General features: G+C 73.4%; 52 protein-coding genes and 2 pseudogenes (1 of these 54 running past the window's edge). 29 read left to right on the forward strand and 25 right to left on the reverse strand.

The window, feature by feature from the left end:
- Positions 1-527 precede the first annotated feature (527 nt).
- Positions 528-872, reverse strand: coding sequence for a hypothetical protein (locus AC5L38_RS40870; protein WP_495248192.1), 345 nt, complete (start codon positions 870-872; stop codon positions 528-530).
- Between the two features lie 240 nt (positions 873-1,112).
- On the opposite strand from AC5L38_RS40870, the gene AC5L38_RS40875 reads away from it, so the two are divergent.
- Positions 1,113-1,865, forward strand: a complete 753-nt coding sequence (locus AC5L38_RS40875) for a siderophore-interacting protein (RefSeq protein ID WP_495248193.1) — start codon at positions 1,113-1,115, stop codon at positions 1,863-1,865.
- 69 nt (positions 1,866-1,934) lie between these two features.
- Here AC5L38_RS40875 and AC5L38_RS40880 read toward each other — a convergent pair whose 3' ends face one another.
- Both AC5L38_RS40880 and AC5L38_RS40885 read right to left on the reverse strand, forming a co-directional pair.
- Positions 1,935-3,623, reverse strand: a complete 1,689-nt coding sequence (locus AC5L38_RS40880) for a methyltransferase domain-containing protein (RefSeq protein ID WP_495248194.1) — start codon at positions 3,621-3,623, stop codon at positions 1,935-1,937.
- 219 nt (positions 3,624-3,842) lie between these two features.
- Positions 3,843-4,664: a nitroreductase/quinone reductase family protein gene (locus AC5L38_RS40885; protein ID WP_495248195.1), complete on the reverse strand. Its 822-nt coding sequence runs from the start codon at positions 4,662-4,664 to the stop codon at positions 3,843-3,845.
- Positions 4,665-5,177: 513 nt separating this feature from the next.
- Between AC5L38_RS40885 and AC5L38_RS40890 the strand changes: the two genes are divergently transcribed.
- From AC5L38_RS40890 to AC5L38_RS40905, 4 genes are all read left to right on the forward strand, one after another.
- Entirely contained in the window at positions 5,178-5,702 is a 525-nt protein-coding gene (locus tag AC5L38_RS40890; protein WP_495248196.1) for a PadR family transcriptional regulator, read from the forward strand.
- Positions 5,695-6,357 (forward strand): ABC transporter ATP-binding protein, encoded by a 663-nt coding sequence (locus tag AC5L38_RS40895; protein WP_495248197.1) that lies wholly within the window; start codon positions 5,695-5,697, stop codon positions 6,355-6,357. The genes AC5L38_RS40890 and AC5L38_RS40895 overlap by 8 nt, the downstream gene beginning before the upstream one ends.
- Positions 6,354-7,727: an FtsX-like permease family protein gene (locus AC5L38_RS40900; RefSeq protein WP_495248198.1), complete on the forward strand. Its 1,374-nt coding sequence runs from the start codon at positions 6,354-6,356 to the stop codon at positions 7,725-7,727. Before AC5L38_RS40895 ends, AC5L38_RS40900 begins: the two co-directional genes overlap by 4 nt.
- A gap of 196 nt (positions 7,728-7,923) precedes the next feature.
- Entirely contained in the window at positions 7,924-8,736 is an 813-nt protein-coding gene (locus AC5L38_RS40905; protein ID WP_495248199.1) for a (2Fe-2S)-binding protein, read from the forward strand.
- Between the two features lie 158 nt (positions 8,737-8,894).
- Here AC5L38_RS40905 and AC5L38_RS40910 read toward each other — a convergent pair whose 3' ends face one another.
- Positions 8,895-9,449, reverse strand: a complete 555-nt coding sequence (locus AC5L38_RS40910; protein WP_495248200.1) for a DoxX family protein — start codon at positions 9,447-9,449, stop codon at positions 8,895-8,897.
- Positions 9,450-9,654: 205 nt separating this feature from the next.
- A complete protein-coding gene (locus tag AC5L38_RS40915; RefSeq protein WP_495248201.1) occupies positions 9,655-10,080 on the reverse strand; it encodes an SgcJ/EcaC family oxidoreductase in 426 nt (141 codons plus the stop codon).
- A gap of 281 nt (positions 10,081-10,361) precedes the next feature.
- On the opposite strand from AC5L38_RS40915, the gene AC5L38_RS40920 reads away from it, so the two are divergent.
- The 7 genes and pseudogenes from AC5L38_RS40920 to AC5L38_RS40950 all read left to right on the forward strand — a co-directional run.
- Entirely contained in the window at positions 10,362-10,814 is a 453-nt protein-coding gene (locus AC5L38_RS40920) for a diol dehydratase small subunit (RefSeq protein WP_495248202.1), read from the forward strand.
- 52 nt (positions 10,815-10,866) lie between these two features.
- Positions 10,867-12,834 (forward strand): propanediol/glycerol family dehydratase large subunit, encoded by a 1,968-nt coding sequence (locus AC5L38_RS40925; RefSeq protein WP_495248203.1) that lies wholly within the window; start codon positions 10,867-10,869, stop codon positions 12,832-12,834.
- A 74-nt stretch (positions 12,835-12,908) separates the two neighbouring features.
- Complete coding sequence (locus AC5L38_RS40930) at positions 12,909-13,568, forward strand: propanediol/glycerol family dehydratase medium subunit (RefSeq protein WP_495248204.1); 660 nt, start codon at positions 12,909-12,911, stop codon at positions 13,566-13,568.
- Between the two features lie 25 nt (positions 13,569-13,593).
- Complete coding sequence (locus AC5L38_RS40935) at positions 13,594-15,438, forward strand: diol dehydratase reactivase subunit alpha (protein WP_495248205.1); 1,845 nt, start codon at positions 13,594-13,596, stop codon at positions 15,436-15,438.
- Between the two features lie 51 nt (positions 15,439-15,489).
- Positions 15,490-15,852, forward strand: coding sequence for a glycerol dehydratase reactivase beta/small subunit family protein (locus AC5L38_RS40940; RefSeq protein ID WP_495248206.1), 363 nt, complete (start codon positions 15,490-15,492; stop codon positions 15,850-15,852).
- Positions 15,853-15,865: 13 nt separating this feature from the next.
- Positions 15,866-16,309, forward strand: a complete 444-nt coding sequence (locus tag AC5L38_RS40945) for an OsmC family peroxiredoxin (RefSeq protein ID WP_495248207.1) — start codon at positions 15,866-15,868, stop codon at positions 16,307-16,309.
- Positions 16,310-16,409: 100 nt separating this feature from the next.
- Positions 16,410-16,790 (forward strand): annotated as a pseudogene (locus tag AC5L38_RS40950) (GlcG/HbpS family heme-binding protein); the annotation flags it as partial.
- Here the strand turns inward: AC5L38_RS40950 and AC5L38_RS40955 are convergent.
- Complete coding sequence (locus tag AC5L38_RS40955; RefSeq protein WP_495248248.1) at positions 16,690-17,388, reverse strand: pentapeptide repeat-containing protein; 699 nt, start codon at positions 17,386-17,388, stop codon at positions 16,690-16,692. The pseudogene AC5L38_RS40950 and the gene AC5L38_RS40955 overlap by 101 nt on opposite strands.
- 83 nt (positions 17,389-17,471) lie before the next feature.
- On the opposite strand from AC5L38_RS40955, the gene AC5L38_RS40960 reads away from it, so the two are divergent.
- Entirely contained in the window at positions 17,472-18,968 is a 1,497-nt protein-coding gene (locus AC5L38_RS40960; RefSeq protein WP_495248208.1) for an aldehyde dehydrogenase family protein, read from the forward strand.
- Between the two features lie 73 nt (positions 18,969-19,041).
- Here AC5L38_RS40960 and AC5L38_RS40965 read toward each other — a convergent pair whose 3' ends face one another.
- Positions 19,042-20,061, reverse strand: coding sequence for a DUF3800 domain-containing protein (locus AC5L38_RS40965; protein ID WP_495248209.1), 1,020 nt, complete (start codon positions 20,059-20,061; stop codon positions 19,042-19,044).
- 630 nt (positions 20,062-20,691) lie between these two features.
- On the opposite strand from AC5L38_RS40965, the gene AC5L38_RS40970 reads away from it, so the two are divergent.
- From AC5L38_RS40970 to AC5L38_RS40980, 3 genes are all read left to right on the forward strand, one after another.
- Complete coding sequence (locus tag AC5L38_RS40970; protein WP_495248210.1) at positions 20,692-21,294, forward strand: Ig-like domain-containing protein; 603 nt, start codon at positions 20,692-20,694, stop codon at positions 21,292-21,294.
- 72 nt (positions 21,295-21,366) lie between these two features.
- Positions 21,367-24,462, forward strand: coding sequence for an ATP-binding protein (locus AC5L38_RS40975; RefSeq protein WP_495248211.1), 3,096 nt, complete (start codon positions 21,367-21,369; stop codon positions 24,460-24,462).
- A gap of 78 nt (positions 24,463-24,540) precedes the next feature.
- Positions 24,541-25,305, forward strand: a complete 765-nt coding sequence (locus AC5L38_RS40980) for an SDR family NAD(P)-dependent oxidoreductase (protein ID WP_495248212.1) — start codon at positions 24,541-24,543, stop codon at positions 25,303-25,305.
- 148 nt (positions 25,306-25,453) lie between these two features.
- Here AC5L38_RS40980 and AC5L38_RS40985 read toward each other — a convergent pair whose 3' ends face one another.
- Both AC5L38_RS40985 and AC5L38_RS40990 read right to left on the reverse strand, forming a co-directional pair.
- Positions 25,454-26,185, reverse strand: a complete 732-nt coding sequence (locus AC5L38_RS40985) for a DUF4328 domain-containing protein (protein WP_495248213.1) — start codon at positions 26,183-26,185, stop codon at positions 25,454-25,456.
- 191 nt (positions 26,186-26,376) lie between these two features.
- The gene (locus AC5L38_RS40990; protein WP_495248214.1) at positions 26,377-26,928 is read right to left on the reverse strand and encodes a DinB family protein; all 552 of its coding nucleotides are present in this window, start codon (positions 26,926-26,928) and stop codon (positions 26,377-26,379) included.
- A 309-nt stretch (positions 26,929-27,237) separates the two neighbouring features.
- Between AC5L38_RS40990 and AC5L38_RS40995 the strand changes: the two genes are divergently transcribed.
- The 3 genes from AC5L38_RS40995 to AC5L38_RS41005 all read left to right on the forward strand — a co-directional run bounded on the left by AC5L38_RS40995 (position 27,238) and on the right by AC5L38_RS41005 (position 28,579).
- Positions 27,238-27,684 (forward strand): MarR family winged helix-turn-helix transcriptional regulator, encoded by a 447-nt coding sequence (locus tag AC5L38_RS40995; protein WP_495248249.1) that lies wholly within the window; start codon positions 27,238-27,240, stop codon positions 27,682-27,684.
- Between the two features lie 126 nt (positions 27,685-27,810).
- Positions 27,811-28,320 carry a hypothetical protein gene (locus AC5L38_RS41000; RefSeq protein ID WP_495248215.1) on the forward strand — a complete coding sequence of 170 codons (510 nt, stop codon included), beginning with the start codon at positions 27,811-27,813 and terminating at the stop codon, positions 28,318-28,320.
- Between the two features lie 76 nt (positions 28,321-28,396).
- Positions 28,397-28,579: a hypothetical protein gene (locus tag AC5L38_RS41005; protein ID WP_495248216.1), complete on the forward strand. Its 183-nt coding sequence runs from the start codon at positions 28,397-28,399 to the stop codon at positions 28,577-28,579.
- Between the two features lie 118 nt (positions 28,580-28,697).
- Here AC5L38_RS41005 and AC5L38_RS41010 read toward each other — a convergent pair whose 3' ends face one another.
- Positions 28,698-29,582, reverse strand: a complete 885-nt coding sequence (locus AC5L38_RS41010) for a sigma-70 family RNA polymerase sigma factor (protein ID WP_495248217.1) — start codon at positions 29,580-29,582, stop codon at positions 28,698-28,700.
- 83 nt (positions 29,583-29,665) lie between these two features.
- Here AC5L38_RS41010 and AC5L38_RS41015 point away from each other — a divergent pair, with 83 nt between their 5' ends.
- Complete coding sequence (locus AC5L38_RS41015) at positions 29,666-30,115, forward strand: carboxymuconolactone decarboxylase family protein (protein WP_495248218.1); 450 nt, start codon at positions 29,666-29,668, stop codon at positions 30,113-30,115.
- Positions 30,116-30,154: 39 nt separating this feature from the next.
- On the opposite strand, the gene AC5L38_RS41020 is transcribed toward AC5L38_RS41015, so the two are convergent.
- On the reverse strand, positions 30,155-31,030 hold the full coding sequence (locus AC5L38_RS41020; RefSeq protein WP_495248219.1) for a hypothetical protein: 876 nt from the start codon (positions 31,028-31,030) through the stop codon (positions 30,155-30,157).
- A gap of 235 nt (positions 31,031-31,265) precedes the next feature.
- Entirely contained in the window at positions 31,266-32,912 is a 1,647-nt protein-coding gene (locus tag AC5L38_RS41025; protein WP_495248220.1) for an ABC-F family ATP-binding cassette domain-containing protein, read from the reverse strand.
- A 142-nt stretch (positions 32,913-33,054) separates the two neighbouring features.
- Between AC5L38_RS41025 and AC5L38_RS41030 the strand changes: the two genes are divergently transcribed.
- From AC5L38_RS41030 to AC5L38_RS41045, 4 genes are all read left to right on the forward strand, one after another.
- The gene (locus tag AC5L38_RS41030; protein ID WP_495248221.1) at positions 33,055-33,903 is read left to right on the forward strand and encodes a TetR/AcrR family transcriptional regulator; all 849 of its coding nucleotides are present in this window, start codon (positions 33,055-33,057) and stop codon (positions 33,901-33,903) included.
- A gap of 41 nt (positions 33,904-33,944) precedes the next feature.
- Positions 33,945-34,202 carry a hypothetical protein gene (locus tag AC5L38_RS41035; RefSeq protein WP_495248222.1) on the forward strand — a complete coding sequence of 86 codons (258 nt, stop codon included), beginning with the start codon at positions 33,945-33,947 and terminating at the stop codon, positions 34,200-34,202.
- Between the two features lie 60 nt (positions 34,203-34,262).
- Complete coding sequence (locus tag AC5L38_RS41040; RefSeq protein WP_495248223.1) at positions 34,263-35,585, forward strand: hypothetical protein; 1,323 nt, start codon at positions 34,263-34,265, stop codon at positions 35,583-35,585.
- A 193-nt stretch (positions 35,586-35,778) separates the two neighbouring features.
- Positions 35,779-36,177, forward strand: a complete 399-nt coding sequence (locus tag AC5L38_RS41045; RefSeq protein ID WP_495248224.1) for a hypothetical protein — start codon at positions 35,779-35,781, stop codon at positions 36,175-36,177.
- Positions 36,178-36,319: 142 nt separating this feature from the next.
- Here the strand turns inward: AC5L38_RS41045 and AC5L38_RS41050 are convergent, their stop codons facing one another.
- Positions 36,320-37,273, reverse strand: a complete 954-nt coding sequence (locus AC5L38_RS41050) for an NAD(P)-dependent alcohol dehydrogenase (protein ID WP_495248225.1) — start codon at positions 37,271-37,273, stop codon at positions 36,320-36,322.
- A 284-nt stretch (positions 37,274-37,557) separates the two neighbouring features.
- On the opposite strand from AC5L38_RS41050, the gene AC5L38_RS41055 reads away from it, so the two are divergent.
- Positions 37,558-38,268 carry a TetR/AcrR family transcriptional regulator gene (locus AC5L38_RS41055; RefSeq protein WP_495248226.1) on the forward strand — a complete coding sequence of 237 codons (711 nt, stop codon included), beginning with the start codon at positions 37,558-37,560 and terminating at the stop codon, positions 38,266-38,268.
- Here AC5L38_RS41055 and AC5L38_RS41060 read toward each other — a convergent pair.
- The 3 genes from AC5L38_RS41060 to cseB all read right to left on the reverse strand — a co-directional run bounded on the left by AC5L38_RS41060 (position 38,257) and on the right by cseB (position 41,776).
- Positions 38,257-39,636 carry an acyltransferase family protein gene (locus AC5L38_RS41060; protein ID WP_495248227.1) on the reverse strand — a complete coding sequence of 460 codons (1,380 nt, stop codon included), beginning with the start codon at positions 39,634-39,636 and terminating at the stop codon, positions 38,257-38,259. The two genes, AC5L38_RS41055 and AC5L38_RS41060, sit on opposite strands and share 12 nt — an antisense overlap.
- Positions 39,637-39,759: 123 nt before the next feature.
- On the reverse strand, positions 39,760-41,082 hold the full coding sequence (locus AC5L38_RS41065; protein WP_495248228.1) for an ATP-binding protein: 1,323 nt from the start codon (positions 41,080-41,082) through the stop codon (positions 39,760-39,762).
- A 1-nt stretch (position 41,083) separates the two neighbouring features.
- Positions 41,084-41,776, reverse strand: coding sequence for a two-component system response regulator CseB (cseB, locus tag AC5L38_RS41070; RefSeq protein WP_495248229.1), 693 nt, complete (start codon positions 41,774-41,776; stop codon positions 41,084-41,086).
- A 310-nt stretch (positions 41,777-42,086) separates the two neighbouring features.
- On the opposite strand from cseB, the gene AC5L38_RS41075 reads away from it, so the two are divergent.
- Complete coding sequence (locus AC5L38_RS41075) at positions 42,087-43,667, forward strand: condensation domain-containing protein (protein WP_495248230.1); 1,581 nt, start codon at positions 42,087-42,089, stop codon at positions 43,665-43,667.
- Between the two features lie 124 nt (positions 43,668-43,791).
- Here AC5L38_RS41075 and AC5L38_RS41080 read toward each other — a convergent pair whose 3' ends face one another.
- Positions 43,792-44,694 carry an aminoglycoside phosphotransferase family protein gene (locus tag AC5L38_RS41080; protein ID WP_495248231.1) on the reverse strand — a complete coding sequence of 301 codons (903 nt, stop codon included), beginning with the start codon at positions 44,692-44,694 and terminating at the stop codon, positions 43,792-43,794.
- Positions 44,695-44,898: 204 nt separating this feature from the next.
- Positions 44,899-45,477 (reverse strand): DsbA family protein, encoded by a 579-nt coding sequence (locus tag AC5L38_RS41085; RefSeq protein ID WP_495248232.1) that lies wholly within the window; start codon positions 45,475-45,477, stop codon positions 44,899-44,901.
- Between the two features lie 248 nt (positions 45,478-45,725).
- On the opposite strand from AC5L38_RS41085, the gene AC5L38_RS41090 reads away from it, so the two are divergent.
- Positions 45,726-46,538 (forward strand): aminoglycoside 3'-phosphotransferase, encoded by an 813-nt coding sequence (locus AC5L38_RS41090; RefSeq protein ID WP_495248233.1) that lies wholly within the window; start codon positions 45,726-45,728, stop codon positions 46,536-46,538.
- A gap of 91 nt (positions 46,539-46,629) precedes the next feature.
- Here the strand turns inward: AC5L38_RS41090 and AC5L38_RS41095 are convergent, their stop codons facing one another.
- Entirely contained in the window at positions 46,630-47,328 is a 699-nt protein-coding gene (locus tag AC5L38_RS41095) for an alpha/beta hydrolase (protein WP_495248234.1), read from the reverse strand.
- Between AC5L38_RS41095 and AC5L38_RS41100 the strand changes: the two are divergent.
- Positions 47,327-47,470 (forward strand): annotated as a pseudogene (locus tag AC5L38_RS41100) (hypothetical protein); the annotation flags it as partial. The gene AC5L38_RS41095 and the pseudogene AC5L38_RS41100 sit on opposite strands and share 2 nt — an antisense overlap.
- Positions 47,471-47,652: 182 nt before the next feature.
- Here AC5L38_RS41100 and mdcH read toward each other — a convergent pair.
- Genes mdcH through mdcA form a run of 6 tightly spaced genes read right to left on the reverse strand, consistent with a single transcriptional unit; the run spans position 47,653 to position 54,119 of the window.
- Positions 47,653-48,630, reverse strand: coding sequence for a malonate decarboxylase subunit epsilon (gene mdcH, locus AC5L38_RS41105; RefSeq protein ID WP_495248235.1), 978 nt, complete (start codon positions 48,628-48,630; stop codon positions 47,653-47,655).
- Entirely contained in the window at positions 48,627-49,241 is a 615-nt protein-coding gene (locus tag AC5L38_RS41110) for a malonate decarboxylase holo-ACP synthase (protein WP_495248236.1), read from the reverse strand. The genes mdcH and AC5L38_RS41110 overlap by 4 nt, the downstream gene beginning before the upstream one ends.
- Positions 49,232-51,115 carry a biotin-independent malonate decarboxylase subunit beta gene (locus AC5L38_RS41115; protein WP_495248237.1) on the reverse strand — a complete coding sequence of 628 codons (1,884 nt, stop codon included), beginning with the start codon at positions 51,113-51,115 and terminating at the stop codon, positions 49,232-49,234. The genes AC5L38_RS41110 and AC5L38_RS41115 overlap by 10 nt, the downstream gene beginning before the upstream one ends.
- Positions 51,112-51,405, reverse strand: a complete 294-nt coding sequence (locus tag AC5L38_RS41120; RefSeq protein WP_495248238.1) for a malonate decarboxylase subunit delta — start codon at positions 51,403-51,405, stop codon at positions 51,112-51,114. Before AC5L38_RS41120 ends, AC5L38_RS41115 begins: the two co-directional genes overlap by 4 nt.
- Positions 51,393-52,424, reverse strand: coding sequence for a triphosphoribosyl-dephospho-CoA synthase (locus AC5L38_RS41125; RefSeq protein ID WP_495248239.1), 1,032 nt, complete (start codon positions 52,422-52,424; stop codon positions 51,393-51,395). The genes AC5L38_RS41120 and AC5L38_RS41125 overlap by 13 nt, the downstream gene beginning before the upstream one ends.
- 6 nt (positions 52,425-52,430) lie before the next feature.
- Positions 52,431-54,119 (reverse strand): malonate decarboxylase subunit alpha, encoded by a 1,689-nt coding sequence (gene mdcA, locus AC5L38_RS41130; protein WP_495248240.1) that lies wholly within the window; start codon positions 54,117-54,119, stop codon positions 52,431-52,433.
- A gap of 253 nt (positions 54,120-54,372) precedes the next feature.
- Between mdcA and AC5L38_RS41135 the strand changes: the two genes are divergently transcribed.
- A protein-coding gene (locus AC5L38_RS41135) for an LLM class F420-dependent oxidoreductase (protein WP_495248241.1) crosses the window boundary here: on the forward strand, positions 54,373-55,025 show its 5' portion. The gene runs 217 nt beyond the window's last position; only the first 653 of its 870 coding nucleotides appear in the window; its start codon is at positions 54,373-54,375; its stop codon lies beyond the right edge, outside the window.

A 55,025-nucleotide genomic window follows, 5' to 3' on the forward strand; every position in this document is an offset into this window, starting at 1 on the left:
CAGCTCGGCGAACCCGGCGGCGTCGTAGACCCCGCCGCAGATCAGCAGCAGGATCGGCCCCGAACCGCGCATCTCGTGGTACAAGGTCGCGCCGGGCACCTTCAGGGTGTTCGTCTTCGTGGGCTGCATGGTCGTGTCTCCTCGGGACTCGCCGGTCTCGGTTCGGCCGGTCACCGAGGGGTCGGAACCGCGGCCGCGTTCTCGACATCCTCGCGCGAGATCTCCCGGGAACCTCCGCGCCGTCACGAGTCGCCGTTCGGAGGCGCGCCGAGACGCTCGTGTCCTGGCCTCGCCGCGGCCGGCGCGGTCATCGGCACCGGCCGCCCGCGCCACCTGGGCGGCGCCTTCGAGAGCGATGTCCGGCCGCGTGACCCGTATGACCCGCGAGGCCGCGGTGAACCTCCGCCTCTGGTTCACCGCGGCCTCGCCCGTACAGCTGGAGTCCGGTCGTCGCGGACACTCGCCGTCCGACCGCGGGCGGGGGTCCGCGAGCCCGGGATCAGAGCGGGATTGTCAGCGATCTTCTACTAGGGGATGGGGACGAAGGACTTGAACCGCCCGGCGGAGTAGCTGCGAAGGGTGTCCAGGGTCGTGTAGGACCCGGTGCAGTCCGCCGTACCGTAGAACTTGAACCTCGAGAACCCGGCGTCCCAGGCGGCGTGGAGGGTCGCGGTCGCGGGCACCGGGGTGCACCCGGCGGGCGGGGTCGGGTAGTGGCCGACCACGTTCCGTGCCGCGTCGAAGAAGTAGAGGCCCACAGGGTCGGACGAGTTGGCCGAGGTGGCGGAGGCCGCCGACGCGGTGGTGCCGAGTCCGAGCACGAGAGTCGTGGCGGTGAGCAGGGCGGAACCGATTGCCGTTGTTTTGCGCACTGAACATCTCCATCGTGTGGATCAGTTGACGCGAAAGATCCTTCCTTGATTTGGTTGATTTTTCAAGCGTTATTTTGACTTGCCAAGTAAGGGAACGGTCGCGTGAAGGGTCTGATCGTGACCGTCGGCAGGAGTGCTCGCGCCGGAGCTCCCGCGGCCCCGCCCCCCTTTCGGCCGGAAGCGGGGCGGCGCGGCGCCAGGTCCTCCGGTCGCGGCAGGCGGGCGCGGAGAGGTCCTGACATGAGCCGGAGAACGCGTAACCCGCTGGCGGGTGTCTTCGCCAGGTACGTCACGGACGCGACCGTCACCGAGGCCGAACCGGTCACCCCCACGATGCGGCGGATCCGTCTCGTCGCCGACGAGCCGATCGACTTCCCCTACACCCCCGGCCAGCACATCAGGATCCAGATCAACGACCCGCTGTCGGTGTACGGGATCCTGCGCCCGGCGGAGACGCTGCGCACCTACACGATCTGGGACTTCGTTCCCGAGGAGCGGGCGCTGGAGCTTCGCGTGCACCTGTACGAGGGCGAGGGCATCGGCCTGAAGTGGGCCCGCGAGGTGCGGCCGGGCGAGCCGGTGACGTTCTGGTGGCCCCAGGGGGACTTCTTCACCCGAGAGGCCCCCTTCCACCTGTTCGTCGGGGAGGAGACCGCGACCGCCGCCTTCGGGCCGATGATCAGGGAGCTGGGGCCGTCGGCACGGGTCTACGGCGTGCTGGAGAGCGACTCCGCCGGGCACGACGTGCCGGTGCCCGGCCCCCACCGGCTGCGCCGCGTCCACCGCGACGGGGCACCGGCCACCTCCTCGCCGACGCTGCTCGCGGCGGTGGCCGCCCTCGATCTCCCCGGCGACACGGGGGCGGCCTACGTGGCGGGAGAGGCCAGGACCTGCCAGCTGGTCCGCGACCATCTCGTACGCGAGCGCGACTGGCCACGTACCGCGATCAAGGTCAAGCCGTTCTGGACACCGGGCAAGCGCGGGCTGCACTGAGGGCGGGGCCCGGCCCGCCGGAGGGCCGTCCCCACCCACGTCGCCGTGCGGAACCCGGCGCTCAGCGGCTCAGGAGCTCAGCCGCCGGACCTTGAGGACGTTGTCCCTGCGGGTGGTGGGCTTCCCGTCGGGGTCGTTCTGGATCCGGTCGTGTTCCTCGCTGAGCAGCACCTCCCACTCCCCGTCCGGGAGCTCGAGGGCTTCGAGGACCTCCTCCGGGGTGGGCAGGTGCACGTCGGGATGGGGGTTGTGCTCCCAGGCGGGGAACCCCGCGTGCCCGACGATGAGGAGGGTCCCGCCGGGCGCGACCGCCGAGGCGGCGGTCCGCAGGATCTTCTCCCGCGGCATGTCGGTGAGGGAGTGCAGGAAATGGGCGGAGACGAGATCGAAGAGGCCTTCGGGGAAGGAGGCCCCCAGGTCGTGCCGCTGCCAGTCGACGCGGCCGGCGACGTCCGCCGAGGCGGCGTGCCGGGCGGCGCGCTCCAGGGCGACGCCGGAGATGTCGGTGGCGGTGACGCGCCATCCCCGCCGCGCGAGCCAGATCGCGTCGGCACCCTCGCCGCATCCCAGGTCCAGGGCGGTGCCCGGCTCCATGCCGGTGACCTCGCGGACCAGGATGACGTTGGGGTTCCCGCTCCAGATCTGGTCGCTCTCGCGGTAGCGGAGGTCCCAGTGCTCCTCGTCGGAGATGGTGTCGTCCTTCACGTGGGTGTCCTCTCGCGAGTGCTCGTGCTCGTGCCGGCCGGGGGAGTGGGAGGCGGAGCCGCGGCGGGCGGCGACGGCCCGGCCGGTCTCCTCGACGACCAGGTCGGCGTTGATCGCCGCACCGGCGCGCACGCCCGCGGCGGCGGCGCCGATGAGCTGCTCGGTCAGGACGGTGACGTTTCCGGCCACCCACACCCCGGGCACCGCCGTCGCCCCGGTCGGGCCGGAGGCGACGTAGCTGCCGATCACGTACCCGCCCATCTCCTGGTCGGTCGCCTCGAGACCCAGGCCGGTGAGGAGGCCGGAGCGGGCGGTGAAGCGCGGTGCCACCGCGAGGGCCTGGCGGGGGACCACCCGGCCGTCCTCCAGGCGTACGCCGGTGAGCCCGTCGTCCGCCGACTCCAGCGCCGTCACCCGCCCGTCCACCACGGTGATGTCGCGGGCGGCCAGCTGCTCGTACTCCTCGGCGCCGAACTCGGGCGCGGTGTGCGTGAAGAGCGTCACGTCCTCACTCCACTGCCGCCACAGCAGGGCCTGGTGGACCGCGAGCGGTCCGGTCGCCAGGATGCCGATCGCCTGGTCGCGCACCTCCCAGCCGTGGCAGTACGGGCAGTGCAGGACGTCGCGCCCCCACCGTTCCGCGAGCCCCGCCACTTGAGGAAGCTCGTCGACCAGGCCGGTCGTCACCAGCAGCCGGTCCGCCGTGACCGAGGACCCGTCGTCGAGCACGACGCGGAAGCCCCCGGCGTCCAGGCGCTCGGCCGTCACGACGTCGCCCTTCACGATCTCGCCGCCGTAGCCCGTCACCTCCGCGCGTCCCACGGCCAGCAGCTCCAGGGGGGACGCGCCTTCGCGCCCCAGGTAGGAATGGATGTGGGCCGCCGGAGCGTTGCGCGGCCGGCCCGCGTCGATCACGAGCACCGAGCGCCGTGCCCGTACCAGGGTCAGCGCCCCGCCCAGCCCGGCGGCGCCACCGCCGACGACCACCACCTCGTAATGCCGGTCCCCGTTCGAGGGAGTCGTGATCACTGTTCGTTCCGTTCGTTCTGTCATGTGTGATTCCTCCGTTCACCCGAGATGGTCGGCCCTCCCCTCGCGAGTTGGCAAAATTACTTGCTGAATCAGCAAAACGCCGCGCGGCGGGCGACGCCCCGGCCCGCACCTTCGGGTTCGGTACGGGCGGGCGCGGGCGCGGAGCCGGTGAGGTTTCCCGGCAGAACACCCGCGTACCGGCGGCAGGCGCCGGTACGCGGGCGGCGGGGTGTGGGGTGTTTACGTGTCGAGGACCGGGATCAGCTGCTCCTCCTCGTAGGCCAGGTGCCTTTCGAGCTCGTCCGTCAGCCGTTCGACCTCGTGGAGCACCGACCGGGGGTCCGTGCCCTCGGTGGAGAGGACCTCCCGCAGCTCCTCGACGAGGACCGCGATCTTCTCGTGCTCCCGGCTCAGCCGCTCCAGGGTCGGGGCGAGTTCGGGATAGCGCTCGGCGAGGAACGGGAACATCGCGATGTCCTCACCGGTGTGGTGGTTGTGCAGCCCCTGGCAGAGGGTCAGGCAGTTCACCCGCAGCTGGGCGCCCAGCCCGGGGCCCGACGTGGTGACCTCCGCGCGGATCAGGGCGAGCTCCCGCCGGAACATGTCGTGGACCCGCTTGAGAGCCTCGCTCGCCGACGACGCGGTCGGCGGACCGCCCCCGGTCAGGGCGACCACGGGGATGACGCGCGTCGTCTTCGCCTGGTAGTCGGCCCAGCCGGGGTCGGCCTCGGCCGCGCGGGCGAAGAGGCGGTCGCGTTCGGCGCCCTCCAGGACGACGGCCCGCGCCTCGTAGGTGAAGATGCCGTCCTCGACCGTGACGAGAGGGTTGGCCACCAGGTTGTGGAACCAGGCCGGGTGGTTCGGCGCGCCACCGGCCGAGGCGATGACCAGGACCCGTTCGCCGCCGTCGGGAAGGTAGCCGAGCGGGGTCGTGTGCCGGGCGCCGGACCGCGCTCCGACGGTGGTCAGCAGGAGCAGCCGGGCCCCCTCGAAGGGGCCGCCGACCTTCCCGCCGTTGGCACGGAACTCCTCGATGACCTGCTGGTTGAAATCGATCGGCATTCTCTGTTTCTTCTCCGGGATCGTTGGTCCCGCGGGCTGTCCGCGGGCATGACGGCATCACCACGGGGCGGTCGCGACCGTGGTGCGGTAAGGGAACCGCGGTGCGGTAAGGGGGAGGGCGCGCCGGATGACCGGCCGGACCGGCGGTGCACCGCCGGGGCAGGTTCGTGGGTGGCGCGAGATCGGCGGCGGTCGGCGACGACCGGCACCGTGGGGCGAACGGGTGTCACGCGGAGCGTGGCTGCGACGTGGGACGCGGAGACCCCGAAACGGGGACCACGGGAAACGTCGCGCTCAACGCGCGGAAGGAAGGAAAGGGGTGGGCCTCTGGCCCGCCCGGGGCTCACGCCTCGGCCGGGTGCCCTACTCGCTGTTGGCCAAAGGCCGACCCGGCAGTCACGAGGTCAACCGTAATGCCACGAACGCGACAAGGCAACGTCGAGCGACGCCGTCCACGGTGACCGGGCGGTTGACTATTCGCCCGGTGTATTCATCGAATGTATAGTCATGATCATGTCTACCGGACACGTCATGCTCGGGCTGCTCTCCGAGCGGCCCAAACATGGGTACGAGCTCAAGCGCGAGCATGACCGGCGCCTGCCGGGCGCCAGGCCGCTCGCGTACGGACAGGTCTACGCGACGTTGCAGCGCCTGCAGCGGGACGGGTTCGCCGAGGTGGCGGAGACCGTGCGGGAGGGCGGTCCCGAGCGCACGGTGTACGCGATCACCGAGGAGGGGCTGGCCGAGCTGGCCCTGTGGCTGGAACAGGTGGAGGCGCCCGCGCCGCACGTCTCCAGCGCGCTCGTCTCGCGCGTGGTGGTGGCGATCGTCGCCGGGGGCGCCGCCGACGGCTACCTGGCCAGGCAGCGCGCCGCCCATCTGGCGCGGATGCGCGAGCTCACCGCGGAGCGGGCCTCGGGGTCCCCCGCGCAGGTGCTCGCCGCCGACTACGCGCTCCAGCACCTCGACGCCGACCTGCGCTGGATCGAGACGGCGATGGAACGACTCACGGAACTCGAGGAGGAGATCGATGCTTGAGGCACGTGCGCTGCGCAAGACCTTCGTCAGGACCGTCGCGCTGGACGGTGTGTCCGCGGAGATCGGCGACGGGGAGATCGTCGCGATCACCGGTCCGAGCGGCTCGGGAAAGTCGACGCTGCTGCACTGCCTGGCCGGGATCATCCGTCCCGAGTCGGGAGAGGTCCACTTCGACGGGCGGCGCGTCGACACCCTCGACGACACCGGTCGCACGAGGCTGCGCAGGCAGAGCTTCGGCGTCGTCTTCCAGTCGGGCAGGCTCGTCCCCGAGCTGACCGCCGAGGAGAACGTGGCGCTGCCGCTGCTGTTCAACCGGCACGGGCGCCGGGAGTCGCTGCTCGCCGCCCGGTCCCGGCTGGAGAGACTGGACGTGGCCGACTGCGCGGACCGGCGGCCCGGCGACCTGTCCGGAGGCCAGCTGCAGCGGGTCGCCGTGGCCCGCGCGCTGGTCACCGGCCCTCGGGTGGTCTTCGCCGACGAGCCGACCGGCGCGCTCGACTCGCTGGCCGGGGAGCGGGTGATGGACGAGCTCGTCGGCACGGCACGCGCGGACGGCACCACGCTGGTGATCGTCACCCACGACAACCGGGTGGCCGCCTACGCCGACCGGGAACTCGCGCTGCGCGACGGCAGGCTCGCCGGGGTGGCGGTGTGATCGCCGTGATCACCGTGACGCGGATGCTCGCCAGGGGCGGATCGCGGCGCGAGCGGGTACGGGGGCGTCTCATGGCCGCGGGGGCGGCGCTCGCGACCTTCCTGCTGTGCGTGGCGGCGAACCTGCTGGCGTTCGGGCTCGGCTTCTCGGTCCACCCCGAGGGCTTCCGCGTCCAGACGCGGCTCGAGTATCTGGGCTTCTTCGCCGGCCGGGACGCGCGGCTGCTCACCGCGCTGGCGCTGGCCCTGTTGGTCGTGCCCACCATGGCCTTCGTCCACCAGGTGAGCCGCCTGGCCACCGCGACGCGGGAGCGGCGGCTGGCCGCGCTCCGGCTGGCCGGGGCCACGCCGCGCGAGGTGCGCCTGCTCGGGGCGTACGAGAGCGGGGGGCGGACCCTGCTGGGCGGGGTGTGTGGCGTCGCGCTGTACCTGGCGTCGAACCTGGCGCTGGCGGGGGCGCTGGAGGGCGCGGTGCCCCTGGTCCCGCCGACGCAGATCGTGGCGATCCTCGTCGCGGTGACGCTCGCCGGGACGCTGTCCGGGCTGAAGGCGGGGCGGCACGTGGTGACCTCCCCGCTGGGCGTGGTCCGGCGGACGCCCCCGGCCGGTCCCCGGGCGCTCGACCTGGTGCTGGTCGCGGTGGGTGTCGGGCTGCTCGCCGCCGGGCTCGTCGGCCTGGGAAGATTCCCCGGCGGGCCGTACGCCGCGGTGCTGTCCATGACGGCGGGAATGGTGCTCCTGCTGTTCGGCCTGGTCCTCGGCGCCGCGTGGCTGATCAGGGTGGCCGCCCGGCGGGTCGGTGACCGCACCGGGGTGGCGGAGACCCTGCTCGCCGCCCGGATGGTCGAGGCCGACCCGAGGGGGTGGGCCCGCGCGCTGTCGGTGGTGGGGCTGACCGTGTTCTTCGGCGCCGGGGTCGGCGCCCAGCAGGGGCCCGTTCTCTTCCGGGGCTACCTCGACTCCTCCTGGGCCGTGGCCTACCTGCTCGTGGATCTCGCCCTGCTGGTCGCGCTGGCCACCTCGGCCGCGGCCCTCGTGGCGCACCAGGCGGAGGACCTGCTGGACCATCGGCACTCGTTCGCGGCCCTGGCGGCTTCCGGGGCACCCGGTCCCGCGCTGGGCCGGGTCCTCACCCGGCAGGCGCTCATCGCGGCGCTGCCGGTGTGCGTCGTGGCCGCCGTCGCCGGGGTGGGGGTGGTCGTCTCGACGGGGTGGGACATCTACCGCGAGGTGCCGGGAGCGCTCGTCTTCGCAGCCGGCCGGGCGGTGCTCATGGTGGGGATCGGGGTGCTGGCCGCGGTGCTGGTGGCGCGGGCGGCCCGGCCGATCCTGCGCCTCGCGCTGCGGCCGGAGGGACTCCGGGACGAGTGAGGGGGAGCCGGGGGAGCGGGTTGTGTGAGTATGGGGGTGAAGGTGACCCTCCCTGGGTTTTCCGGGCCTCTTCTCGGGGTCACAAGTTACGGGTCCGTGCGTTCCGGGTGCGTGCGTTCCGGGTTCATGAGTTCCAGGTCCGTGTATCCGGGTTCACGAGCGGCCCCGGGTTCTCGCGGGTCCTTCCGGAGAGGACGTGATCGTCGTGCCGCCCGTCCGGCCCGGGACACCGGGGTCGTTCCCCGCCTCTCCGGCCGCGGTCGCCGTGGCGGTCGCGGACGTCTCCGCGATCGGAGGGTACTTCGGGCTGGAGCTCGGGCCGGTTCCCCGCGAGCCCGGCTGGGAGCCGCTCACCGACCTTCTCGCCAACCCGGGCACCGTGGAGGCCCGGATCGCGGACATGGCCGACCGGCTCGGCACCGAGGAGACCCGGGTGGCCGCGTCCATCCTCTTCCAGGGCCTGGCCGCCCGTTTCTGGTCGCCGTCCCTCGGTGTCGCGGTCGCCCATGACCTGCTCGTCGACCTGGCTCCCCGCCACGTGTACTGGCGGGCGGTGGCCGGCGGCCCGCTGCCGCTGCGGGCCGCCCGCCTGGAAGGGTGGGAGGACCGCGACCCCGCGCGGATCGCCGGTCCGCTGTATCGCACCGTGGTGACCGGGTTGCTGGAGCCCCTCGCCGAGACGGTCCGGCGGATCGTGCCGACGGCCCCCGGCCTGCTGTGGGGCAACGCGGCCTCCGCCCTGGTGGGCACCCTCCTCGAACTGGGCCGCCACCGCCCCGGACTCGCCGCCAAGGCCGTGGCGCTGGGCCGCGAACTGCTGGACACGGGCCTGCTGCGCGGCACGGGCGAGCTGACCGAACCCGCCCCCGGCCGCCCCTCCTTCGCCCGCCGCAGCTGCTGCCTGTTCTACCGTCTGCCCGGTGGCGGCATGTGCGGCGACTGCGTTCTGGTCGAATCCGGGATCCGTCGCGAGCGGCGGGCGCGCGCCGCTCGGGAGTCCGGCCGATGACCGTGCCGTCCCTGGACCCCTGCCCGTCGGGGGCCGTACCCGGGTAGGGGCCGGGTTCCCGTTCGGATCCGGCCCTCTTCCCTCCCGCCTGGGTACGGATCGGACGGCCCGTACCCGTGCGGAGCGCCGGGTTCTCAGCGGGGCGCCGGTTCCGCTTCTCAGCGGGGCGCCGGTTCCGCGCTCCCGGCGCGCGAGCGCGGCGAGGTCCTGGAACGGCGCGTCAGGGTCGTACCGGCCTGGCCGACGAGGCCGGCCGCCCAGAGCGCGACCGCGATGTACAGGATCTGCTCCGGAATCCTGATCCACAGGGGCGTCGCCTCATCCCCGCCGAAGGGAATGTCGGCGACGGCCGCGTAGATGTTGGCCGGAAGCAGGAGCACGTAGAGGGCGGTCAGGCCGATCCCGGCGGCCCGGCGCGTCGCGGCGACCACGAGGCCCGCGGCGCCGAGGAGTTCCAGCACGCCGGTCACGTAGACCGCGGCGCCGGGGAACGGCACGATCGGCGGCACCATGCGCACCATGTCGGCGTGGTTGGGCATGACGGTCACCCCCGCCGGTACGAAATGCGCGGCGGCGGTGACGACGAGCATGACGGCCATCCCGTGCGCCGCGCTCGCGGGCCAGGTAGCGAACCGGCGGACACCCGACGCGCCCAGAACACGGAAGCCCAGGGTGGCGACCACGAGAACGATCTCAACGACGAATGCGGACATCGACATATCCCTTCTTTGGATAGTGACACTATCTTAAAGTTGGATACTGTCGCTATCCAATAGTGCGAGGGGATCGCGAGACGGTCATGGCGCCTCACGACCTGACCGGTCCGCCGGCCCGCGGGTGGGGCATGGGGCGCGCCTCGCGAGAGTCGCCGGGCCCCCCGGTCGCCACACCGGCCGGTGCGGCATCGGGGCCCGCCGGTCACGCGTCGAGCACCTCCGTGTTCTGGCAGGCGACCAGGAGCCATCTCCCGTCCTCCTTGGCCATGACGTACAGCGGGCTGCCCTCGTTCTGTCCCTCGATCGGGTGGCCGTCGAGCGTCACCGCCCGCTGGCGCACCTTCACGGCGGCGACGTCGGGACGGACGAACAGCACGTGCACCACCTCGTAGGCGCTCGTCGAGTCCTTCATCGCGCCGGGAAGCACCCGATGGGTGAACGCCGAGATCTCGTCACGGCCGGTGAGGCGCCTGCCGTGACCCGTCGTCCAGATCGCGTCGGACCTGAACAGGCCGACGAACTCGCCGGGGAGTTCGTGCTGCTGGGCGTGCTCCAGCGTGGCGATCACCTGCTCGATCGCCTCGATCTCGGTCTCGCGTGCCCGCTCGTCGATGTGTGTCGCGTTCATGCGGGCCAGCGTGGTGCCTCAAGCGCGGTTGAGGTCAACCTGGCCGGCCTGACCGCTCGCCGAGGACTCCGAGGACTCTGAGGGCGACAGGAGTGCGTGAGTGTCGATCGTTTTTTCGTGAAATTTGCCCTGATGGTGGGCGCTACGTGATGAGAACCTGACGCTCGACAGCGTTTCACCTATGTGTGACATCGCACTGGACGTGCACGTGTTCGTCCCGGGGCGGTGACGACTCCGGTGACACGGGCCCGCGAGGCTCGTGAGAGGGCGGGTGTGATCCGATGACCTCCGCGAAGACGACGTCCGCGAAGAAAGCCTCGGCGAGACTGGATCCGCGGCGTGACTACCCGCTGGCGTCCCGTCGCCCGGAGCTGCTCAGGACACCTACCGGCAAGAGCCTCGACGAGATCACCATGGAGGCCGTCCTGGCCGGTGAGGTGGTGGCCGAGGACCTCCGCATCGCGCCCGGGACACTGCGGCTGCAGGCGGAGATCGCGGATTCGTCCGGCAGGCCGCAGCTCGGGCAGAACTTCCGGCGGGCCGCCGAGCTGACCGCCCTGCCGGACGAGAAGGTACTGGAGATCTACAACGCGCTGCGCCCGCGCGCCTCCACGAAACAGCGGCTGACCGAGATCGCCGAGGAGCTGGAGCGCGACCACGCCGCCCTGCTGTGCGCGCGACTGATCAGGGAGGCCGCCGACGTGTACGAGCGCCGGGGCGTCCTCGCGGGCTGAACGCGACGTGTGTTCGACGGCGGGGCAGGGCGTCAGGAAGGTGGGACCGGAGATGAGCACCAGGAACGCGGCGGGCGGGCAGCCGGGCGAGCGGACGGGCGGACAGGCGCCGGCGCTCCGGCGATCCGGCCGCGCGGCGGCCCGGCGAGCGCTCGACGTCCCCTCACGATCCGAGGCCGCCGCGGCCCGGCGGGCGCCCGAGACCTCCCCACGACCCGAGACCTCGCCACGACCCGAGGTCCTTCCGCGATCCCAGGTTCCTCCGCGCTTCGAGACTTCTTCGCGCTCCGAGGCCGCTTCGCGATCCGAGGGCGCGGCGAGCCTCCCGGCGCCGCCCGCTCCCCGGCGGTCCAAGCGTACGGAGATCCTGGAGAACCGCCCGGTCAACCTCGACGGCTTCGTGGAGGAGTGGCCCGAGGTCGGGATGGTCGCGATGGACAGTCCGTACGACCCGCGCCCGAGCGTGCGCTTGGAGAACGGGACCATCGTGGAGATGGACGGCAGGGACAGGGAGGATTTCGACTTCCTCGACCGGTTCATCGCCGACCACGCGATCGACGCCTCGGCGGCCGAACGGGCGATGGCCCTCGAACCCGCCGAGATCGCGCACATGCTGGTGGACCCGAGGGTGTCGCGCGGTGAGGTGCTGGCGGTCTCGGCCGGCCTGACCCCGGCCAAGCTCCTCGAGGTCGTCAAGACCATGAACGTGGTCGAGATGATGATGGCGCTGCAGAAGATGCGGGCGCGGCGTACCCCCGCCAACCAGGGGCACTCCACGAGCGCGCGGGACAACCCGGTCCAGGTGGCCGCAGACGCCGCGGAGGGCGCGCTGCGCGGGTTCCGCGAGCTGGAGACCACCCTCGGCGTGGTGCGCTACGCCCCGCTGGTGGCCATCGCGCTGCAGGTCGGCGCGCAGGCGGGCAGACCCGGCGTGCTCACGCAGTGCGCGCTGGAGGAGGCCACGGAACTCGAACTGGGCATGCGCGGCATCACCGCCTACGCGGAGACGATCTCGGTGTACGGCACCGAGCAGGTCTTCTGCGACGGCGACGACACCCCGTGGTCGAAGGCGTTCCTCGCCTCCGCCTACGCCTCCCGCGGGATCAAGATGCGGTTCACCTCCGGCACCGGCTCCGAGGTGCAGATGGGGCACGCGGAGAGCAGGTCGATGCTGTACCTGGAGATCCGCTGCGTCCTCGTCGCGAAGGGGGCCGGGGTCCAGGGCCTGCAGAACGGCTCGATCAGCTGCATCGGCGTACCCGGCGCGGTCCCGGCGGGAATCCGCGCGGTGCTGGCCGAGAACCTCGTCGCCAGCACCGTCGACCTGGAGTGCGCCTCCGGCAACGACCAGTCCTTCTCGCACTCCGACATGCGCCGCACCGCGCGGCTGATGCCGCAGCTGCTGTCCGGCACCGACTTCGTCTGCTCGGGCTACTCGGCCGTGCCGAACTACGACAACATGTTCGCCGGTTCCAACCTCGACCCCGAGGACTACGACGACTGGAACACCATCCAGCGGGACCTGCAGGTGGACGGCGCCCTGCGGCACGTCCCCGAGGCGGAGATCCTCGCCGCCCGGCGCAGGGCCGCGCGTGCGCTGCAGGGCGTGTTCGCCCACCTCGACCTGGCGCCGATCACCGACAGGGAGGTCGAGGCGGTCGTCTACTCCCACGGCAGCCGGGAACTGCCGCCGAGGGACGTGCTGGAGGACCTGAAGTCGGCGCGGTCGGTGATGGACCGGGGCGTCACCGGGCTCGACATCGTCAAGGGACTGGAGGCCGGCGGCTTCCCCGACGTGGCCGAGGCGCTGCTGGGCGTGCTGAGGCAGCGGGTCTCCGGAGACCTCCTGCAGACCTCGGCGATCCTGACCCCGGAGCTGACGACGCTCTCGGCCGTCAACGACCCCAACGACTACGCGGGTCCGGGCAGCGGATACCGCCCGAGCGGCGCGCGGTGGGAGGAGATGAAACGGCTGCGGCACGTCGTCAGCGCCCGCAACCCGGAGGAGGAGGTCGGCTGACCTTTCCGCCGGACGGGCCGGTGACCGCCGGGCGGGCCGGTGACCGCCGGGCGGTTCACGAGAGGAGAGACGTGATGGTCGACACGACGGCGGTGAGTCCCACGGGCGGTTCCGCCGGGAACGCGGCCGACGAGCGCGCGCCGCGCGCCGGAGAGAGCACGGCCACCGTGCGCACGCTGCGCCTGGAGGAGAAGGGCGCGGCGCGGCCGGGGCGCCGCCCCGACGAGGTGGTGATCGGTGTCTCCCCGGCCTTCGGGGCCTTCTTCTCCAAGACCATCGTCGGCGTCCCGCACGTCGAGGTGCTGCGCGAACTGCTGGCGGGGGTGGAGGAGCAGGGGGTGCATGCCCGGGTCATCCGGTTTCCCGGCAGCTCCGACCTCGCGGTCATCGCCCACACCGCGGCCAGGCTGTCCGGGTCGGGGATCGGTGTCGGCGTCCTCTCGCGCGGCACCACCATGATCCACCAGAGGGACCTGCTCCGCCTGTCGAACCTGGAGCTGTTCCCCCAGGCGCCGCTGATGGACCTGGAGACCTTCCGCAGGGTCGGCGGCAACGCGGCCCGTTACGCCAAGGGCGAGTCGCCGGAACCCGTGCCCTCGCGCAACGACCACATGGCCCGCCCGCGCTGGCAGGCCAAGGCCGCGCTGCTGCACATCAAGGAGACCGAGTTCGTACGGGAGGGCGCGGAACCCGTGGAACTCGACGTGCTGATCCGCGCGGCCGGTGGCGGCTGAGTCGCGGAAGGCCGGAGGGAGGACCATGTCCCTGGTGGTGGGGGTGGACATCGGCAACTCGACCACGGAGGCGTGCGCCACGCGCGTCGGCGAGGACGGGAGGGTCGACCACCTCTCCGCGGCGCTGGGCAGGACGTCGGGCGTGAAGGGCACCGTGGAGAACGTCCCGGGTGTCGTCGAGGTCGTACGCCGTGCCCTGGCCGGGGCGGGATGCGATCCGGCCGACCTCCGGGCGGTGCTGGTGAACGAGGCGACGCCGGTGATCAGCGGGCTCGCGATGGAGACCATCACCGAGACGATCATCACGGAGTCCACGATGATCGGGCACAATCCGGAGACGCCCGGCGGCGTCGGGCTGGGCGCAGGCACCACCGTCGCCTTCCCCGACCTGCCGCGATGCGCCGCCGGGAGCGCGGTGATCTGCGTGGTCGGCGCGGGCGTCGACTTCGAGGACGCCGCCGAGGGGATCAACGCGGCCGTCGCGCGCGGGATCCGGGTCACCGGCGTGGTCGTCCACGCCGACGACGCCAACCTCATCGCCAACCGGCTGGGCGAGCCGGTACCGGTGGTCGACGAGGTCACGCTGGTGGACAGGGTGCCGCTGGGCATGCCGGCCGCCGTCGAGGTCGCCGAGCCGGGCCGTACCATCAGGATCCTGTCCAACTCCTACGGGATCGCCACGGTCTTCGAGCTCGATCCCGAGCAGACCCGCATGATCGCGCCGGTGGCGCGGGCGCTGGTGGGCAACCGCTCGGCCGTCGTGGTGCGCACCCCGGCCGGGGACGTCACCGACCGCAGGATCCCGGCCGGCGCGCTGACCCTGGTCGGCGAGAGGGGCAGGCGGTCGGTCGGGATGGACGCCGGAGCCGAGGAGATCATGGCGACGCTGCGGGGGGTGCGCCCGCTGGCCGACGCCGTGGGCGAGCCCGGCACGAACGTCGGCGGGATGCTCGCCCGCGTCCGCGACACCATGTCCGATCTGACCGCGACGCCCGCCGGCGCCGTACGCGTCCAGGACGTGCTCGCCGTGGACACCTTCGTGCCGCAGCGGGTCACCGGCGGGCTGGCGGGGGAGTTCGCGCTGGAGAACGCGGTCGCGCTGGCCGCGATGGTGCGTACCAGCAAGGGGCCGATGGAACTGCTGGCCGCGCGGCTGCGGGCGGCGCTCGGCACCGAGGTGCTGATCGGCGGGGTCGAGGCCGACATGGCGCTGCTGGGCGCGCTCACCACCCCGGGGGCCGGCAGGCCGGTGGCGATCCTCGACCTCGGCGGCGGGTCCACCGACGCGGCGATGGACACCGGCGACGGCGAGACGCGCTCGGTGCACCTGGCCGGCGCGGGCGACCTGGTCACCAACCTGATCGACTCGGAACTCGGGCTGGAGAACCGGGAACTCGCGGAGGAGATCAAGAAGTTCCCGCTGGCGAAGGCGGAGAGCTTCTTCCACGTCCGGATGGAGGACGGCACCGTCCGCTTCTTCGGCGATCCCCTGCCCGCCGACACCTTCGCCCGCGTCGTCACGCTCACCGGCGGCACGATGAACCCGATCCCCACCCGGCACGGCATGGAGAGGATCCGCCAGGTGCGCAGGTCGGCCAAACACCGGGTCTTCGTGGTCAACGCGCTCCGCGCGCTGGAGCAGGTGGCCCCGGACGGCGACCTGCGGAGGATCGGCTTCGTGGTGGTGCTCGGCGGTTCCGCGCTGGACTTCGAGATCCCCGACATGATCGCGGAGGCCGTCGCGGAGTTCGGGATCGTCAGCGGCACCGGCAACGTGCGCGGTCGCGAGGGCCCGCGCAACGCGGTGGCCACCGGCCTGGTCGTGAGCTACGCGTCCGCGCGGGCGGCCGGGGCCGTGGTGGGCGGCTGACAGCGTGCGGAGGCGTACGGAAGCTTACGAAAGCTTACGAAGGGAGGCGTGGTGAAGGATCGACGGCGGTACCGGCCCGCCGTGCTGGTGTTCCGCCGTCCGGCGCCGGGAGACCGGCACCGCCTGCGTGAGATCGGGGCCGGCATGGAGGAGGAGGGGGTGCCGTACCGGGTGGAGGACGGCCGGGGCGGGGACGTGGGGGGCGGCGCGCGGGAGCTGGCCTTCGCCGCGGCCCGGGCCTCCGGTCTCGGTGTCGGGATAGGCATGGACGCCGCGGGGAACATCTGCGTGCACCACGCCAAACTTCCGCCGGACGCGCCCGCGATGGCGGGCACCGCCTCGGACGCCCGCGTCCTGGGGCACAACGCGGCCCGGCTGGTCGTCGGCGTTCCCTTCAAGCAGTTCGAGCCGTAGGAGGACCCTTCTCATGCCCGATCGCATCGCCACGACACGATGGACCGGTGACCTGACCACCGGATCGGGGACGGTCACGCTCGTCTCCTCCGGAGCGGGCGGGTTCACGGTCTCGCTGCCCACCCGGGCCGGTGCGGCGAACGGCCAGACCAGCCCGGAGGAACTGGTCGCCGCGGCGCACTCCGCCTGCTACAGCATGCAGCTGTCGGCGCTGCTCACCGCGGCCGGCACGCCTCCGGAACGGATCGACACCACGGTGACGGTGTCCCAGAACCTGCGAGGCGAGGCCTATCTGATCACCGAGATCCGGGTGGTCGTGCTGGCCGTCGTCCCGGGCGCCGACGCGGAGGGCTTCCGGCGGGCGGCGGAGACGGCCAAGGAGACCTGTCCCGTCTCCGTGGCCCTCGGCGGCACGGAGATCACCCTGGAAGCCGAGCTGGAGCAGGCGCCCGCCTAGGAGACCGTCGCACCCCGGCCCGCCAAGGACTCGCCGGTCATGAGCTCGTCGGCCGGGGAGCCACTGGTCAGGGGCTCGTCGGCGAGGGAAAGGAGGCCATATGTCCGTACGGATCGGACTCACCGGTGCTCGTCACATGCTGGACGCCGCGCTGGAGAAGGCGGGCGAGGTCGGCCGGCCCATGAACGTCGCCGTGGTCGACGGCGGCGGACACCTGCTGGCGTTCGCGCGCCAGGACGGCGCGATCCTCGCCGGTGTCGACCTCGCCGCGCGCAAGGCCCGTACCGCGGTGCTGACGGCGATGCCCACCGAGCAGCTGGCGAGGGAGGCGGCGCTCGACGGCCCCCTTCGCGGCATCGAGGTGACCAACGGGGGGCTGGTCATCTTCGGCGGCGGCATCCCGCTGGCCGGTGCTGACGGCGGAGTCGTCGGTGCGATCGGGGTGAGCGGGGGGAGCGTGGAGGAGGACGTCTCGGTCGCCCGGGCCGGGGCGGACGCCTTCCAGGCCCCGCGCCTTCCCGGAGCCGGGCCGTCCGAGGCCGCACTCCCCGGAGCCGGGCCGTCCGAGGCCGCACTCCCCGGAGCCGGGGCGTCCGGAGCCGCACTCCCCGGAGCCGGGTCGTCCGGAGCCGCACTCCCCGGAGCCGGGTCGTCCGGAGCCGCACTCCCCGGAGCCGGGTCGTCCGGAGCCGCGCTTCCCGGAGCCGGGCCGTCCGAGGCCGCACTCCCCGGAGCCGGGGCGTCCGGAGCCGCACTCCCCGGAGCCGGGGCGTCCGGAGCCGCACTCCCCGGAGCCGGGTCGTCCGGAGCCGCGCTTCCCGGAGCCGGGTCGTCCGAGGCCGCACTCCCCGGAGCCGGGTCGTCCGGAGCCGCACTCCCCGGAGCCGGGTCGTCCGGAGCCGCGCTTCCCGGAGCCGGGTCGTCCGGGGCCGTGCTTCCCGGGGCGGAGTCTCCTTGAGCCGCGCCCTCCGGCGCCCCGCTCCGGGGAAGGCCCTCGGGCCGGGCGCGGGAGGACGGGTCCTTGTGCTCTCACTTCGTCCGTAGTCTGATTGGGAGGAATTGTTCATCGGGCCGAGCATCCGCGGCACCCCGGACGGTTTCGCGGTGCGGACGGGTGCGCGGTCCGGCACAGCGTCTCTGAACAGGAAGGGAGCCGACGCTGATGACGGTGACCCTGGAAAAGAGCGTCGAGGACTTCATCACCACCCCCCACAAGTTGTTCATCGACGGACAGTGGGTGGACGCGGCGTCCGGCAGGACCTTCGCGACCCCCAACCCCGCTACCGGGCAGACCCTGGCGAACGTCGCCGAAGCCGACGCCGAGGACGTCGACCGGGCGGTACGCGCCGCTCGCAAGGCCTTCGAGCAGGGACCGTGGTCACGGATGACCGCCTCCGAGCGAGGCCGGATCATCTGGAGGATCGGTGACCTGATCCTGGAGCACGCCGAGGAACTGGCCCAGCTCGAATCGCTGGACAACGGCAAGCCGGTGGCCGTGGCGCGGGCCGCGGACGTTCCGCTGGCGGCCGACCTGTTCCACTACATGGCGGGCTGGGCGACCAAGATCGAGGGCAACACGATCGCGCTGTCGGTGCCGTACATGCCGGGTGCCGCGTTCCACGCCTACACCCTGCGCGAGCCGGTCGGCGTGGTCGGCCAGATCATCCCGTGGAACTTCCCGCTGCTGATGGCGGCCTGGAAGCTCGGGCCCGCGCTGGCGACCGGGAACGTCGTGATCCTCAAGCCCGCCGAGCAGACGCCGCTGTCCGCCCTGCGGCTGGCGGAGCTGATCGCCGAGGCCGGGATGCCCGACGGCGTGGTCAACGTCCTGCCCGGGTACGGCGAGACCGCCGGTGCGGCGCTCGCCGCGCACGACGGCGTGGACAAGATCGCCTTCACCGGCTCCACCGAGGTCGGCAAGCTGATCGTGCACGCCGCCGCGGGCAACCTGAAGAAGGTCACCCTGGAGCTCGGCGGCAAGAGTCCCAACATCGTCTTCGACGACGCCGACCCCGACATCGCCATTCAGGGCGCGGCGAACGCGATCTTCTTCAACCACGGCCAGTGCTGCGTGGCCGGATCCCGGTTGTTCGTCCAGCGCGACCGCTTCGACCAGGTGGTGGAGGGCGTCGCCGAGATCGCCAGGGGCATCAGGCTCGGCCCGGGCATGGAGCCCGACACGCAGATGGGGCCGCTGGTCTCCGACGAGCAGCTGCGCCGGGTGACCGGCTACCTGGACTCCGGGCGCGAGGAGGGCGTCCAGACCCTGGCCGGAGGCAACCGGCACGGAGAGCGGGGCTACTTCGTCCAGCCCACCGTGCTCACCGACGTACGCCCGGAGATGAAGGTCGTCCGTGAGGAGATCTTCGGGCCGGTGGTGGTCGCCTCACCGTTCTCCGACCTGGACGAGATCGCCGCGGAGGCCAACGCCACCGACTACGGGCTGGGGGCCGGCATCTGGACCCGCGACATCTCCAAGGCGCACGCCCTCGCGAGCAAGATCCGCGCCGGCACCGTCTGGATCAACTGCTACAACGTCTTCGACGCCGCCCTGCCCTTCGGCGGCTACAAGCAGTCGGGCTGGGGCCGCGAGATGGGCCACCAGGCCCTCGACGCCTACACCGAGGTGAAATCCGTCTGCACCCAGCTGCAGACCTGACCGCGCACCGGACCCGTGCCCGCGCCGTATGACAGGTGAGCGGGCACGGGCCCGGCCCGCCCCCGCCGGGGTCTCACGGCCGGGTGCCGGACACGGACTCCAGCAGGGACCAGCTCCGGTCGTCCCCCCAGATCGAGAACGCGTCCACGTACGGCCGCAGCAGGGCGGTGAGCTCCGCGTCGCCCCGGCCGTTGAGCTCGTCCGAGGCTATCTTCCGCGCCGCCCCGGCGAGGAGGTCGGCGACCTGGATCCGCGGGTCCTCGTGCGAGGCGACGAACCTCAGCCCGGCCAGCCGGCCACCCGGCGGCCAGGGGAGACCGTCGGGCCGCGGCTCGCCCAGCATCTCCCTGATCCGCGCGACGCGTTCCTCCGTCAGCGCGGTCTGCCGGTCGTGAACGATCGAGACGGGCCTCGTGCCCTCACCCCAGAAGACGACGGCCCGGACGATGGCCGGGATCAGGGGGTCCAGCGCCGGGATCACCCGCGGGCCGTCGAGGAGCCGCGCCAGGAAGGAGTCCACGCGAGGCCTGGCCCGCCGGAGCAGTCCCATGATCTCGCCGATCTCGCTCCCCGCGCCGGCGAGGCGCAGGTCGTCGACCGTGTCGAAGAACGCTTCGGCGGACGTCGCCGGGCCCCGGCCGTTGCCGGCGCGCATCAGGTCGTTGAACGCCTCCAGGAAGGACTGCCACCGTTCGTGCCCGAACGCGCGCCGGCCCTCGCGGTACAGGGTGGCGGCCATGGCGGTGACCTGCCGGTCCCGTCGCGGGCCTGGAGCGTGAGCGGTCTCCCCGGCCAGCAGCCCGGCGAGTTTCCCGACGACGACGAACGTCTTGTCGGTCAGGTGCACGTGGGCCTTGCCGTGGATCGGCCCCGACGGCCCGAGCAGCCACGTGAGGGCACGCCGGTTCTTCTCGCGGAGCAGGACGTTCGCCTTGTACTCCACGGCCGGGGAGGGGCCTCTGTCGCGTATTCCCCGAATGCAGCTCGCCGCCGACTCGACGTCCATGCACACGCTGGCGTGCGTGAAAACGTCGGTGTTCCCGCCGATGAGTTTCTCGCCCTCCGAGCCGGACTCGTCGCAGCTGATTTCCACGGGTTGATCGGCCGATACGGATTGTGCCCGCATGATGTCCTTGCGATATCGGTCACTGCCCGGTTCCATGGTTAATGGACGATTCTTTAGGATACGTCACCCTGATACTCGCGCAACGGATTTTTCGGTCCGTGCCATCGGCGGCGCGTCGTGCCGCGCTGGCGCCTCCGTCTCGGAGTTGACCGGCGCGGCCGTATCGCCGGGCGGGCAGCGCGAAGATGAGCCATCGGGTGCGGCGGGAGTCGGCCCCGACGCCGTGGCAGTTGATCTTCAGGCGCTGAGGGAGCCCGCGCGGCGCGCGGATTTCGTGCCCGGAGGGCTTTCGTGGCGGGCGCGAGGGGCGAGTCGCCGGGCCGGGCAAGGCAGTGAATTGTCGCCTTTATCGATAAATTTCAAGCTCCATCTGTTTGGCGGCTTTTTGTGGTTGATAAATTGCTTCGCTGGGATCTGCTGGTATGCCATATGGCGGGGCATTGTGCCGCCGATTGGTAATGTCGGAAGGCGTGACGCATCATCTCAATGCGTCCGGGTGGCACAATACCAAAAGAAAAGAAATATATTATGAAATATGACAATAGATCTCGTGGGGCGGCGTGGAAGGTGGTCCGTTCGGGGTTGACGGGGATCCTCATGACACTGATCACGATGGGGGCCGTCGCCGCGCCCCGCGCCGCGAACGCGGCGGAGCCGGTGCCCCCGGACGCTGCCGCGCCCGCCCTCCAGGCGTGCGGGATCGTCACCACGAACGGGCTGAACTCGACGTGCGCCGGAGGGGACGACGACGCCCCGATCTCCTTCGTCGCGACGGTGACGGCGGAGGACGGGAGCGCCCCCACGGGCCGCGTCACCTTCGCCACCGACGGGGTGACCCTGGGTACGGCCCTGCTCGTGTCGGGTGTCGCGACCCTGACGACCTCGACCCTTCCCGACGGCGCGCACCGCATCGTCGCCTACTACCCGGGTACGGCCGATTTCGACCCGAGCCAGACGCCGCTGCTGATCCAGCGCGTCGGCCTCGGCTGCCCGTGCCCGCCGACGGGCCCGGGGGGGATCGGGATAGGGGTCAACATGGAGAGCAGGAGTCCCGCCTCCGGCCAGGCCGGGAGCCCGGTCCCCGCGCGGGCCGGCAGCCCGGCTTCCGGGAAGGCCGGGAGTACGGCTTCCGGGAAGGCCGGGAGTACGGTCCCCGGGAAGAGGATCCGCACCCGGATCGTGTTCGGCGGAAACGCGTAGCGGGGCGCCCGGCGCCTCGGGCCCGTCCCGTACACCGACCGGCCGGGAGGTGGGTGGGAGATAATCCGCGGTGTGTTGTTCGGTGTCCTCGGCCCGGTGGAAGTGCGGTCCGACGCGGGAAGGCCTGTCCCCGTCGGCGGGCCGGGTCTGCGCGCGCTGCTCGCCCTGCTGCTGATGGACGCGGGCCGGGTGGTCACCGCGGAGCGGATGATCGACGGCCTGTACGGGAAGGCGCCGCCGCCCGGCGCGGCGAACGCCCTGCAGTCCCAGGTGTCGCGGCTGCGCCGGGGGCTGCGGGCCGTCGGCGCGCGGGTCGAGTTCCATCCGGCGGGCTACCGCCTCGTCGCCGACCCCGAGAGCGTCGACGCGCACCGGTTCGAGCGGCTCGCCCGCGAGGGACGGCGCGCGCTGGCCGCCGGTGACCACCGTCGCGCGGCCGCCCTGCTCCGTGAGGGCCTGGGGCTGTGGCGGGGCCCGGCCCTGGCGGACGTGTCCGGCGCGCCGTTCGCCGGGGCCCAGGCGGCTCGCCTGGAGGAGTCGCGGGTCACCGCCTTCGAGGACAGGGCGGAGGCCGAACTCGCGCTGGGCGAGCATCGCGAGATGGTGGCCGAGCTGCGGAGAATGGTCGACGCGCACCCGTTGCGGGAACGGCTGCGAGGCCAGCTCATGCGGGCGCTGCACGGCTCGGGCCGGCAGGCCGAGGCGCTCGCGGTGTTCGAGGACGCCCGGCGCGCCCTGGCCGAGGAACTGGGCGCGAACCCGTCCGGCGAACTCGGGAACGTCCACCTGGCCGTCCTGCGCGACGCGCGGCCGCCCCGCACGGGCCTGCCCGCCCAGCTCACCGGCTTCGTGGGACGCGAGCGGGAGTGCGCCGGGATCGGCGACCTGCTGGGGACGGCGCGCCTGGTCACCCTCACCGGGCCGGGCGGGGCGGGCAAGACCCGGCTGGCCGTCGAGGTGGCCCGGCGGCGAGCGGGCGAGGTGTGCTTCGTGGACCTGGCCCCGCTCGGCGACGGCGCGCGGGTCCCGCGGGCGGTGGGCCTGGCGCTGGGACTGCGCGAGTACGGGCTGCTCCCCGGCTCGGCCGATCCTCTCGGCCGCCTGGTCGCCGAGCTGGAGGGCCGCCGGACGCTGCTCGTCGTCGACAACTGCGAACACCTCCTCGACGAGGTGGCCCGGCTGGTCCACCGGCTGCTGGCCGCGTGCCCGGAGCTGCGGGTGCTGGCCACCGGCAGGGAGGCGCTGGGCATCACGGGCGAGTCGCTGTACCCGGTGTCGCCGCTGGCGCTCCCCGGGCCCGAGGCCGGGCCCGAGGAGGCACTCGGCCACGCCGCCGTACGGCTGTTCGCCGACCGGGGCGCCGCGGTGCGACCGGGGTTCGCGGTGGACGGCGGCAACGTGGGGACGGTCTCGCGGATCTGCGCGGCCCTCGACGGGCTGCCCCTGGCCATCGAGCTCGCCGCCGCGCGGCTGCGCTCGCTCACGGTCGAGGAGATCGCCGACCGGCTGGACGACCGGTTCCGGCTGCTGTCGCGGGGCGACCGCACGGCCCCGCCACGCCACCGGACGCTGCGCGCGGTGATCGAGTGGAGCTGGGAGCTGCTCGACGACCGGGAGCGGCTACTGGCCAGGCGCCTCACGGTCTTCGCCGGCGGCGCGACCCTGGAGACGGCCACTCGCGTCTGCGGGCTGCCCGACACCACCGGCGCGATGACCGGCCTGGTGGACAAGTCGCTGGTGGAGGCCCGCGGCGGCCGCTATCACATGCTGGACACCGTACGGGAGTTCTGCGCCGGACGGCTGGCCGAGGCCGGTGAGCGGGAAGCCGTACAACGGGCGCACGCCACCTACTTCCACGACCTCGCCGAGACCGCCGACGCCCACCTGCGCGGCGCCTCGCAGCTGGAGTGGGCGGCCACGCTCGCCACCGAGCACGGCAACCTCCACGCCGCGCTGCGCTGGGCGGCCGGCGCCGACCCCGTCCTGGGGCTGCGCCTGGCCGCCGCGCTGTCGTGGCACTGGTGGCTCAGCGGCCTGCGTGACGAGGGCGCCCCGCCGGCCGCCGCGCTCGTCGAGACGTTCGGCGCCTCGGTGCCGCCCGAGCTGGTGGAGGAGTACGTCCTGTGCGCCGTCCACAGCGCGAGGGCCGCCCTCCCGGGCCTGGAACGGGCCCAGACGATCATCGTCACCCGGGGGCGCCCGCTCCGGCGCCCGCACCTTCTCCTCCTGTACTCCATGGCCATGGTGCCCGCGGACGCCGCCGTCCCCCTCCCGCCGGGGCTGCTCGGCCCCGACCCGTGGTCGCAGGCGCTGTTACGGCTGAGCGAGGGGCACCGGTGGCTGTTCGGCGGCGAGCCGGCCAGGGCCGAGGGGGAGTTCCTGCGGGCACTCGACGACTTCCGGTCGGCCGGTGACCGGTGGGGGGCCGCCAACGCGCTGGACCGGCTGGCCGAGATCGCCGCCTGGCGGGGGGATCGGGCGAGGTCGTCGGCGTCGAGTGACGAGGCGCTCGCGCTGCTCGGCGAGCTCGGAGCCGCCGAGGCCGCCGCGGACCTGCTGTGCCGGCGCGCGTACGGGGCGATCCGCGAGGGCGGCGGCCTCGCCGCCGCCTACCGCGACTACGAGCGCGCCGCCGAACTGGCCCGGACGACGGGCACCGCGGAAACGGTGGCCGGGGCGCGTTGCGGGCTCGGCGAGGTCTCGCGGCTGCGTGGCGACCTGCCCGGCGCCCGGCGTCTCTTCGAGCTGGCCCTGGACGGGGGCACCGCCGCGACGGCGGGCGCCGGGCGGACGCGGGCGCGGGCCCTGATCGGGCTGGGCCGGATCGCCGAGGCCGAGGGTGATCTCGCCGAGGCGCGAGCCCGGCTGCACCGGGCGCTGGATGTCGCGGCCGGCCATCGCGACCGTCCGGTGGCGGCCGAGGCGATCGCCGGCGCCGCCGGTCTCGCCCTGCTCGAAGGCGGGACCGGCGGGGCCGAGCGCGCCGCGCTGCTGCTGGGCGCGGCCGTCGCCGTACACGGTGCCGGGGAGGTGGTGAGACCCGAGGTGGCCTCGGCGGCCCGGGACCGGGCCGGAACGCAGGGATATACCGCGGCCTTCGCCCGCGGCAAGACGATGACCTGCGAGGACGTCCTCGCCCTGCTCCGCCCGGCACCGCCCGGTGCGTGACGGTCGACGTCCGGTGCGCGGACGGTCAGCGCCGTGCTCGACGCTGGCCGTACCGACCACCGACGAGGGAGCCTTCGCATGGGAAGCCTGACCGGCAAGACGGCACTGGTGACGGGAGCCTCGCGCGGCATCGGCCGCGCCATCGCCCGACGGCTCGCCGCCGACGGCGCGCTGACCGCCGTGCACTACGGCCGCGACGAGGCCGCGGCGAACGAGACGGTGGCCACGATCGGGGAGGCCGGTGGGCGGGCCTTCCCGGTCCGGGCCGAACTCGGCGTCGACGGCGACGTGGACACCCTGTTCGCCGGGCTGGCCGAGGGGCTGTCGGGAGAGCCGCTCGACATCCTGGTCAACAACGCGGCCGGACCGCCGGCCGGGCCGATCGAGGAGACCACCCCGGAGGAGTTCGACCGGTTGTTCGCCGTCAACGTGAAGGCGCCGTTCTTCATCATCCGGCGAGCCCTCCCGCTGATGCGCGACGGCGGGCGCGTCATCACCGTCTCCTCCACGAGCACCCGGGTCGCCACGCCCTTCCAGACCTCCTACGCCATGACCAAGGGAGCCGTCGAGACCATGGGTTTCACCCTGGCGAACGCGCTGGGGGCGCGGGGCATCACGGTGAACACCGTCACGCCGGGCGCGACCCTCACCGACCTGAACGCCTCACTGCTGCGAGACCCCGGCGTCGAGGAGTTCGTGAGCGGCCTGACGGCGCTGGGCCGGGTCGGGCTGCCCGCCGACATCGCCGACGCGGTCGCGTTCCTGGCCTCCCACGACGGCCGCTGGGTCACCGGCCACGTGCTCGACGTCAGCGGCGGCATGTATCTCGGCCCCCGCGCCTGAGCGCCCGAGGCGGGCGCGCCTCACGGACGCGGCCCCGCGCTCCGGGCGGGCCGCCCGCGCGGCGCGGAACCCGGAGGCCGTGCCGAGCCGTCGCGATCCCGGGCGGAGCGGCTCAGGACGCCGGTGCCGCGATCCCGGGCGGAGCGGCTCAGGACGCCGGTGCGAGGGACGGGTACCGGTGCTCCTGGAATCGGGTGATCCTCATGACGACCAGGGAGGCCAGGACGGCGCAGATCGCGTTCGGTGCGGCGAAGAGGAGCTCGGCCTGGGCCGCGAGGAGGAGGGAGGCCGGGCCTTCGGCCCGGGACGTGAGCAGGTGGACGACGAGGGAGACCCAGGTGGAGAGCAGCCATGTCGACCACCAGGCCCGCACCAGCCATGACCGGGGGGCGTTCCGCAACGCGGCGGGTTGCGGCGGGTTCGCAGAGAGGTGGCCGGGTTTGGACGTCGCCCAGATGTCGTCGACGACCTGCTTGGGAAACCACAGGCTCACGACCGGGAGCAGCCAGCCCAGCACGACCCACCGGGAGTCTCTACGGTGCTCGATCGCCGTGAGCGCCTCGGCGTTGGACCGGGCCGCGGTCAGCCAGATCAGGAACGTGATCCCGGTGAGGATGTAGACAGCGGACCGCGCCCGACCGAAGAAGGCGTACCAGTCGTCGTTGGCCCTCAGCGCGTCCACGTCGACCGTGTACGGGGCGTCCACGATCCTGGAGAGCAGCGAGAGGCGCTCCACGGTTCCCACGAGCGCGAGAAGGTCGATCAGCGTCGTGACCCCCAGCAACACCACGACCGCGATCGCCAGGGCGTGGACCGGCCGCACGGGCCTCGGGAAAGGGGGAGCGGGGGAGGGATGCATTCTCGTCCTCTGTGTGATCATGCGAAGAGGATGAGAATGTATCCCGGCGTGTCATCACACGGCACCTGAGATCCGGCGGGCAGGTCACGGCGTGGTGCGACCGCGCCTTCGTCGCGGGTCGTCGCGGGTCGTCGCGGGTCGAAGCCTTCGCGCCCTGTTCTCTGCCGGCCCGCCGCGCCCCTGTGGGCGGCGGGCCCGGAGGTGCCGCGTGATCACATCTGGGAGCCGCCCGGCTCGTGCCCGCGCGCTTCGCGGAGATGGCGGACGACGCCGATCTCGGAGACGTTCTTGGTCAGCTCGACGGTGACCCAGCCCGCGATGTCGACCAGCCTCTGTTCCCGCCCCCACGGCAGCCCGGCGGTCCTGTCGGTGGAGTCGAGGTCGGCGTCGGTGAGCGGCAGCAGCCCCGCCCGCCAGTCGTCCTTCAGCCCGCGCAGCCAGCCGGCCGCGGCCGAGGCGCCGCCCGGCCAGGTGATCTCCTCGCGGGCGGGGGCGCCCGAGCCGAAGCAGTGTCCGAGGGTGGTCGTCCACCAGAAGCCGATGTGCCAGGTCAGCCACCCGATCGAGACGACCGGCGCGGGCTCGGGCTCCGGCACCTCCCAGTCGGCCACCCAGCGGCCCCGGCCGTCCTGCCGGACGGTCCAGCAGCCCGGTGCGGGCTCCCAGAGGCAGGCCGGATCGTCGAGGTCCTTCAGGTGGTGCTCGAACAGCGCCCATGCGATGTCGAGCTGCCGGATCAGTAGGTCAACGCGGGGTACGGTCACGCGGAAACCCTGGCACCGCCCCCGGCGGCCCCGCCACCGGTTTTCACCGGCGGGACACCGGCGGGAAGGACACCGGTTCTCACCGGCCGGAGGACGGGGCCGGGCCGGGCGGAGTGCGGGCCGGGCCAGGTCAGGCGTGGGCCGACCCCGCCGGCGTGATCGTCGGGTATGGTTGCGCCTCTGATCCGGATACATGCCCGGTGAGGGGAGCGGACCCTGTCCCCGTCCGTATCCCTCTCCCTGCCCGTGTCCTCTCCCGTTCCCCGTCGGTGGCGACCCGATACTTCCCCGGTGCGGGAGACTGGAGAGGTGACCATCGAGAACAGCCGCCCCGGTCCGCCCGTGACCAGCGTCTCCATCGTGTTGCTTACGCTGGCGCGCCGGATCGAGACCGAACTCAACGCCGCCCTCGCGTCGCTCGATCTCACGGTCAGCAGGCTCGGTCTGCTCGGTCACATCGCCGGCGTGCCCGGGGTGTCGTTCAGCGACCTGGCACGCATGTCAGGCACGACGGTCCAGAGCGTCCACGCCGCGGTGAAGGTGCTCGCCGGTGCCGGACTGGTGCGCGACAACACCGCCCGCGCCGGTTCCGCGTCGACCATCGAGATCACGCCCGACGGGGCGCGCCTCCTGGAGGCGGCGACGGGTGCGATAGCCGAGGTCGACGACCTGCTGTTCGGCCCCGCCGCGGACCCGATCCAGCAGCAGGTCGCCGGTGCCGTACGCGCCGCGTTCGAGGGTCCCTCCACGCCCTGATCCGTTCGCCCGGAGCCCGCGTCCCGGCGGGCTGCGTGTCACCCCTCGCCCTTTTTAGCTTCAGGTTGGCTGAAGCTTTCATGTTAGGCTTCAGTCTGCCTGAAGGTTGCGAGGAAGGGAGAATCCGTGGAAGCCGTGTTGCTGTCGGTCCATGTGCTCGCCGGCATCGTGTTCGTCGGGGGCTCGGCCGTCGCGACGAGCCTGTTCCCCCGCTACGCGCCGGTCGCCACCGGCGTTCCCGTGGGCCCGGCCGCCGGGGCCGGCCCGGCCGGATCGCCCTCCGCGGCCCCGGCGGACCCGGCGGCGTCCGAGGAGCGGAACCGGGCCGTGGCCGTCCTGCTGCACCGCATCACCCGGGTCTACGGCGTCTTCGGCGTCGTCGTGCCCGTCGTCGGGATCGCCCTGGCCCTCGTCCAGGGCCGGATGGGCGAGGTGTGGATAGCCATCTCCATGATCCTCACCGTGGCCGCGGGCGGCCTGCTGGCCCTGCGGATCCATCCGGGCCAGCGTGACGCGCTCGCCGACCCCGACGACGGCAAACGCCTGCGCGCGCTCTCCATGCTCGCCGGGATCTACAACCTGCTGTGGGCGGTGGTCGTCGTCCTGATGATCGCCCGCCCGGGGGCCTACCCGTGAGCACGCGCGTCCCTGGATGACGGGCCGGTGAGACGACTCACCGGCCCGTCGTTTCCTCGATCGTTTCGTGTGACCCGTGTCTTCTGGGCGGCCTTCGGCACCTCGGCCGGCCCGCCGGGTGGCGGGCGGCGTCGACCGCGCGCCGTCCCTCGGCGTGATCGACGAGGTCGTCGAGCCCGCCCGCGCGCGGCGGCGGCTGGTGGAGGCCTTCGCCGCCGTCCCCGAGTCCCGCGGGCGGCACGGGAACATGCCGCCGTGACCGTGAGGGCGGGACCGGGACCGCCGGTGGCCCGGGGCTCGTACGGACACCGGGTCCTCGAACGGGCCGGAGGGCTCCGGCTCCGCGCGGAGCCCGCTCATGCACGCCCGGCGGTGACTCACCAAGGATCCGGCAGGTCCATCGACGCGAGCCTGGCCGGGTCGATCACGGTCGAGATGGCGGCGATCCGGCCGTCGACGACGGTGAACGCCATGACCGAGAGCGGGGTTCCGTCCTCGCGCCAGGAGACGAACCCGGGAAGGCCGTCGACGAGCACCGCCCGCCCTCGCGCGGCCCCGCCTGCGGCGACCCGCTCGGACGCGCCGGTGGCGACCCTGGTGGCGCCGAGGACGACGACCACACCGCCGGGGGTGTCGACGGTCAGCCTCACCTCCGGGTCGAGCACGCGCAGCAACCCCTCGAAGTCGCCGCCGCGAGCCGCCGCCAGGAAGGCCTGGACCACCTCGCGCCGTTCCCGTCCGGCGGTCGCCGGCCGCTCGGTCGACCGCACCTTCCTGCGAGCGCGGCTGGCGAGCATCTTGGTGGCGTCGGTGGACCTGCCGAGGATCTGGCCGATCTCCTCGAACGGCACCGCGAACAGGTCGTGCAGCACGAACGCCAGCCGCTCGCTCGGTCCGAGCGACTCCAGGACGACCAGGAGCGCGAGCCCGACCGAATCGGCGAGCGCCACGTCGTCCTCCGGCGCGAGGCCGTCGTCGGCCGTCACGACGAGCTCGGGCAGCCGGTCGTCGTAGGACGCCTCGGGGCGGGCCTGGCGTGATCGCAGGACGTCGAGACTGATCCGGCCGACCACCGTGGTCAGCCAGCCGGCGAGGTTGTGGATGGTCGCCGTGTCCTGGCGGGAGAGCCGCAGCCAGGCCTCCTGGACCACGTCCTCGGCGTCGGCGTGCGAGCCGAGCATGCGGTGGGCGACCGCGCGCAGCCGGTCGCGCTGGGCCTCGAACGCCTCGCCCACCGGGTCCATCGGGCTGGTGCCGGACATGTCGTTACCTTCCTTGGAACCGCTCCGTCATGGGTGATGACGGGCCCGGAGGGGCTCAGGTAACCGATGAGGGAGCAAGACCGATGGAAGCACGTATGAAGAGCGAGGCGAACGCCGACGTGATGACGGCGATCCAGCACCTCTACAAGGCGATTCACGCCGGTGGCGTCGACCCGCGCCTGCTCGGGCTGGTCCACGTGCGCGCCAGCCAGATCAACGGCTGCAGCCCGTGCGTCTTCGCCGGGGTCACGGCGGCCAGGAAGCAGGGGGAGACCGACGAGCGGCTGCACAGCGTGGCCGCCTGGCGCGAGACGCCGTTCTTCACCGACGCGGAGCGGGCGGCGCTCGCGCTGACCGAGGCCGCCACCCGGATCCAGGACGGCGCGCCGGGTGTGACCGACGAGATCTGGGACGCCGCCGCCGACCACTTCGACGACGGGCAGCTGTCCGTGCTCAACCTGGAGATCGCGCTGACCAACTTCTTCAACCGGATCAACCGCACGATCCGGGAGCAGGCCGGCAAGACCTGGTGAGCCGGGCGGATCTGCGGAGACGCGCCTCCGGAGACCCCGTCAGCTCGACGGCACCCGCCGGTAGGCGCTGAGCACCTGGAGGGCCCGCAGGGTCTCGACCCCCCGGTACTCCAGGGTGGCGGCCGCGCCGGGAGGCTCCCAGGTGATGGCCCATCCCCCGTCGGGCTGCCGGTCGGCCGCCAGCCGGTCGAGATGGCCCTCGATCACCTCGTCGCCGAACAGCCGGCGCCAGCGGCTGCCGGGGTGGGGGGCGAGGTGCAGGGGGGTGACCCCGTACTCCGGGTCGGCGGGATCGCTCCGGTACCACCGCAGGTGGGGGAGCCACTCGCCCACCCGCTCGGCGAACTGTTCGGCCCGGTCGCGATCCGGGACGTGTTCGAGGAAGACGAGCGTCTCGGACATGGCGTGCGCGTCGTCGGGGAAGCCCTTCTCCAGCGCCGACCAGCACCAGTCGGTGGCCTGGGTGAGCCACGGATGCTCCACGCCCATCCGGTGCAGCAGCCCGGCCAGCCCGGCGGTGGGGTTCAGCCCCGGCGTGTAGGTCCACTCGGACCAGTGCGCGGCCCTGGGATAGGCCTCCATGACCGGCAGGGACAGCGGCACGGCCCCGTCGGGCGCGGCGACCGTCGCCAGCCAGTCGCACGCCTCCGGGACCAGTGAGCCGGTCTCGGGCACACCGGCCGCCAGCAGTGTCTGGAACGCGACTCCCACGTCGACGGGCAGGCTGTCGGGGCAGCGCTTGTCGGGTTCGAGACCGTGGCCGAAGCCGCCGTCCGCGTTCCGGTAGCCGCGCAGGGCGTCGACCACGCCGGTGGCGGGTGCCGCGTGGAAGAGGGTGGCGAACAGGCGGCGTTCGAGCAGGCGCCCCTCGCGAACGATGAAGGCCCCGGCGGTGTCAAGGATGCTTTCACTCACGGTGCCCAATGCTGGCGGACGACCTGCCCGGTCGTCTTGTAGGAATCGGACGCCGCGCCCACGCCCCTCCTGGACAGGCCGGAGCGGGACCGGGAACGGGAACGGGAGCGGGGTCGGGGCCGGGAACGAGGTCGGGAGCGGGACCGGGAGCGGGGTCGGGAGCGGGGGCACTCGTCGGTGACGCGAGCATCGTCCGCCCGTAGCCGGTTCCGGGTCTGCCGCGTCTCCGGGCCCGTCACCGCGCGCGGCGGGGCCGGTCCGGCTGCCAGAGGGGTTCGCCGGACTCCCGGACCTCCCCGTCGGCGCCGAAGATCAGGTACCGGTCGAAGTCGTCGGCGAACCACCGGTCGTGGGTGACGGCGAGGACCGTGCCGGAGAAGGAGGCGAGGCCGTCCTGGAGGGCCTGCGCGCTGGCGAGGTCGAGGTTGTCGGTCGGCTCGTCGAGCAGCAGCAGGGTGGCTCCCGACAGTTCGAGCAGCAGGATCTGCAGGCGTGCCTGCTGGCCGCCGGAGAGGGTCTCGAAGGACTGCCGCCCGGCGGGGGCGAGCTCGTAGCGGGCGAGGGAGGCCATGGCGTCGTTGAGCGTCGGCGCCCCGGCGGCCATGACGATGTCGGCGGGAGCCCGCCCGGCCAGGTCGGGCCGGGCGTGCGTCTGGACGAAGTGGCCGGGCACCACCCTGGCCCCGAGTTCCACGGTGCCTCGGTGGCGTACCGGCGTGGGCGACCCGGACGCCGCGGGGAGCGCGCCGCCCCCCGATCCGGCCAGCAGCCGCAGGAAATGGGACTTGCCGGAGCCGTTCGGGCCGAGGACGGCCACCCGCTCCCCGTAGTGGACCTCGACGTCGAACGGCTCCGTCAGGCCGGTCAGCTCCAGGCGGGTGCAGGTGAGCGCGCGCTTGCCGGTACGGCCGCCGCTCAGGCGCATCCGGACGTTCTGCTCCCTGGGCGCGCTCTCGGGCGGGCCCGCCTCCTCGAACCTGCCCAGCCGGGTCTGGGCGGCCCGGTAGGCGGACGCGACGGAGTCGTTGTTGGTCGCCTTCTGGCGCAGGGTGTGGACCATTCTCCTGAGGCGGGCGTGCTCCTCGTCCCAGCGCCGACGGCGCTCGTGCAGGCGCGCGTTGCGGTCGAGGCGGGCCTGGGCGTAGGTGGCGAAGCCGCCGCCGTGGGTCCACACCCCGCGTGACTCGACGGTGATGACGCGGACGGCCGTGTTGGCGATCAGCCGGCGGTCGTGGGAGACGAGCAGGACCGTTTTCCGGGTGGCCTCCAGCTGCTCCTCCAGCCACTGCTTTCCGGAGACGTCCAGGTAGTTGTCGGGCTCGTCGAGCAGCAGGACCTGGTCGGGGCCGCGCAGGAGCGCCTCCAGCGCGAGCCTCTTCTGCTCACCGCCCGACAGCGTGCCGACGTCGCGGCCCGCCACGTCCTCGTACGCGGCCCCCATGGCCGAGGTGGTGCAGGCGCTCCAGATGACCTCGATGTCGTAGCCCCCGGCGTCGGCGTAGTCGCCGAGGGCGCGGGCGTAGGCGAGCTGGGTCTCCTCCAGGTCGCGTTCCCCCATCGCGCGCTCGGCCCGCTCCAGCTCGGCGGTCGCGGCGCGCACGCGTTCCGGGGCCACCGCCAGCAGCAGCTCGCGTACCGTCAGACCTCCGCGAAGGCCCCCGATGAACTGGCGCATCACGCCGAGTCCGCCGGACGCGGTGACCCGCCCGGCGGAGGGGGAGAGGTTGCCCGCGATCAGCCGTATCAAAGTGGTCTTGCCGGCGCCGTTGGGGCCGACCAGCGCGGCGATGACGCCGTCGCCCACGCGGAAGGACACCTCGTTGAGCAGCAGCCGCCCGTCCGGCAGCACGTAGGTCAGCTCGTCGGCCTCGACGTGTCCCACGGTGGCGGCTCCTCGAAGACGGCGGCCTCGTCACATTTGAGAAACCGCAGCTAGAACATTGGTCATACAGTATGAACATTGATCGGAGTACTTCTCAAGCCATTAGGATCACCGGGGTGGGAGAGACAGGGATCGGAGAGTCGTGAACGCTACGCCGGGCAGGAGAACGCGCCGCCAGAGCGGCGAGGCGGCGCCGGGGGTGTGGCTGCGGCCCCCGCGCGCGGGCCGGGCCGAGCCGGTCGTCACCCTCGGGCGGATCGTGGCGGCGGCCGTGGGGTTGCTGGACGAGGAGGGAGCCGACCGGCTGACCATGCGCCGCCTCGCCGAGCGGCTGGAGACCGCCGCCACCACGCTCTACCTGCACGTCGAGACCAAGGACGACGTGCTGGACCTCGCGCTCGACGCCGTGTTCGGCGAGGTGCCGGTCCCGCCGGGATCAGGCGATGCGGTGCCGGTCCCCCCGGAAGCGGGGGTGGGAGCGGGAGCGGGCGGTGCGGTATCCGTTTCACCGGAAGCGGGCGCCGAGGTGCCCGTTCCGCCGGAAGCGGGCGGCGAGGTGCCCGTTCCGCCGGGAGCGGGCGGTGCGTGGCGTGAGGACGCCGCCGCTCTGATCTGCGGGTGGCGCGCCACCATGCTGCGCCACCCGTGGTCGGTGACGGTGCTGGACCGGCCCCTGCTGGGCCCCAACGTCCTGGCCCGCACCGAATACCTGCACGCCGTGCTGGCGGGGGCGGGTCTCACCGGCCCGCACCTGACCGCCGCCGCCTACGCCCTGGCCAACTACGTCATCGGTTCCGCGACGATGCAGGTCGCCGGCGCCGGGTACGGCGAGGCCGAGTGGAGGCGGGCCGCCGACCAGCACGTGCTGACCCGCCGCGAGCTGTACCCGACTCTCGCCGCGCACGGATCCCCGATCGGCAACGACTGGGACGCGGTGTTCGCCACCGGGCTGGACTATCTCCTGGACGGCATCGGGTCGCGGATCCGGTGAGGCGGGCCGGGCGCCGGCGCCACGTCGAGGTGTCCGGCATCGTGCAGGTCGACACGATCGGCGAGCCGGGCCTGAGCGCCCCCTCGCGGCCCGCCCTGGACTCCGACGCCCACGCGCTGTGGCTCGACGACGTGCCGGCCGCTCTCGCCGTCCGGCTCGTCTCCGTCGTGGGAACCTCGCTCGGCGGCAAAGCCGTTAATCTACAACGTAAAGGCGCTCGCCCGGGTTCACCACCACTCCTGACGTTCGGCACCACCCCTGACGAACGGGCTCCCCGCGGATCCCCGCTCACCTCGTGACGGCGCCGGGACGTGCGGTCGGTACGCTCGCGGCCGGGAAGGAGCGGGAAAGGAGACGCGATGCTCTTCGCCGTCGCGGCCGTGTGCGGGCTCACCTGGTGGCTCGGGTGTTACGTGATCGCGCGGGATCCCCGGGAGCGCGGGCCGAGGCGGGCCGGGCTGGGGCTGCTGGCCTACGGCGCCGCGCTGGCGATCGCCCAGGTGCGCACCGCCGTACCGGCTCCCGTGGCGGAGGCGCTGGGCGCGGTCGAGACCCTGCTGGTCTACCTGCCGGCGCTGCTGTGGACGGGGGCCGTGCTGACCCTGGTTCCCGGTGTCGAGCGGCTGGACCGGGCCTGGTCCAGAGGGCTCGTCCCGCTCACACTCGTGGCGTTCGCGTGGCTGTCGGTGTCCGGCCCGGACACTGGGGTGGGTCTGGCGGCGCGGGTGGTGACCGGGGTGTTGCTGCTGGCACCGCTGGCCGGGGTGCTGGTGCTGCTCGTGCGGGCCAGGCCGCCGAGGGTCGGGTGGCTGGCGGCGGTCGCCACGCTGTTCTTCGGGCAGGGGGCCGCGCTGCTCGTGTTCCCGCTGTTCGGCCCGCCCAGCTTGCTTTTCGTCGTCGCCGTCGACGTGGACATGGTCCTGCTGGGCGTGACCATCGCGATGTCCAGCGCGTTCCAGGCGGGCGAGGCGCTCTGGCGCGACATGCTGCGGTCCCTGCTGGGGGCGACGGTCGTGGCCGTCGCGTCCGGTGGCCAGGTCGCGCTGGCCGTCGTGCTCGGCGGGTCCACGCCCGCCCTCTCGGCGCTGCTGTTCGGCGTGGTCGGGGTGGCCGTCGCCGTACAGACGCTGGCCGGTCCGGTGCACCGGGCCCTGGACCGGATCGCCTTTCCCGGAGATCCGGGAATTCGCCGGGAGCGGGCCGAGTTGCGCGCGACGTCCGAGGCGCTGCCGCGTCGCGAGCAGGGACCGCCGCCCCCGGACGAGGCCGAGTTCGTACGGCTGACGCGGCGCGCCCTGGCCGGTTACGGCGATCTGGGCAAGCTCGCGAGCAGCCCGCTCGCGAACCTGCCGGTGATCGACGCGCGGATCACCGGTGACATCCCGCTGGAGCGGGCGGCCGAGCTGAGGCACCTGCTGCTGGAGAGCATCCGGCGGCTCAAGCCCCGCGACGGCGAGTTCGGCACCAGCGAGGAGTGGCGCTTCTACAACGTCCTGTACTTCCCCTACGTCCGGGGGCTGCGCCCCTACCGGCGCGGGGCCGGACGCGGCGGGCTCACCGCCACCGAGCGGCAGGCGTTCGACTGGTTCGCCGGCGAGGTTCCCGAACGTACGCTCTACAACTGGCAGAACGCGGCGGCCAAACTCGTCGCCGACGATCTCCGCCGGGAGAACTGGCAGTGAATGGCAGCGTCATGTCTGCAGATGGCAGTGGGTGAGGCGGTGTGCTGGGTGCGCCGGAGGCCCCGGCACCTCCGGTGGAGCCGGGGGCCGCTCCCGTGGGGGAGGTCGGGGGCTCCGGTGCCCCCGGCGCCGTCGGAGGCCGGTCCCCTCAACGGGGCCGGGATCCCAGGCGCCCTCAGCGAAGGAGACATCGATGACCACGACCACCCCCACCGCCCGCCGTAGCTCCCTGCTGACCCGCGTGCTGCGGGCGGACGCCTTCCTCACCGGGGGGTTCGCGCTCCTGCTGGCCGTCGCGGCGACCCCGCTCGCCGGGCTGTTCGCCCTCCCCGAGCCGTTGGTCCGCTGGGCCGGGATCGGGTTGCTGCCGTTCACCGCGTTCGTCGCCTACCTGGCGACCCGTCCGGTCCCGTCCAGGGGAGGTGTCCGGACGCTGATCGCCTGCAACGCGCTGTGGGCCGTGGCGAGCGTCGTCCTGCTGTTCACCGGCTGGGTGGACCCCAACCCGCTGGGCGTCGCCTTCGTCGTCGCCCAGGCTCTCCTGGTCGGGGTCTTCGCCGAACTCCAGTACGTCGGGTCGCGCCGCGCCTGACCGCGCCTGACCGCTTCCGATCCCGGGCCGTCATGGGCCCCGCCGTCCCCGGCACGGGCGGCGGGGCCCTTCCGCCCTCTCTCCGCGCTCCCCCTCGCGGGCGCCCCGCTCACCCGATGCTCGCACGCTGCTTACCCGCTGCTCACCCGATGCTGATGACGTGCTTGCCGCGCACGCCACCGGCCTCCAACGCCCGGTGGGCCTCGGCGATGTCGGCGAGGGGATGGACCGTATCGACGACCGGCCGCAGGGCGCCGCTCTCCACCAGCCGGGTCAGGTCGGCGAGGAGCCGGTGGTCGGGGTTGCCGCTGAAGAACCGCACTCGTCGCGGGCCGAACACGGTGGAGGCGAGGATGTACGCCACCGACGAGAGTATGTGCCGGGAGTCGAAGGTGATCGACACCATGCGCCCTCCCGGTGCCAGGAGCCGCCGGAAGGCGCCGAGGTCGGTGCCGATCGAGGTGTCGAGGACGACGTCGAAGGGGCCGAGGTCGGCCGGGCCGGTGGTCGCGTAGTCGAGGACCTCGTGGGCGCCGAGGTCCCGTACGAAGTCGAGGTTCCGGGCCCCGGCGAGTGCGGTCACGTGTGCGCCGTACGCGCGTCCGAGCTGGACGGCGACGCTGCCGACCCCGCCGCTCGCGCCCCGCACGAGCAGCCGCTCGCCCGGCTTGAGGCGGGCCTTGTCGCGCAGGGCGGTGATCGAGGTCGTGCCTCCGGCGAGCAGGGTCACGGCCTCGGCCGGGTCGAGCCCCGCCGGGGCGAAGGCCAACTGCCGGGGGCGGACGGACACGAACTCGGCGGCACTGCCGAAGGACGCCCGGGGCAGCATCCCCCACACCCGGTCACCCACCGAGAGGCCGGACCTGGGGGAGCCCAGGGCAGCGACCTCGCCGGCGAAGTCGATCCCGGTGCCCTGCGGGAAGCTCCGCCCCGTGACCAGCCGCAGCTTCCCCGCCCGGCCCAGGGGCTCGCCCCCGTTCACGCTGGCGGCGTGCACGCGCACCAGCACCTCACCCGGCCCCGCGACCGGCTTGGGCAGCCTGCCCTCGTACAGCACCTCGGGGGGCCCGTACCTGTCGTACCGGGCCGCGCGCATCTCACTCACTGTCCTGGTCATCCAATCTGCCCGGCCGGCCGCCGGGCTTCCGCGTGGCCGGAGGCGCGTCACGAGGGCACGCGGCCGGGCGTCACCGTGCCCGGCACCTCGCCGATCGGACGAGGGGGCGGGCCGCGCCGCCGTGGCGTTCCCGTGGTCGCGACGGCCGTCACCGGCCTGGAACGAACTTCGCACACCCGGAAGAAACGGGCGACGACTTTCACGTACGGCCAGGCTAACCGCCAAAACGGAGAGGCTTTTCCATTTACGGTAATGTGAGAAACATGGCCAGCCATTCCTCTCGGATACCGTCGCCTCCGCCTCCGCCGCCCTCCGCCGGGACGGCCGGGCTGCGCGCGGACGCGCTGCACAACCGCGAGCGCATCCTCGCCGCCGCCGGCGAGGCGTTCGCCACGCTCGGGATCGACGTGCCGATGGCCGCGATCGCCCGGCGGGCCGGTGTCGGGATGGCCACGCTCTACCGGCGCTTCCCCACCCGGGAGTCGCTGATCACCGAGGTGTTCGCCGACCAGCTGAAGGTGTGCGCGTCGGTCGTCGACGACGCTCTCGCGGACCCCGACCCGTGGCGAGGGTTCCGTACGGTCATCGAGAAGGTGTGCGCCATGCAGGTCGCCGACCGGGGATTCACCGCGGCGTTCCTGACGGCCTTCCCCGGCGCGGTCGACCACGAACGGGAACGCGTCCGCGCCGAGCACGGGTTCGCCGAGCTGACCCGGCGGGCCAAGGAGGCCGGACGCCTGCGCGCCGACTTCGAGCAGGCGGATCTCGTGCTGCTGCTCATGGCCAACGGCGGCATCGTCGCCGAGACCACCGAGGACGCGCTCACGGCGTCGCGCAGGCTTGTCGCCTACCTGCTCCGGTCCTTCCAGGCCGACCGTCCCGACCATCCCGACCGGTCCGCCCCCCTGCCGCCGGCGCCCCCGTTCGGCCTGCGGCACGTCTTCCACCCCTCGTCGGCGTGCTCAGCCGGGTAGGCGGTCCCGGGAACGGCGTCCGGGGAGATCGAACAGCCAGGTGGCGCCCAGCCTCAGCAGCAGCCGGTGGAGGGCCAGGCACAGCCACACCACGAGGGCGGTCAGGAGGACCGGCTCGGCGACGGCGAGCGCGATCCGCACCCGGCCGTCCATGTCGGCCGACAGCGGCGGCACGAGGGCCAGGTGCAGCAGCGCGAGCAGGGGCATGTGGATGATGTAGACGGGCAGGGTTCCGCGCCCCAGCCTCGCCAGCGCGTTCCCGAGCGCGGCGCCGCGGCCGGGCGTGGCACGGTGGCCGGGTGTGGCGCGGTGGCCGAGGGTGGTGCCTTGATCAGGTGTGGCGCCGTGGTCAAGCGTGGTGCCCTGACCGGGTGTGGCGCCGTGGTCAAGCGCCGTGCCGTGACCCGGTGTGGCGCGGCGGCCGAGCAGTGCCGCGGCCGTCACGCCGAAGATCGTCGCGATGGCGCAGACCACCGGCCAGACGCCGGGCCAGGCCCGGGAGCCGGTCATCGCGACCGCAGCCAGGGCCCCGGCGTAGCAGGCGAAGGTCAGGGCCAGCCGCCCCCGGCCCGCGGTGGCGGCCAGCCGCTCGACGAACGGCCGGAAGTACAGCCCGGCGAGGAAGAAGACGAGGTTCTGGTACAGGCCGCCGCGGTTGCCGGGTGTCTCCAGCAGCCCGGCCGACGCCACGGCCGACAGCACCAGGGCCCCTCCCAGCACCAGGGCGACCGGGAGGCGGCGCGCGGCCTTGGCGAGGGCGAAGTACAGGGCGAGCGCGTAGAGGTACCACAGGTTGGACGGCGTGATCGTCAGCTGGGCCAGCAGGTCGGCGATCCCTTCGGCGCGGGCGGTGTCGAAGGACGGCACGAGCGCCAGGACCGCGGTGTGGATCAGCAGCCACAGCGCGTAGAGGTAGAGGAACCGGCCCACCTTCGAGCGGCGGACGACCCGCCACGGCCGGGTCATCGCGCCCGCGGCGAACATGCCGGAGATGGTGAAGAAGAGTGGCATGCGCAGCGGCAGCAGCTGCTCGGTCAGGGCGCCCCAGGCCCCCGGGATCGGCGGCGACACCCCCCAGTCGATCGTCAGGTAGTGCTTCACGACGACGTGCCAGAGCACCACGAGCAGGATGCACACGCCCTTGGCGACGTCGGCCCAGGCCGCGCGCTCAGTACCCCCGCCGCCCCCGCCCTCGCCTCCGCCGCCTCCGCCGCCCGCGTCCCCCGGCCGCCGGGCGATCCCGTCCGGGGCTCCGGCGCCGGCGGGCGCCCGCTCGTCCCGCGATCCGTCGGCACGGTACGCCGGGGCCCGCTCCTCCGGTCCTGGCCGGTCCTCTCCCGGTACGTCGCGGGTACGGGCAGGGCGCATGGACAGGCACCTCCGGGGGACGGGCGCGCGACCGTCGCGCACGCCAGCCACCTTGCGAGGCGCAGGTGTCCGTACCGTCGGGACCGCGTATCCACGGCCGCTCGGTCGTGTATCGGGCGCGTATCAGCCCGGGGTCCACGCACCGCCCCGGGAGCCGCGGGAACCGCGGGAATCCCGAAAGGCCCGGAAGCTTCGCAGGCGGAGCGTGGCGACCGCGCCGCCGTCCGCGGCGTTGGACAGGGTGAGGGTGGCGCCGATCACCTGCGCCTGGCCCAGGGCGATGGTGAGCCCCAGGCCGTGGCCGCGACCGCGTTCGGCCGTGCCGGTACGAAAGCGCTGCGGCCCCTCCGCGAGGAGGACGCCGGGGAATCCGGGACCGTGGTCGCGTACGACGATCGTCGTGCCGTCCACGGTGACCTCGACCGGTGCGCGGCCGTGGCGGTGGGCGTTGGCGACGAGGTTGGCGACGATCCGGTCGAGGCGGCGCGGGTCGGTCTCGGTCTCGGTGTCTTCGGCGGTCCCGGTGATGGTGAGCCGCGCCCGAAGCCCGGTCCTGGCCAGGCAGCCCTCGACGACGTCGCCCAGCGCCACGGGCCGGGGGTCGGCGTGTTCCGCGCCCGCGTCGAGGCGGGAGATCTCCAGCAGGTCCTCCACCAGCGCCCGCAGCACCCCTACCCGGTCCCTGACCAGCTCGGTGGCCTCTCCCTCCGGCAGCAACTCGGCGGAGGTGACCAGGCCCATCAGCGGGGTGCGCAGCTCGTGGGCGACGTCGGCGGTGAAGCGCTGCTCGCTCAGCAGCCGGTCGCGCAGGCTGTCGGCCATCGAGTCGACGGTGGCCGAGATCTCGGTGATCTCGTCACCGCTCCGGCCGCCCGCCGCGGTCCGGGCGTCCAGGTCGCCGTCCGCGATGCGCCGCGCGGTCCTGGCCACCCGCCTCAGCCGCCTGCCGGGCAGCTCGGCGGCGAGCGCCGCGAGAGGCACGACGACCCCGAGCGCGGCCAGCGCGGCCATCAGGATGTGCCGGTCGAGCGCCTGCCGGCTGCGCAGCTCGACGCCCATGTCGATCTGCACGGCCACCACCTGGTCGCCGACGGGCTCGGCGGCCCACATCCAGGGGATGTCCGGCTTGCGGGCGTCGTACCAGGTGCCGGCCTGCCCGGTGAGCCTGACCTCCCGAAGCAGCGGGGGCGGGATCCGGGTCGGGTCCAGCTCGCCGGACCACGGGCCGTCGGCCCCGCGCCGGTGGTTCTCCACCGCGGACACCAGCGCGGTCAGGGCCTGGCTCCTGCCCATGCTCATGGAACGATCGAGGGTGCTCCGGTGCACCAGCACCCCGACGGCGAGCGCCACCGCGCAGGACGCCACGGTCACCAGTGCGGCGATCTTCCAGCGCAGCGACCTCCAGCTCGGCAGCCCGCGTGCCGCCCGGGCGAGGGCCTGTCCCATCTCAGCGCCGCAGCTTGTAGCCGAAACCGCGGACCGTCTCGATCCGATCGGCGCCGATCTTCTTGCGCAGCCGCTGCACGCACAGGTCGACCACGCGGCTGTCGCCGTCCCACCCGTAGTCCCAGACGTCGCGCAACAGGGTGTGCCGGTCCAGCACGATTCCCGGATGGGCCGCGAACTCCAGCAGCAGCCGCAGTTCGGTGGGGGCCAGCGCGACCGGCTCACCGGCCAGGAACACCTCCAGGCCGCCGGGGTCGACGGTCAGGTCCCCGAAGACCAGGCCGCCGCCGGAGGAGGGCTCCGGCGCGTGCCCGGGAGCCGGGGCGAAGGTGGCCCGGCGCAGCAGCGAGCGGATCCTGGCCACCAGCACGGAGGTGTCGACCGGCTTGACGACGTAGTCGTCGGCCCCGGCCTCCAGGCCCGACACCACGTCCAGCGCGTCACCCCGCGCGGACATCATCAGGATCGGGACCGTGCTGGACTCCCTGACCCTGCGGCACAGCCCGATGCCGTCCAGGCTCGGCAGCATCACGTCCAGCAGGAGGAGATCGTGCCGCCCGTCCCGGAAGAGTTCCAGGCCGGTCAGGCCGTCACCGGCCGCGGACACCTCGTAGCCGTAGCGCTCCAGCGCCATCGAGACCGCCTTGCGGATCACCGCGTCGTCCTCGACGAGCAGCACGGTGACGGGCGTCACCGGTGCGCCATCGACCCTAAAGCCGGACATATCTCCCCAAAAGTGGCGTATAACTCACCCAGAACACCATAATCTCTCTTCGCGGGAGCACCGCCCGGGACGGATCTTCCCCCCCGCGCCCGATGGCGCGGATCCCTCGCGTCCGATGGCGGAGACCCCTCGCGTCCGATGGCGGAGACCCCTCGGGCTCGCGTGGAGACCCGGATCGCGCGGGGCGGGAGGGCGGGTCCGAACGGCGGGTCCAGCTGCCGAAACACCTGTTGACACCGTGGTTCGGGAAGATCAGCCTTGTGGCGTGAATTCTGACGGTGTGATCTCTCTCCGATCTGATCTCGAGCCGCCCGGCGCCGGGATCGACGCTCCGGCCCCGGTCTCACGGGTGCCGGACGACCGGGCGGCGGACGACCCGCCGCGGCGTACGGTCGCGGTGGAGTTCGCCGGTGCGCGGGGTGGGGTGGCTCCGCTGACCTGGGGGCAGGCGTCGATCTGGCGGTTGACCACCTGGCGGGGCGACGACGATCCCTATTTCAACATGCCCTGGACGCTGCCGGTGTACGGCAGGCGTGATCTTGAGACGGTGCTGGGAGCGGTACGGCGGCTGCTGGAGCGGCACGAGACGTTGCGGACGAACTTCCGGCGGGGGCCCGAAGGGATGGCGCAGCACGTGGCGCGGTCGGGGCGGCTGGTGGTGGAGGTCGTCGAGGCCGGGGACGGGCGGCCGATGGGGGTGGCGCGCCGGGTGGCCGAGGGGCTGGCCGCGGGGGTGTTCGACTACGCGGGGGAACTGCCGGTGCGCTGCGCGGTGGTGACGGTGGGCGGGCGGCCTCGGGCGGTGGCGTTCGGGCTGTCGCATCTGGCCGCCGACGGGGGTGCGCTGGACCTGCTGGCGGCTGACTGGCGGGATCTGCTCGCGGGGGCGGAGAGGCCTGTTCCGGGGTGGCAGCCGATGGATCAGGCGCGGTTCGAGCACGAGGGGGAGGGGGTGGCCCGGGGGGAGCGGGCGTTCCGGCACTGGCGCTCGGTGCTGGAGCGGGCGCCGCGCTCGATGTTCGACTACCCGCCGGGCCCGGGGGAGGAGCCGCGTTTCGTGCGGGTACGGATGATGTCGGTCGCGTCGGGGGTGGCGGCCGAGGCGGTGGCGGGGCGCTGGGGGGTGAGTTCGGCCAGCGTGCTGACCACGGCGAGCGCGGTGTTGCTGTCGGCGCTGACCGGGCATCGCCGGGTGACGATGCAGCTGATCGCGGCCAACCGGCACGACGCGCGGATCGGCGCTCTGGTGGGCCCCGCCGCCCAGGACGGCGTCTTCGCCCTCGAACTGCCGCCCGGCGGCACCCTGGCCGAGATCACCCGGGTCGGGCACCGCCAGGCGCTGACCGCCTACCGCCACGCGCTCTACGAACCGCTGAGGCTGATGGCGATGCGCGAGGAGCTCGGCCGCGAACGGGGCGGGCCCATCGACCTGTCGGCGTACTTCAACGACACGCGGGGCGGCGGCGACTGGCCCGACCTGCCCGCGGTGGAACCGCCGGGAGACCCCGCCGCGATCGCCGCCCTCACCGCGCGGACCACCTTCTCCGTGGTCGGCTCCTGGGAGCACGTGGACGCCACCACGGCGCAGTTCATCACCGGCCAGGCCAGGGACGCCTGCGAGCTCCACCTGCTGGCCGACACCGCCTACCTGCCCCTGACCACGGTGCACGCGCTGCTGCGCGGGATGGAGACCCTGCTGGTACGGGCCGTCGCCGAGGACGTCCCCCTCGACACCGTCGCCGCGCTGTGCGGCATCACCCCCGTCGAACGTCCCCCGGCCGGGAACGTTCCCAACCCGGGCCACGGCCCGTCGTCCGAGGGGGAACCCCTGCTCCTGCCCGTACCGGCCGCGCCGGCCTGAAGGTCCCGTCCCGGCCGCGCCGGCCTGAGGGGCCCCGTCCGGTCCGGTGCCGGATCCCGGACCCGCTCGCCGCCGGCTTGCCGATCACCTCGGCGGCGCGATTCCCGGACGGGCCGCCGGAACCTCACGGGGAGCCGTCGGCGAGAACCTGCTCCAGCGCGTGCGCGGTCTGGCGGACCATCCCGGGGTTGGTGTCCCAGTAGTACGCCAGCCCCGTCACGGCCTGGTAGAGCGCCCAGCCGCGGCCACGCACCCATGACGCGTCGTCGACGCGGAGCTCGGCCCGGAAGCGCAGGCGGCTGTCACCCGCGAACACGTTCCAGGCGGGCTGGAGGTCGCAGGCGGGATCACCCACGTTGAGGCCGCCGAAGTCGATGACCGCGGACAGGCGGCCGTCGACGACGAGCAGGTTGCCCGGCAGCAGGTCGCCGTGCACCCAGACCTCCGGCCTGTCCCACGCCGGGGCGTCGAGCGACTCCCGCCACGAGCGGAGGACCGCTCCGCCGTCGACGCGGTCGCCGAGCTCGGCGACCGCTCGGCGGACATGCTCGTCACCTTCGGTGAGCGGCCCGCCGCGAGCGTGCGGGAGGCGCGGATGCGCGCCGGCGGTGTCGACCCGCCGCAGCGCCTTCACGAACGCGGCGAGATCGACGGCCGCCCGGCCCGGATCGTGGATCGTGCCGTTGGCGTTCTCACCGGGCAGCCACTCGTACACGGACCAGACGAAGGGGTAGCCCTCGGCCGGGTCTTCCAGCGCCACCTGCACCGGAACCGCGAGCGGCAGGTGCGGTGCGAACCTCGGCAGCCACCGCGCCTCCAGGGCCGCCGCCCCGGTGGCCGCCTTTATACGCGGCAGCCGGACGGCCAGGTGGTCTCCGAGCCGGTAGATGTCGTTCTCCGTCCCGTAGGAGGCGACGGGTTCGATCCGCAGGCCGGCCCACTGGGGGAACCGTCCCGCGATCAACCGGCGAACGAGCGCGGCATCGGTGTGGATCTCGTCGGGATGCATCTTCTTCGCTGTGCTCATCACCTCCATCCTCGATCGCCCGTTTCGGAGGCGGCAATCGGTTTTCGACGTCACGCGCGGCGCCGGAAGCGGTGACGGCCGCTCCCCGCGTCCGGGAGCCGGGAGCCGGAAGCCAGGAACCGGAAGCCGGAAGCCGGGAGGTGGGAGCCGGGAGTGAGGCGGGCGAGGGCACCCCGGAGCCGGGCCGGTCCGCCCGGGGCCGGGTCAGCGGGCGACGGCGGCCACGGCGGCCACGATCGCCTGGGCGTTCGCCGGCACCGGCATGCCCTCGACGAAGACGGTCGGCACGGCGCTCACCCCTCGCTCGACGGCGACCCGCGTCACGTAGGCGCTCCAGTCGAGGTAGGTGCCGTCGCGCGCGCCCTCGCCGAACGCCGGGCCGGTGAGCCCGACCGGGCCGCCGAGTTCGATCAGCTCGTCGTCGGTGAGTCCCGCCCCTCCCTCGGGGGGCTGGTTGGTGAAGAGCGCGTGAGCGTACTCGACGAACTTCCCGCCGTCCGAGGCGCAACCGGAGGCCGCCGACGCGCGGGAGGAGTACCGGCTGGTCGACAGCCTGTCCAGGAAGCCCATCGGGTGGCACACCAGGCTGATCGCCCGCTCCCTCACCATCCTGTTCAGCGCCGGCCCGGACGTCTGCTCGAACGACCTGCAGAACGGGCACAGGAAGTCGACGTAGACGTCGACGGTGACCGGGCCCGTACCGACGACGACGCCGGCTCCGTCGGCGGAGGCACCGGCCGGCACCTGGACGGGTGCCGTCGCCCGCTGCGGTCGCGTGCTCATGAGGTCCTCCTCGCGGTGTTCGGGGAGAGACCCGGACCCGTGCGCCCGAGAACTCCTTTGTTCGTACCCACCTCCCGGGTGCCGGAGCTTAAGAACGGTCAAAGCCGGGATCACGGATCAGGCTCCACGGCGCCCCCGGCACCGGTCTCCTCGCCGGGTTTCCCCGCCGGACGCTCCGCCGGATTCGGCGTACCGGCACGGAAACCCATTTGTCGCCGGTACCGCTCTGCGGGGAGGATCGGGTTCTGATGAGCCGACCCGTCATCTCCGAGATCCCGACCGGCCCCGTGGCCGTCCCCGACGTCGTCGCGGCGCTCGCCGGCGGCGACACCGTCACCCCGGTGTGGCGCAACGAGCTCGGCGGCCTGACGTTCCGTCTCGAAGACGGGCACGGTGCCACCCGATACGCCAAGTGGGTTCCCGCCGGCACCCCGGAGATCGATCTCCCCGGTGAGGCGGAGCGTCTGATCTGGGCGCGGCGATGGGCGGCCGTCCCCAGGGTGATCGAGCACGGCACGGACGCCGACGGCTCCTGGCTGGTCACGGCGGCGGTCCCCGGCCTCTCGGCGGTGGACCCCCGGTGGAGCACCGACCCGGCGACCGCGGCGGCCGCGATCGGCCGGGGGCTGCGCCTGCTCCACGACGCCCTGCCCGCGGACCGGTGCCCCTACGACTGGAGCGTCGATCGACGGCTCGTCCGTGCCGACGAGCGCATCGCCGACGGCGAGGGGCCGGCCGAGCGCTTCCCCGAGCACCGGCACCTGGGCCTCGCGGAGGCCAGGGCCCGCATCGGCGAGCCGCCCCCCGTCGACCGCCTCGTCGTCTGTCACGGGGACGCGTGCGTCCCCAACACCCTGCTGCACGCCGACGGCACGTTCGCCGCGCACGTCGACCTGGGGTCGCTCGGGGTGGCCGACCGGTGGGCGGACCTCGCGGTCGCGGCGTGGAGCATGGACTGGAACTACGGCCCCGGGCACGACGGCGTCGTGTACGACGCGTACGGGATCGTCCCTGACCCGGAGCGCATCGCCTACTACCGCCTGCTCTGGGACATGGCCTGACCGGCACCCCCGGCCCTCGTTCTGAAACGTTCCGTCGAGCGAGGGGATCACGGTGCCGAGCCGCTGTTCGCGGGCGTCACGGTCCGGTGCGCTAGCGGACGGAGCAGATCGCGGAGCCGATCACCGCCGTCACCGCCTCCGGGTGCGACACCAGGGTCAGGTGCGAGCCGCCGGGGAACTCGGTGACCTTCGAGCGCGCCCGGTGGGCCATGAAACGTTGCGAGGACGGGGTGATGATCCGGTCTCCGGTGCTGATGAAGTACCAGGAGGGGATCGTCTTCCACGCCGCCGCCTTCGACGGCGTCGTGAACGCGCTGGTCGAGGCGGGGCGCTGGGAGGCCCACAGGTGCATGGCGGTGGGGCGGGGCAGGTCCGAGGCGAACGAGCGGACGAACACCTCTTTCCTGAGGTACAGATCCGTCGCTCCCCGGGGCGCGTCCGGGTAGGACACCGTGTCGTAGAGGGAGGCGGGATCCGCCGAGAGGGCGGAGCCGCGGCCGCTGAGCCCGCCGGTGGTCTCCCCGACGTCGGGCGCCGCCGCGTCGACGTACACCAGGGCCTTGACGTTCGGAACGCCCGCGGCGGCGTTCGTGATCACCGAGCCTCCGTACGAGTGCCCGACGAGCACGATCGGGCCGGAAACGGTTCTCAGGAAGTCGGCGACGGAGGCGGCGTCGCCGGTGAGGTTCCGGAGCGGGTTGGGTACGGCCCGCGCGACGTAGCCCGCTCGCTGCAGGGAGTCCACCTCGCCTCTCCAGCTGGAGGTGCCGGCCCAGGCGCCGTGCACCATGACGACCGTGGGCTTGGCGCGGCCCGGCGACCGGCAGGGCAGCGGCTCGGTGGCGAGCGCCGCCGACGCGTGTGCCGCTGACGCGTGTGCCGCTGACGCGTGTGCCGCTGACGGGTGCGCCATTGACGCGTGTGCCGCCGACCCGTGTGCCGCCGTGGTCGTCGGGCCCCTTGTACCCGCTGTGGCCGTCTGGGCGCCGGTCGCCGGCGACGTCACCGCGGAGGCGGTGATCACGGCGAGTGCCAGCGCGGGCGCTGTCCCGCTGTACCGCCGGCAGGTGCGTGCGGATCTCATCTTTCTCTCCCTTGACGTGATGGATGATCTTCAGGTTCCGCCGGAAGGCGTCCGGCTTCTCCGTGTCATGCCGCCGCTCCCGCCGAGGACCCGCTCCCGGCGGGTGAGCAGCGCGGTGTCGGCGAGGCCGGTGTCGGCGAGGGCGATGACCCGGGTACGGGGGTGGGCCGCCCGGGCGATCCCGGCGAGGACGTGACCGGGGGGTGTCTGGACGAACAGGGTGGTGCCGAGCTCGCCGAGCAGGGCGACGACGTCGCGCCATCTCACCGTGGTGGCGACGCCACGGGCGAGGTCGTCGAGGACGGCGGCGGAGTCGCGCAGGAGGCGTCCCGTGGCGTCGCCGAGGTAGGGGACGCCGAGGGGGCGCCGGGGGATCCCGGCGAGGTGGTCCTCCATGGCGTCGGCGACGCGGCCGAGCAGCGGGCAGTGCGAGGGGACGGCGATGTCCAGGCGTTGTACGCGCCGGGCTCCGGCCCGGGCGGCCGCCGCGCCGAGGCGCTCCAGGGCCCGGTCGCCGCCGGCGACCACGAGCTGCCGGTCGGCGTCGATGACGGCCAGGTAGGCCGGGTCGTCGTCGGTCGTGATCGACTCGATCACCCGCCGGACCTCGGGCACGCTCAGCCCGAGGACGGCGGCCATGCCGTACCCGCGAGGGTAGGCGTCGCGCATCAGCTCGCCGCGGTGGCGTACGGCCCCGAGGGCTTCGGCGAAGGTCAGGACCCCGGCCGCGACGGCGGCGGGGAACGCCCCGGCGGAGTGCCCGGCCACGGCGTCGGGGACGGCGCCCTCACCGGCGAGGGCGCGGGTCGCGGCGACCCCGGCGACGCAGAGCGCGACCTGCGCGGTGACGGTGGACTCCAGCGCCTCCGCGGTGTCCAGCGGGAACGAGCCGGGCAGGACCCGCTCGGCCTCGGCCCGGGTCGCGGCGACGGCCGGATGGTCGGGCAGGTCGTGGAGCATCCCGGGCCGCTGGGTGCCCTGGCCGGGATAGAGGAACGCGACGCTCACGCGAGGATCCACGGGTCGTCCACCAGGCGCGGGCCGTGGTCGGTGCGGGCCATGACGGGGCCGCCGGCGCGGGCCCACTCGGTGAGGCCGACCCCGCCGCCGGGTGTCTCCAGCTGGCAGTCGACCTTGCCGGGGAGGGCGGCGAAGATGGCCGCCAGCCGGACGGCCAGGGCCCGCTCCAGCCTGCGCGGCGTCCGGATCAGCAGGTCCAGGTCGCTTCCCGGACGGGTGGCCGGCTTGCCGGTGGCCAGCTCGAAGCCGACACCGCCGATCGGGCCCCAGGTGGTGTCGCCCTCCAGCTCCGCGGCGAGCAGGAGGGCGACGGCGGAGAGGGTGACGGCGAGCAGGGGCAGCCAGGGCCGCCGCCCCCTCAGTTCCTCGGGCGGTACGGAGCGGGTGACCGCGTCGTGGGGGACGAGGACGGCGTGGCGCTGCCATCGCTCGGGTCCCCGGATGCCGACCGGGACGAGGCCGGGCGGGTGCGGGGCCCGCCGTACGACGCCCCAGGGGCAGGCGGCGATCGACGCGGGCACCCACCCCGGGGGCGAGCCGTCGAGGGCCGCGGCTCCGGAGAGCCGCAGCAGGTCGTGCGGGCGCGCGGTCACCGCCATTGGGCGGCGAGCGCCTCGTGGACGCGGCGAGAGGCGGCCCGGGTTCGCCGGGCGGCGGGCGAGGTGAGCCGGTTGCTCAGGTCACGGGGGCCCTGACGGGCCCGTTCGACGGCGGCGGCGAGGGCGTCCTTCACCTTCCTGACGTCCCCCGCGGTCGGGTCCGCGGCGTTCTCGACCTTCAGGAGCTCGTCGCACAGGCCGAGCTTCGCCCAGTCGGTGACGTCGTAGGACAGCGGGGGGATGCGCCGTGCCAGCTCGTCGAGCTCCTCGACGGTCCGGCGGGTCACCCTCGCGGCGGCCTTCCTGTGCATGGCGTGGACCACCACGCCGGGGTCGTCGAGCGCCAGGATCCGGCCGGCCTGCGCGCCGTGCGCCAGGAATCCGCCGGACAGCGCCGTCCCGACGATGAGGGTGATCAGGGGGTGTCCGGCGGTGCGGGCGCGGGCGTAGGCGTCCACCGTGACGGCCAGGGCGTGATGGATGCCGAGCACCTCCTCGACGCGCCCGTAGGCCTGGCTGGGCACGTCGACGACGGCGACGATCGGACGGCGGCGGCCCTCGGGCAGGTGCGCGTCCCCGGCGACGATTTCGGTCACCGCCTCGGCGAGGGCGAGTCCCTCGCGGAGGCCGACCTCGCCGCGGCGGGCCCGGTGGTAGGGGCTTCGCGGGTCCGGCACGACGGTGATCAGGCGGGCGACGTCGTCCCCCAGGGCGGCGTCCGCCGTGATCACGGACGGGACCACGTCGCTCACGTCGCCGTCGGCGAGCGCCCGGGTCCAGCTCCGCCCCCGGCTCGCCTCCTGTCCCGCCCCGGCGCCACGGTCTCCTTCCGGCGGTACGGCTTCCTGGGTCGGGGTCTTCGGTGGTATGGCTTCCTGGGCCGGGGTCTTCGGTGGTATGGCTTCCTGGGCCGGGGTCTTCGGTGGTACGGCTTCCTGGGCCGCGGCCCTCGGTGACACGGCCTGCTGAGACGCGGCCTCCGGCGGTACGGACTCCCGCGCTGCCTTCGCCCAGACGGCCGCGAGGTCGGCGGGGGCCGGCGGGTCGGCCGGGTCGACGGCCTGGAGGCGGGCCCGCAGCTCGCCGACGCGCTGGGAGCGGTGCTCGGCGGGCACGCCGTGCTCCACCACGTCGATCACGGCCGAGCGCACGGCGGTGACGTCGTCGAGGACGAGCGCGTCGGCCAGCGCGGTCGCCGTGCGCTGCGTGCCGCCGTCGATCGCCCAGATCAGCGTGTGGTCGGAGGCGTCGAACTCGGCCACGCCGGCCTCGGACTCGATCACCTCGGGACCGTCGAGCCCGAGACGGCCCTCCCGGGTCATGACCAGCCCCGTGCACAGCCCGGCGGCGATGCTCATGCCGCCGAAGCAGCCCAGAGCCCCGGCGATGACGCCGACCACGGGCCGCAGGGCGCGCAGCTCCAGCAGCGCCGAGCACACCTCCGCGATCGTGGCCAGGCCCAGGTTGGCCTCCTGCAGGCGTACGCCTCCGGTCTCCAGCAGCAGGATCGCGGCCGTCGGGGTGCCGTCGCGGTTGTCGGCGGCGGCCAGGGAGAGCGCGGCGGCGATCTTCGCGCCGGAGACCTCGCCGATGCCGCCGCCCTGGAAGGCCTGTTCGACGCCGATCACGACCGCGGGCCGTCCGCCGAGCTCCCCCTTGACCACGACGACGCCGTCGTCGGCCTCGGGGACGACACCCTGGGGTTCCAGCCAGGGCGACTCGATCCGGTCGAAGGGGCCGCACAGCTCGCGGGCGGTCCCGGTGTCGAGCAGCGCGACGGCGCGCGCCCGGGCGCCCAGCTCTATGACGCCGGTACGGGCGAGCAGCGCGTTCCAGTCCGTCCGGGTGTCCTGTGGAGTCGTCGTGGACGTCATGCCCTGCCCTCCTCGATGGCCTGCCGCAGGCGCAGGGTGACCACGCCGGGTGTCGCCCCGAAGTCGTTGAGCTCGAAGCTCCCGGCGACCCCGTGGCGGGCGAAGAACCGCTCCAGCACGGTCCGCCACACCGTGTCGAACCCGTCGACGCTGGTGCATACGCGCACCCGGGCGACGGCGGCCGGTTCCGGGGTCATCAGGACCTCCAGGTCCCCCGAACCGACCACGCCGACGTGCGCCCGCCGGGCGGGCGGCCGGTCGGCGGGGAACTCGTAGTTCAGCGTCTGCACGTGAGCACCTTCCGTTCGGCTCGGGCGACGTGTCCGGGCCACGGCACCATGTCGAGGAAGAGCGCGGCGGCCAGCAGGTCGGCGCTCCCGCCCGGTGACAGCCGCCGGGCGGCACACCGCTCGTCCAGTTCGGCCAGGGCGGCCCGGCCGCGGGCCGTCCCCGCGCCTCCCTCGGCCAGGACGCGCCCGGCGCCGGACCGCACGACGCGCAGGCCCCCGGGACCGCCGCGGTGCAGGACGCAGGTGTCCTCCAGGAGGCTCATCACCGCCAGCAACGCGTCCAGCCGGGCCACCTCCTCGGGGACCCCGGCCGCCCCGGCCCGGCGCAGCCTCGGCAGGGCGACCTCGACGACGTGGGGGAAGGCGGCCTCGGCCTCGCCCCGGGCACCGCGCACCCCGTACCGCCGCCGGGCCAGCTCGCCGTGGGAGGGCGCCCCCACCGGGAGACACCGGTCGGGAAGGGCGGCCAGCCGGGCCGCCCGACCGGCGGCCTCCCGCTCGTCGGCGGCACCGGCGGCGACGGTGGCGACCAGCAGCCCGAGCGTCCACAGCGCCCCGCGATGCGTGTTCACCCCCCGGGTGACCCGCAGCATGGCCGCCTCCCCCGCGCGGCCGAGCCGGCCCAGCTCCTCCCGGAGTTCGAGGCTCGCGTGGTCGTGCCGGCCCGGCTCTTGCCGGAGTTCGAGGCTCGCGTGGTCGTGTCGGCCCAGCTCCTCCCGGAGTTCGATGCCCGCACGGCCGTGCCGGCCCGGCTCCTCCCGGAGTTCGTTCCCGGCGGACGTCCGCTCCGCCGCCTCGGCGACGGCGCGGAACGCGGGGCGCAGCGCCCGCGCTGAGGCCAGGAGGAGCGGCAGGTCCATGTCGCCGTGCGCGCCGCTTCCCCGGCGGTCGGCCAGGCCCGGTTTGGGGCTCAGGCACGCCTCCTGGCACAGCGCCCGGACGGCCAGGCCGGCGAGCAGGGCCGGGGACGGCCTCCGCGTCCGTTCCCCCGTCGCGGGCGCACCACCGATGACGGTCATGGCGGGTCACCAGGTCCGGAACCGGGCGGGCGGATCGTACAGGCCGCCGGACCAGGCGACGAGGTCCTCGACGCTGCGGGCCGCCAGCAGGGAGCGGTCCGCCCTGCGGACGTCGACCTTGAGGTCCTCCGGCAGCGCCACCAGGCCGTCGCGGCGCAGCTCCTCCACACGCCGCTCGGTGATGTCGCGGCCCACCGGGGTGGCCCCTGCGACCGCGGCCACCGCCTCGCGCCGCTCGGCCGGGCCGGAGGTCCTGTAGAGGTAGGCCACCCCCTCCTCGGTCACCACGTGGCTGACGTCGTCGCCGTAGATCATGACCGGCGGGATGGGCATGCCGGCGTCCTTGCCCACCTGGATCGCGTCCAGCGACTCCACGAACGCGGGGACGCCCCCGGAGCGGAAGGTCTGCGTGATCTGCACGACGAGCTTGCGCCCCCGCGGCGCGGACGTCTCGCCGGTCAGCAGGCTCAGCCAGGCGGGGGAGGGGTGCCTGCGGCCGTGCGGGTCGTGTCCCATGTTGGGCGCTCCGCCGAAACCGGTCAGCCTGCTCTCGGTGACCGTCGAGGAGTTGGCGTCGGCGTCGATCTGCAGCGACGACCCGATGAACATGTCCACGGCGTACTGGCCCGCGAGCTGGCACAGCACCCGGTTCGACCGGAGCGACCCGTCCCTGCCGGTGAAGAACACGTCGGGGCGGGCGGCGACGTAGCGCTCGGTGCCGGGTTCCCCGCCGAAGCAGTGCACCGACTCGACCCAGCCGCTCTCGATGGCGGGGATGAGCGTCGGGTGCGGGTTGAGCGTCCAGTGCCTGCAGATCTTCCCGCGCAGGCCCAGCTCCTCGCCGTACGTGGGCAGGATGAGCTCGATCGCCGCGGTGTCGAAGCCGATCCCGTGGTTCAGCGTGGTCACGCCGTGCCGCTCGTAGATCCCGCGCAGCGCCAGCATGGCCATCAGGATCTCCACCTGGCCGATCTGGCGGGGGTCCCGGGTGAACAGCGGCTCCAGCGCGAACGGGCGGGGGCTCTCCACGACCAGGTCCACCCAGTCGCCGGGGATGTCCACCCGGGGAACTCTGTCCACCAGCTCGTTGACCTGCACCAGGACCACGCCGTCGTGGAACGCCGTCGCCTCGGCGATGGTCGGGGTGTCCTCGGTGCCGGGCCCGGTGTAGAGGTTCCCCTCGCGGTCGGCCTGTTCGGCGCAGAGCAGCGCGACGTCCGGGGTGAGGTCGACGAACATCCGCGCGTACAGCTCGACATAGGTGTGGATCGCCCCGACCTCGACCGTGCCGTCGGCGAGCAGCTGCGCCATGCGCACGCTCTGCGGACCGGCGTAGGAGAAGTCGAGACGGTGGGCCACGCCGCGCTCGAAGACGTCCAGGTGCTCGCGCAGGCTGATCGAGGAGATCAGCAGGTGGAGGTCGTGCAGCACATCCGGATCGCACCCGGCCAGCGCCTCGGCGAGGAAGTCCGCCTGCTTCTGGTTGTCGCCCTCCAGGGCCACCCGGTCGCCCGGTCGCAGCAGGGCCTGCAGGGCGTCGCGCGTCCGCCCGGTGTCCAGGACCCGGCCCGGGGTGTCCGGGGTGCCTGATGGACCTGAGGGGCCCGAGATGAAGGGCCGCACCGCCTCCAGCCGCTCGCGTTTCGCGGTTCGCCGCCGCGTCCAGTCCCGGGGTACCACCTTCGTGAGTGCCATCGCCTGCCCCCAATTAAGGTCCTTGGGGCTAATACCTCGTGAAACATAAGAATTAACTCAAATTGCATTAAAGCGTCACAGAAGGTGATCAGGGTTCGGTATCGGTTCGGCGTGGTCGTGGACGCCGGAAGGCATGGGCCGGCGGCCGGACGACCGACAGGGCGCCGCGCGGTTGAGGGGGCCCATGCGGTTGAGGGGCCCCGTGCGCGGAATGATGGTCGGTGAGTTCGCCTACCGCTGACGGGAGCCACGGATGCAGATCGGTGTCGTCTTTCCACAGACCGAGATCGGCGCGGACGCGGGAGCGGTGCGCGCCTACGCGCAGGGGGCCGAGGGGCTCGGGTTCCGGCATCTGATGGCCTACGACCACGTCGTCGGTGCCGACCCGGAGGTGCACCGGGGCTGGAAGGGCGTCTACGACATAGAGTCGACGTTCCACGAGCCGATGGTCCTCTTCGGGTATCTCGCCGCGCTGACCTCGCTGGAGCTGGTCGCCGCGATCATCATCCTGCCCCAGCGGCAGACGGTCCTGGCGGCCAAGCAGGCGGCGGAGGTCGACCTGCTCACCGGCGGGCGGTTGCGGCTGGGCGTGGGACTGGGGTGGAACCAGGTCGAGTACGAGGCCCTCGGCCAGGATTTCGGCACCCGGGGCAGGCGCGTCGAGGAGCAGGTCGAGCTGATGCGCCGGTTGTGGACCGAGCGGTCGGTCACCTTCGAGGGCACCTACGACCGGGTGACCGGGGCGGGGCTGGCGCCGCTGCCGGTGCAGCGGCCGATCCCGCTCTGGTTCGGCGCGCAGTCGCCCCCGGCGTACCGTCGCGCCGGGCGGCTGGCCGACGGCTGGTTCCCGCAGGTGCCTCCCGGCCCGAAGCTGGACGAGGCCCGGGCGACGGTCGAGGAGGCCGC

The organism is Streptosporangium nanhuense (assembly GCF_059358815.1).

Excerpts from the sequence above, each read along its gene's own strand:
- AC5L38_RS40875 (WP_495248193.1), top strand. The coding sequence starts at position 1,113 with ATGAGCCGGAGAACGCGTAACCCGCTGGCGGGTGTCTTCGCCAGGTAC.
- AC5L38_RS40880 (WP_495248194.1), bottom strand. The coding sequence starts at position 3,623 with ATGACAGAACGAACGGAACGAACAGTGATCACGACTCCCTCGAACGGG.
- AC5L38_RS40885 (WP_495248195.1), bottom strand. The coding sequence starts at position 4,664 with ATGCCGATCGATTTCAACCAGCAGGTCATCGAGGAGTTCCGTGCCAAC.
- AC5L38_RS40890 (WP_495248196.1), top strand. The coding sequence starts at position 5,178 with ATGTCTACCGGACACGTCATGCTCGGGCTGCTCTCCGAGCGGCCCAAA.
- AC5L38_RS40895 (WP_495248197.1), top strand. The coding sequence starts at position 5,695 with ATGCTTGAGGCACGTGCGCTGCGCAAGACCTTCGTCAGGACCGTCGCG.
- AC5L38_RS40910 (WP_495248200.1), bottom strand. The coding sequence starts at position 9,449 with ATGTCCGCATTCGTCGTTGAGATCGTTCTCGTGGTCGCCACCCTGGGC.
- AC5L38_RS40915 (WP_495248201.1), bottom strand. The coding sequence starts at position 10,080 with ATGAACGCGACACACATCGACGAGCGGGCACGCGAGACCGAGATCGAG.
- AC5L38_RS40920 (WP_495248202.1), top strand. The coding sequence starts at position 10,362 with ATGACCTCCGCGAAGACGACGTCCGCGAAGAAAGCCTCGGCGAGACTG.
- AC5L38_RS40925 (WP_495248203.1), top strand. The coding sequence starts at position 10,867 with ATGAGCACCAGGAACGCGGCGGGCGGGCAGCCGGGCGAGCGGACGGGC.
- AC5L38_RS40930 (WP_495248204.1), top strand. The coding sequence starts at position 12,909 with ATGGTCGACACGACGGCGGTGAGTCCCACGGGCGGTTCCGCCGGGAAC.
- AC5L38_RS40935 (WP_495248205.1), top strand. The coding sequence starts at position 13,594 with ATGTCCCTGGTGGTGGGGGTGGACATCGGCAACTCGACCACGGAGGCG.
- AC5L38_RS40945 (WP_495248207.1), top strand. The coding sequence starts at position 15,866 with ATGCCCGATCGCATCGCCACGACACGATGGACCGGTGACCTGACCACC.
- AC5L38_RS40955 (WP_495248248.1), bottom strand. The coding sequence starts at position 17,388 with ATGCTCGGCCCGATGAACAATTCCTCCCAATCAGACTACGGACGAAGT.
- AC5L38_RS40960 (WP_495248208.1), top strand. The coding sequence starts at position 17,472 with ATGACGGTGACCCTGGAAAAGAGCGTCGAGGACTTCATCACCACCCCC.
- AC5L38_RS40970 (WP_495248210.1), top strand. The coding sequence starts at position 20,692 with ATGACACTGATCACGATGGGGGCCGTCGCCGCGCCCCGCGCCGCGAAC.
- AC5L38_RS40980 (WP_495248212.1), top strand. The coding sequence starts at position 24,541 with ATGGGAAGCCTGACCGGCAAGACGGCACTGGTGACGGGAGCCTCGCGC.
- AC5L38_RS40985 (WP_495248213.1), bottom strand. The coding sequence starts at position 26,185 with ATGATCACACAGAGGACGAGAATGCATCCCTCCCCCGCTCCCCCTTTC.
- AC5L38_RS41010 (WP_495248217.1), bottom strand. The coding sequence starts at position 29,582 with ATGTCCGGCACCAGCCCGATGGACCCGGTGGGCGAGGCGTTCGAGGCC.
- AC5L38_RS41015 (WP_495248218.1), top strand. The coding sequence starts at position 29,666 with ATGGAAGCACGTATGAAGAGCGAGGCGAACGCCGACGTGATGACGGCG.
- AC5L38_RS41040 (WP_495248223.1), top strand. The coding sequence starts at position 34,263 with ATGCTCTTCGCCGTCGCGGCCGTGTGCGGGCTCACCTGGTGGCTCGGG.
- AC5L38_RS41045 (WP_495248224.1), top strand. The coding sequence starts at position 35,779 with ATGACCACGACCACCCCCACCGCCCGCCGTAGCTCCCTGCTGACCCGC.
- AC5L38_RS41050 (WP_495248225.1), bottom strand. The coding sequence starts at position 37,273 with ATGCGCGCGGCCCGGTACGACAGGTACGGGCCCCCCGAGGTGCTGTAC.
- AC5L38_RS41055 (WP_495248226.1), top strand. The coding sequence starts at position 37,558 with ATGGCCAGCCATTCCTCTCGGATACCGTCGCCTCCGCCTCCGCCGCCC.
- AC5L38_RS41060 (WP_495248227.1), bottom strand. The coding sequence starts at position 39,636 with ATGCGCCCTGCCCGTACCCGCGACGTACCGGGAGAGGACCGGCCAGGA.
- AC5L38_RS41065 (WP_495248228.1), bottom strand. The coding sequence starts at position 41,082 with ATGGGACAGGCCCTCGCCCGGGCGGCACGCGGGCTGCCGAGCTGGAGG.
- AC5L38_RS41080 (WP_495248231.1), bottom strand. The coding sequence starts at position 44,694 with ATGAGCACAGCGAAGAAGATGCATCCCGACGAGATCCACACCGATGCC.
- AC5L38_RS41085 (WP_495248232.1), bottom strand. The coding sequence starts at position 45,477 with ATGAGCACGCGACCGCAGCGGGCGACGGCACCCGTCCAGGTGCCGGCC.
- AC5L38_RS41090 (WP_495248233.1), top strand. The coding sequence starts at position 45,726 with ATGAGCCGACCCGTCATCTCCGAGATCCCGACCGGCCCCGTGGCCGTC.
- AC5L38_RS41095 (WP_495248234.1), bottom strand. The coding sequence starts at position 47,328 with ATGGTGCACGGCGCCTGGGCCGGCACCTCCAGCTGGAGAGGCGAGGTG.
- AC5L38_RS41110 (WP_495248236.1), bottom strand. The coding sequence starts at position 49,241 with ATGGCGGTGACCGCGCGCCCGCACGACCTGCTGCGGCTCTCCGGAGCC.
- AC5L38_RS41115 (WP_495248237.1), bottom strand. The coding sequence starts at position 51,115 with ATGACGTCCACGACGACTCCACAGGACACCCGGACGGACTGGAACGCG.
- AC5L38_RS41125 (WP_495248239.1), bottom strand. The coding sequence starts at position 52,424 with ATGACCGTCATCGGTGGTGCGCCCGCGACGGGGGAACGGACGCGGAGG.
- mdcA (WP_495248240.1), bottom strand. The coding sequence starts at position 54,119 with ATGGCACTCACGAAGGTGGTACCCCGGGACTGGACGCGGCGGCGAACC.